The organism is Streptosporangium sp. NPDC023615, from assembly GCF_040640155.1.
Lineage (GTDB): Bacteria > Actinomycetota > Actinomycetes > Streptosporangiales > Streptosporangiaceae > Streptosporangium.
This window is the reverse complement of sequence record NZ_JBFABE010000023.1, coordinates 1-56,594: the sequence shown is the minus strand read 5'-3', so window position 1 is coordinate 56,594 and position 56,594 is coordinate 1. Positions and strand designations below refer to the sequence as shown.

Sequence of the window (56,594 nt, the reverse complement as noted above, 5' to 3'; positions counted from 1 at the left end):
TCTGGTAGCGTCCGCACTCCATCTCGTCGATCGCCAGCGCGGCGCGGGAGCTGAGGGTGGTGAGGGCGTCGGCCCCCATGACCTCTTCCTTGCGGCGCAGGGTCTCCTCGTCCAGATCCCTCGCTCTCCACGGGTCCCCGGTCAGCCGGTAGTCGATGGCCAGCAGGTGGGCCTGCTCCAGGGTCAGCGGATCGTCCGGGCCGAAGAGCCGTGACAGGGCCTCGTAGGCCTTACGGTCGATCTCCAGCGCCTCGCCGAACCGACCCAGGTAGCGCAGGTCGGCGCCCAGATAGCCCTGTGCCTCGAGCGTGCGTTCATGCTCGGGGCCGAGGCGTTCGAGGAGCGCGTCGCGGGCGTGCAGGTGATGCAGGTAGGCCGCCTCGAACTCGGCCCCCAGGCGCAACGCCCGCCCCAGGCGGAGCTCGGCCGCGAGGGTCGAATCGTGTTCCGCCCCGAGGCTCCCTCCCCATGCCTCCACCGCCTTGCGGGCGAGGTGGAGAAATCCCTCGTTGTCCCCCCACATATAGAGGTAGTCGATGAGGTTGAGCAGCAACTGCCGGGCCCACGGGTCGGGAGATTCCTCCAGCTTGGAGGCGAGCACGTGGGGGAACAGCGCCTGGTACTCGGGCCACCGCGTGCGGTTGCCGGGTTGCTGGGGGTCGGCGTTGGCGAGGAGGAGATGACCGCAGTGACGCAGGAGGGAGGCCTCCCGCTCCGGCAACTGGCTGGTCACCACCCGCTGGACCAGCCGGTGAAGGGAGATCGTGTTGTTCCGGTAGTTCATCTTGGCCAGGGCGTACTGGTTGATGGCGCGCATGGCCCGCGCCACGGCGATGGGGTCGCGGAGCGCCTCGAGCAGTTCGGCCGGTCCCTCCAGATCGCGGCTGCTGGTGAGCAGCGTCCGGGGAATGGGTTCGGGCGCGAGGAAGGCGCAGACCCGCAGCAGTTGGAGGGCCGCCGGATGACTTTCCTGCAGGCGTGCGAACGAGACGTTCCAGGCGGCGGCCACCGGCACCTCGGCGCCCTCCACGTGCAGCAGCTCGTTCCGCTCGGCGTCGAAGAGCTGGAGGTACTCCGAGACCGGCATGCCCGTCTCGGCCAGCCATACGGCCGCCTGCTCGATCGCGAGCGGCAGGTCTCCCAGGCGTTCGGCGATCGCGTCGGCGTCCGCCTCCGTCAGATCCGGCCCGCGCCGTCGGAGCAGTTCCCGGCTCTCCTCCCGCGTGAAGACGTCCACCTCCAGCGGGGTCGCGTGGCCGAACCAGTCCCGCGAGCGGGAGGTCACCATGATCTTCCCCGGCCCGTTGGGCGGGAAGAACTTCCTGACCTCGTCCACGTCCTCGGCGTTGTCGAAGACCATCAGCCAGTTGGCGTAGGGCCGGCCGAGCCGCAGTGCCTCTTTCACCGCCGGCACCGCCACGTTGGGCTCGGTGACGTTCAGGTCCAGATGAACCGCCAGGTCCACGAACGCCTGTCTGACCATGGTCAGGCGTTCTGCGGGAATCCACCAGATGAGATCGTAATCCTGTTGGTGGATATAGCAGTACTCAATGGCGATCTGGGATTTCCCGACACCGCCGAGGCCGTGCAGTGCCTCGGGCAGTACCGCGGTGGTTCCTGCGGACAGGCGCTCGTGCAATTGATTGAGCACGGTCTCGCGGCCGGTGAAATTGAGGTTCTTCTGTGGGACGTTCCAGACCGGCGGCGGCTGGTTGGCCTGCCGGGCAGGGGCCGTCTCTACCGAGCTCATATTGATGGTCACTCCAAAAGGGTCGTGCGGCTGTGGTTCCTTGACGAGGTGCGGGTATGCGGCCGGCACGTGACCCTCCTGTTCGGAAGAAATCGCATGGCCGGAATTTCTCGGCCCTTCCGGGTGTATCGCCGCGCGGAGGGAGCGAGCGGGCGCGGAGTAGGGCCCCGCCATCGCCTCGAGCGCGGAGACGACCGGGCGCACGATCGGTTCGAGGTCGGGCGGGAGGTCCGGTACGCGGGCGCCGGAAGGGGAGACGACCACCTCGTACAGGACGCGTAGTTCGCTCATCTCGGGACCGAGATGCTCGAAGGCGGTGAGCAGGACCTGAGCCGTGTCCGAGCGGCGGCCCGCCCGCAGCAGTTCCTCCCGCACACCGTCGAGGAAGTCGTAGGGGATGTCGAACGGGCCGGCGGAGGCGTTCACCCGCCGGATCAGGCCGCTGCCCAGCAGTTCGGCCAGGTCGGCCTCGGTCGCCTCGGGTACGAGCCGGCGCTGGACCAGCCGCATCACCGACGACACGAGCGGAACCGAGGCCAGGTGCACGGCGAGCTCGAAGGCGTTCGAGGAGGCGCGCAGGCGGAAAACGCGCACGCGCTCCTCGGCCGAGAGGTCCGTTCGCTGATCATCCGGTTCCGGCCGCTCGTCCTCGTCGGAGGGGCAGGGCACGACCGCGGCGCGCCAGCGGGCGAGCCTGCCCATCACGAAGCCGGCCCACATCGTCACCTGAGCGCGAGTCGTCCCTATGACCGGCGTGGGCACCGTGCCCGAGGGAGGGGACGCCTGGTAGTCACCGGTCGCCGCCGCCACGCCGGGTGCGCGGAGTTCGACCCTGACCGGCGTGATCCCGGTGCGCTCCCACAGTCGCGCGGGCAGCAGGTGCACCACGCAGACCGCGCTGTGCCCTCCCCAGTGTGCCAGCAGACGGTGAGCCGCTCCGTTGTGCCAGGCGTCGCCCACGCCGTCGGTCAGGACGACGATCAGCCGTCTTCCGTTGCCTCCCGGCGCCGACAGGGCGGTCGCGGGCCGGCCCGTCCTGTCGTGCGGCCCCGTTCGCAGCCGCAACGCGTTCGTGTCGGCACGGTCGGTGTCGAGGAGGTGCCTGTGGATCAGACGGAAGGCCGCGACGTCCTCGAAGGCGGCGGCGAACGTCTCGGCCGTCTCCCGCTGGAGCAACGCGAAGCGGCTGTCGTCGATCACTATGTCCAGGCTGAGCCGGCGTTCGCGCGGCGGTCTCACCACCGGCAACCACAGGTCGTCGTAGGCCGCCTGGTCCGCCGTGGCCTCCTCGTCCAGTTCGGGCTCCCCGAAGGGGGAGTCCACGAGAGCGCGGAAGGCGCGCATGGCCCTGGGCAGCTCACGCCGCCGGGGGCCGGTCACGAGCAGGCTCCCGGACTCGCCCGGCTCGCTTCCGCCGATCGCCGGGTCCGCCGGCGAGGGGCTCGCCACGGCACCGAACGGCATGTCGGCGGCCGCGGTGGGCGAGGGTCCCGCCGTGTCACCGGCGGCTCTCACCGGGTCGGCCGCCGGAGACGGCGGCTGCGACGACGGTGACCGCGACGCCGGGAACCCCTCCTCGTCCATGGCGTGGGCCGTGACCAGCGCGGCGAGCCAGAGCAGTTCGGCGGCCTCCTGCCAGGTCGGCGCGCCGGCGCCGGCCGTCGTGGGGGACGCCGGCGTGCTCACTCCGTGCCCGCCGCGTCGAGGCGGCGCAGCACCACGCCGAGCACCTGCTTCCAGGTGCGGTCCTGGCGGACGTCCTCCGCGCTGTGGATGGCGAGATGGAGGGCGTTGAGCAACTGGTCGGCCGCCACCGGGTTGCGGTCGCGGTATTCCAGGAACGTCTGGATCAGCCGGTCCTTGTACGGCTCCGCCCGCTCGGCGAAGTGCGCCACCGCCAGGTCGGCCAGCCGGTCCCTGCTGGGCTGGGACATCTCCAGCCGGATGCACCGGCGCAGGAAGGCCGGGGGGAACTCGCGCTCACCGTTGCTGGTGATGACGATGAAGGGGAAGGCCCGGCACTGGACCCGGCCGTGCCGGATCCGGGCGGTGCCCCCCGCGTCGGCCGTGTGCACGACGACCTCGGGCTCGCGGGCACGGGCACGGAAGAGCTCGCGGATCTGGTACGAACCCTCCTCGAACGTGTCCAGCAGGTCGTTGGCCAGGTCGAGGTCGCCCTTGTCGAATTCGTCGACCAGCAGGACGCGGGGTTGCTCGTAGGGCAGCAAGGCCGTGCCGAGGGCGCCGAGCTGCACGTAGTCGCCGATGTCGGGCTCGGCCCCCTCCAGCCGCGCGTCCTGGACGCGGGCCACGGCGTCGTACTCGTACAGCCCTGAGCGCAGGGTGCTGCGGCTGTTGATGGGCCAGCGCAACACGGGACCGAGGCGCAGTTCCCGTGTCACCGCGTAGGCGAGGGTCGACTTGCCCACCCCGGGCGGGCCGGTGACGAGGAGCGGGCGCCGCAGGCACAGGGCGGCGTTCACCGCGATGACCTCGCCCGGGGCCGGAACGGATCGTGCCAGGAAACCGATATGGCCCAGTCTGCGCTCGAGGTCGGCCGGATCCTCCGGTGGAGGATCGAGCGGAGGACCACCGTCGAAGGTGCGCCACGGCGGCGGTGGCGGAAGTGCCTGGTGAAAGGGAATGTCATCACGCGGTCGGCCGGTGCCCCGGTAAAGATGCCAGCCACGGGGAATCATCGTGAGCCCATCGTCCCCATGTGGCTTTTCCACGCTCATTAGTGGAGCTTCCTCACTTGGACGCATGATTCGGGCAGTCTTCAATAGGCCTCTTGTTAAGGATCCCCTTGTCTTGCCTTCGATGCAAGCCTGACCAAGCCGATTTCCTAGGCCGGTGACCTCAACCGTGGCGCTCGGGGCATGGGCCTGGTCGGATCATCCCACAGCAATGCCACGTCATACCCAGGTTCCGCAGAACGCAGCGCGTGCATGCCGGTCGGGAGTTGTCCGAGACCTCGCGGATGGAGGAAATCGGCCGCCAGCCGCCGAAAGTCCGCATTCATCCTGATGTCTCTACACCATAGGACAATAGGTAATCCGGCGTCGATCGCCGCCGCGAGCTGGATTCGCCCCCGGGAGTCTCTCGGGGGGATCGACAGTACGCAGGCGACCAACCGCTCGCCGCGCAGGAGCTCCGCGTGCATCATCTCCGGCGCGACGGCCTCGACCGGGACGAAGTACACCGTGCCCTCCCCGCGGACGACCTGGTCCCAACGCTGGTGCCAGTGCCTGTGCCTGCTCCGCGGGCGCAGGTGCTCGTCGCTTCGCAGCACCACCTCGTAGTCCGCGCCGAGCGGCCGGGGCGGCAGGAGACCGCCGGTCCGCCTGGGCCAGCGCTCGACGGCCAGGTCCAGCAGCTCCTCGGAAAGCAGGAACTCCAGCACCAGCGGTCCACCCCGGGTGTTGCTCCGGGTCTCCTCGGTCCGCTCGACGAGCTCCTCCACGTAGGGGGGGATCTCATCGAGCGGCAGCTCCACCTCAGGGCCGCGTACCGGATTCCAGCCCGGCTGGTCGGCCTGCGACCAGTGGACGATCCGGTGCAGGTCGCGCCCGTCGTCGGAGACCGGAAGGGGGGAGATCTCTATGACGAGGTAGACGGGAAAGTCGGTACGGGTCTGGGAGGAAGGTGAGCTCTTCATCAGCTGTTCGAGCCTGCGGGCCGCCTCCTCGTCGCCGTTGCGATGGAACCTCGCGCCCTGCGCGTCGATCCAGCGGTGGAGGTCGAAGGACAGTTGAGGATCCTGGCCGGGTTCGTGGTGGACCAGCCGCAGGTACAGCTCCACCACGAACAGCAGGACGGGCGGCAGGGCCCCGGGACGGGCGTTGGAGTCGCGGAGGAAGTCGTAGATCTGCAACGCCGTGGTGAGGTGCGGCGGAAGATAGCGTCCTCCGTTGTCGGTCACCTCGTAGTAGAGGTGGCGCAACCCGGTCAACTGGCAGGCGCGTAACAGCCTGACGATCGTCTCCTCCGCGTCCGGCTCCATCACCGGATCCGCGGAGCCGAGCAGCTTTCTGAGACGCTCGATCACCGGCGTCGAGGCGCCCAGAAAATAGCGCACCGCGGTCTGCAGCGCGTACGCCCCGCCCTCCGCGGCGAGCGTCCGCTCGACCACCCGCAACATGTGCCCCGCAGGGGTGGGGGCGTTCGGTACATTAAGATCGGACCGCAAATGGGAATTTACCGCGTAAAGAAGGTCGGTGGAGTCGATTCCCGCCTGCCTCAACAGATCGGCCACGGCGCCAGCGACAGGTGCGCGCACTTTTCTCCCCATCGAACGCCGATCTTGCAAATTTGAAGGCGATTCTACTAAATCCAGGCCATTCTTCCAGTCATCCGGAAAACGAGTCGGCGGATGCCCCTGGGTGAAAGACGCGAGGCACGGCGGTCCCGGCGCGGGGCCGGTCCGTGAACGACGAGATCCCTCGTCGAGGACAGGGGACACCCCTCGACGTGCCCGGCGGGAGACACGGCACCGGTGGGACGTGACGGCGATGGCCCACGGGCCCGTCCCGGTGCCCGGGAGGTCGTCCCCCCCTCGGGGATACCGTGAGCCGGAGCGCGTTTCGTGAAGATTCGCTATGATTCGAGGAGTTTGCGTGGTACGGGTATCCGCAGCTCACCCGCTCCGAGCGCCGAATCTCCCGGATCATTCCGGCCGCCCCGGACCGGTGGGCGCGGCCCCGGCCGCGGAGGACGAACCCGATCGGGCCGCCGATACGCCCGCGGCGCGGAATCGGGCGGCATACGACAGGCGTTGTTCGAACTGTGGCTCTTCAACGAGCGCCCGATCGGGCACCCTGATAGGTGACAGCGCCGACTAGCAGGAGGACTGACCCACACCGTGACAGCAACCGACAGATCCGTCCAGCTCGTCAGGCTCGCCGCTGAGGCGGCGGCGGACAAACTGGCCGATGACATCCTGGCCTACGACGTGAGCGAGCAGCTCGTCATCACCGACGCGTTCGTGCTCTGCTCCGCCACCAACGACCGCCAGGTCCGCGCCATCGTCGACGAGATCGAGGACCGGCTGCGGATCGAGGCCGACGCCAAGCCCGTCCGCCGCGAGGGCGAGCGCGAGGGCCGCTGGGTCCTGCTGGACTACATCGACATCGTCGTGCACGTCCAGCACGAGGAGGACCGCACCTTCTACGCGCTGGAGCGCCTGTGGAAGGACTGCCCCTCGATCTCGCTGCCGGACAGCGTCACCCAGGTCGCCGCCCAGCGCGCCCGCGGGGCGGTAGCTGAGTGAGCCCCCGCGTCGTCTGCCTCAGGCACGGCCAGACGCTGTGGAACGTCGAGCACCGGTTCCAGGGGCACAGCGACATCCCGCTCGACGAGACCGGGGTCACGCAGGCCGCCCGCGCGGCCTCGCTGCTCGCCGCGCTCCGTCCCAGCATGATCGTCTCCTCCGATCTCCAGCGGGCCTTCGACACCGCCTCGGCACTGGCCCGGGTGACCGGGCTGGAGGTCAAGGTCGACAAGGACCTGCGGGAGCGCGGAGGCGGCGAGTGGGAGGGGCTCGTCCGCGAGGAGATCGCCGAGAAGTGGCCCCGGGAGTTCGTCGCCTGGGAGGCGCCGGGCGGTGAGCTGGTCGCCGACGTCGCGGTGCGGGTGTCGTCGTCCATCCGCCGCTGGGCGGCCGAGCTCGACTCCGACGGCCTGCTCGTGGTCGTCTCCCACGGAGCGGCGCTCCGGCTCGGCATCGCCATGCTGATGAACCTGCCCGAGGAGCTCTGGCCCGCCCTGGGCGGGCTGGGGAACTGCTCGTGGTCGGTGCTGGAGCAGTCGCGCAAGGGCTGGCGCCTGATGGAGCACAACGCCGGCACCCTCCCGGAGCCGGTCAGGAGCGACGACAGCCCCGAGGCCACCGAGGACGAGCCCGGAGTCGTCCCGGGGTGACGAGCCCGTCGCGGTCTCGTCCTGGCCCGCCCTGACTCCGTCGTGGCCCGGCTCGGCCCGTGTCCGCCGGGCTCGCCGGGGCCGCCGTGGCGGGCGGCGCCGGGGGAATCCGCCCTCCCCGGCATACGCCCCGGGGGCGGTGCGGGCCTCCCGGCCGTCGATTAGGTGAACACGCCGGTGTCCTTATATGCTTCCCGAGCGCCGCGACGAGAGCACTCGCAGCGGTGGCCAGGGGCTATGGCGCAGCTGGTAGCGCGCCTCCATGGCATGGAGGAGGTCTGGGGTTCGAATCCCCATAGCTCCACCTGAGGGTCGTTCTCGCAGCGGCACGAAAGTGGTTCACGAGATCCCGCCCGATCGGTTCGATCGGGCGGGATCTCGTCGTTTTCCGGCAGGCGGGGAGCCCATCGTCCGGGGTGCCGTCAGCAGCCGAGGGTGACGGTCGTCCGGGGTCGGCCCGAGGCGGGGTCCAGAGGCACGGGGAACGACTGCCCGCCGGTCACCCGGATCTCGACGGAGTTCGGCCCCGTCCAGGTGACCGAGTCGAAGGCATCGTCGGGGACGTCGTCGTTGAAGCAGCCGAGGTCCCATTCCCTGCTGAGCAGCCCTCCGTCCCTGCGGAGGCTGAGCCACATCACCGTGTCCGGCCCGAGGCCCGCCAGCGACCGCTGGAGCCGGACCCTGTACGGGTCCGGCCCGTCGACGAAGCCGGCCTCCTCGGTGGAGGAGAACGTCAGGACGAACGATCCCGCGAGCAGCGCGACACCCGCGCCCAGCCCGGCGAGAACGAAGACCACGACGCGTAGCCACATCCACCGCAGCCCGGCGGCGGCCAGTGCCGCCAGGAGGCAGGCCAGCACACCGAGCGCGAACGGATGGTTCAGGTGTTCCCTCAGGAGCACCAGGTCGGAGTCGTGGAAGTACGCCAGGAGCGCCAGGCCGGCCGCGCAGAGCGAAGTGGCCGACAGCGCGAGTGAGCGAGGAGGCATCGCGGATCCCGTCGGTGAGGTGCCACCGCGATCATGACAGCACCGCGGTGCCGTGGCCGCGGGGTGCACGGAATCTCGATGAAACCTCCCGATCCGGCCGTCCCGTGATCCTCGCCTCGCGCCGCCCTCCAGGACCCTGAGGGAGCCCGCGGGACCTTCGGGGATCTTCGGTGGACCTCGCGGGACGCGGCGGGAGGCCGGGGGAGTCCCCGGCTCGCCGTCCCGAACCGGTCACGTGCCCTCCGTCTGAACGCGTGACCGGCACGGCGCGGCGAGCCGGGGACCGCGAACGCGGGTGAGGCGCGCGGTTTCTCCACGATCGCGCATCCGCGATGTGGAAAAGCGCTTTTTAGTCGTCCTTAAGGTGCGCTTACCCATGATCTAATCAATGCCCGGCCGCCTTCGGGGATCGGACACCTCCGGGAGTCGGACCTTCGGGGATCAGCCGCCTTCCGGGGGTCGGTCGCGCCCGCGGCGGGCCCGCACCCGTCCGTACCGGCGGTCGTGCCGGTCGGTGCGGAACCAGAGCTGGACCCTGGCGCCTCCCGTTGAGGAGGCGTCGATGCGCAGCGTTCCGCCCGTGGACTCGGCGAGCCGGCGGGCGATGTCCAGGCCGAGCCCGGTGGATCCCGCGCCGCTGGCCCCGCGCCGCAGGGCGGCCTCGGGGTCGGCGATCCCGGGTCCGGCGTCGGCGATCAGCACGCCGACGGTGCCGGTGCCCTGGTGCAGGGTCACCGTGAAGCCGGCGCCCTCGGGGGTGTGCCGGAAGACGTTGCCGAGCAGGGCGTCCACCACGGCGCCGAGCTCGCCGGCCGCGACCGGGACCCGCGCGGGGGAGGAGGCGCCGATCAGCTCCCAGGGGCGCCGCTGGTCCTCGGCCAGCGCGGACCAGAAGGTCAACCGCTCGCGGAGCACCTCGGCGGCGTCGCAGTGAACCCGTTCCGGTGCGCGGGAGGGCTGCCTGGCGGTGGCGATGATCTGGTCCACCTCGGCCTCCAGCCGGGTGAGCGCGTTCCTGCTCTGCTCGGCCTCCGGCCCCAGGTGCTCCAGGCTGAGCCGCAGGGCGGCCAGGGGGGTGCGCAGCCGGTGTGACAGGTCGGCGGCCATCTCCCGTTCGGCGGCCAGCAACTGGACCACGCGGTCGGCCATGCTGTTGAACGCCTCACCCGCGGCGACCAGCTCCGGAGGCCCCTCGGGCTCGATGCGGACGCTGAGGTCCCCGGCCCCCAGGGCGCCGGCCGCCCGGCCCAGCCGCCGCGCCGAGCGCACCACGCGCACCCCCAGACGGTCGCCGACCAGCAGGGAACCGGCCACCAGCGCCGCCGCCACCCCGCTCAGCACCGCCCACGAGGCGGTGACGCCCCGGGTGAGCTCACCGGGCGGGACGAAGACCTCGATGACCACGGTCCGGCCGCCGTCCAGGGCGACGGGACGGAGCAGCAGGCGACCGGAGCCCAGCTCCGAGGTGACGGCCCGGGTCAGCCGGGAGGCCGCGGCCACCGCGGCGACGGGGGCCCTCACGGTGCCCGCCGAGCCGCCGCCCGGCAGGTGGACGCCGATCCGGTCCCGCGCGCCGGTGCTGAGCAGCGCGTGGGTCAGCCGGGCCGGATCGACGGTGATGGCCAGCACGGGCACCAGCGCGGACGCCTGCCGCTCCGCCTGGGCCATGGCCCGGTCGTGGGCGATCTCCCTGACGACCAGCCCCAGGGGGATGAGGAAGGCCAGGGCCACCATCGAGGTGCCCGCGACGGTGAGCAGCGCCAGGGTCCGCCTCACGACGGTGTGGTCAGCATGACCCCCACGCCGCGCACGGTGTGCAGGTAGCGGGGGGACGAGGCGCTCTCGCCGAGCTTGCGCCGCAGCCAGGACAGGTGGACGTCGATCGTCTGGTCGTCCCCGTAGGACTGCTGCCACACCTCGGTGAGCAGCTCCTTGCGGGAGACCACCCGGTCGGCCCGGGCGGCCAGGTAGGCCAGCAGGTCGAACTCGCGCCTGGTCAGGGTGAGCGGGTGGTCCTCGAGAGTGGCCTCGCGCCGGTTCATGTCCACCGTGAGCGCGCCGACGCGCACCACCGGGGACGGCGTGGCACTGCGCGCCCGGCGCAGCACGGCGTCCAGCCGGGCGTTCAGGTGGTCGCCGGAGAAGGGCTTGACCAGGTAGTCGTCGGCGCCCGCCTGCAGGAGACGGACGATCTCCGCCTCGTCGTCCCTGGCCGTGGCCACGATCACCGGGACGCTGGAGATGCTGCGGACCATCTTGAGCGCCTCGGCCCCGTCCAGGTCGGGCAGCCCGAGGTCGAGGATGACCGCGTCCGGCGGATTCTGCGAGATCTCCCGCAGGGCGTCCAGGGCGCGTCCCGCGCTGCGCACCGCGTGCCGGCGTCTGCGAGTTCCTGAATGATCGCGGATCGCACGTACTCGTCATCTTCGACCACCAGAACCGTCGCCATGCCGTGTAACGGTAGTGAACAATGAGACAAATGACGTAATAATTCACGATATGCGGCAGACGCTGGGGTTCATCGCGGTGTGGTGCGGCGCCACGGTGCTGGCGGTCTCGGTCGCCTGGCTCGGCGTCCGCGACGTGCTGCGCAGCGAGGTCTTCGAGGACGCGAGCGTCGGGTCGCTCAACGCCGCCGTCGGCCGTACCGGCGGGGGAGAGCCCCCGCCCGGGATGCCGACCGGCCCGCCGGCCGGGGCGTCCGACGTGACCGCGTCGCCCTCGACCTCGACCTCGGGCCGGACCCCGGCGCCGGGTCCCGTCCCCTCCGCCTCCCGGAGTGCCCGGCCGCTCCCGGACCGGTCCCCGTCGGCGAGCGGCGCGTCGCCGGAACGGACGCGGCGGGCCGGGCCGGCCCCCGGGACCTCTACGGCACCGGCGGCGCCCACGTCGCGGGCGTCCCGCCCCTCCCGGGCCGCCACGAGGGCGTCGCCGCCGGCCACCCCCGCGCCGGCCGCCACCAGGACCAGGTCGGTCTCGACCGAGAACCTGCGCGTCATGAACGTCAAGGGCGGCTCGGTCTCGTTCGCCATCGAGGACGGTGTCTGCCGTCTGGTCACCGCCGCGCCCAGGGCCGGTTACGAGGCCAAGGTCGCCTCGGCCACCGGGTGGATCCGGGTCGACCTGGTCCGGGGGGAGCACGGCTCGGCGGTCTTCTGCATCGGCGCGGAGGGGCGTACCGATCTGTGGGAGTACTAGCGGTCCGTGGGGGTACCAGCGGGCCGCCTCAGTCCCAGACGATTCCCGGCACCCGGTCGCCGGTCGCCTCGGCGACCAGGCGGGCGCTCTCCTCGGCCTCCGCGCGCCGGGCGGGCGCCAGGCGGTCGAAGAGGGTGATCGTCACCTCGCGGTCCTGGCGGCGGTGGCGCCAGGTGCCGGCCACCTCGCCGTCCACCAGCAGCGCCCCGGGCCCGGACAGGGCCCTCCAGACCCGCCGGCGCCGGTCGGCGTCGGGGACGAGCAGGGTCCGGTCGGCCTGACGCAGGTAGGGATCGTGCGGCGGGACGAGGACCACCCCCTCGGCCTCGGGTGCCCGCCGTACCTCGTCCAGGAGCGCCTCGGGCAGGTCGTGGCGGCGGCCGTCGATCCGCACCCGGACCAGGTCGTCGCCCAGTTCCCTCCACAGCCCGGCGACGGCGGCGGTGTCGCCTCCCATCCAGTCGCGGAACAGGGTTCCGCCGGTCGGGCCGTTCACCCGGAAGTAGGCCTCCAGCAACGTCAGACGCGGGTCGCCGTCCCGGCGGTCCTGGCGGCCCTGTCCCTTCTCCCGCTCCGCGCGAGGGGCCTCGGGGGCGGGGTGGAGCATGGTCACACGCTGGTCGCCGGGGCCGACGGCGATCCGCGCCCGGCATCCGGCCGCGCGGAACAGCGCGTCGGGAACGTGGTCGGCGTCGCAGCGCTCGCACCGCCCCACCAGCGAGGCCGGGACGCGTCCGTTCACCTCGCGGCTCGCCTCCGGCTTCGGCGTGGGGCCGGTCACCACGGCGCGCAGGGCGGCGGCCACCTCCTCGACCGCGGCGACCCAGGCGGCCCCGCCCTCGTCCGACTCCCGGGGGGCGAGGGCGGAGCGGACGAGGTCCAGATCGGTCAGGCGGTGCGCGTGCGGCGCTCCGCGCACCGTCCACATGCTCACCAGCGGCCCGCCGGGGGAGAGGGCCTCGGCGACGCTCGTCGATCCGACGCCACTCGTGCGCTGGATCAGCGACCGTCTGGCGTCGGCCTGCCGGCCGTCCTGGAAGCCCAGCAACAGCAGGTCGTCGAGCGTCTCCTCGCGGGATCGGCGGGCCAGGCCGTGCCGGTGCCACCTGAAGCCCAGCCAACGGGCCCTGTCCAGGGTGATCGTGCTGCCCATCGGATCACTGTAACGGGAGGCGCGGAAGGGGCGGGAACCGGCGCGGATCCGGATGCCGATGAAAGATTCACGATTTTTCCTGACATATTCCTTTCACCCTTGACGATCAATGCGGTCAGGGTGAAACTGGGCGGCAACCCGGTGCGCCCGGCGCCCCCGGGACACCCGTGACACCCGGGCCCGGCGGTCCCGTGGCGCGGGACCCGGCGAACCGTGGCGTGCCGGTCCCGGTGGTCCGCGGCGGGACCCGTGACGGACGGGATCCCGTGACGGACCCGAAGAGCCGGGTGATCCGCTACTCGCCTTGTTAGCGCTAACAACACCGGAACGCCCTCGGTCGCGTACCGCCGCGGCGTATCGGACGCTCCCAAAACCCCACGTCAAGGAGACTCATGAGATCAGAGGGATCCAGGACACGGAAGGCGCTCGGCGGCCTCCTGGCGACGGCTCTGGCGCTGATGACGACCGTCGCGACGGTGAGCCCGGCAGGCGCGGCCACCCGCTACGAGGCCGAGAGCGCCCGCATCTCCCAGGGGGTGGCCGAGTCCAACCACGCCGGCTACTCCGGTACGGGCTTCGTCAACGGCGACAACGTCGCGGGCTCCTACGTGGAGTGGACGGTCCAGGCGGCGAGCGCGGGCACCGCGACCGTGGCCCTGCGCTACGCCAACGGCTCGACCGGCAACCGTCCCGGCGACGTCTCCGTCAACGGCACGGTGGTCTCCGCGGCCCGCGCCTTCGGCCCGACCGGGGCCTGGAACACCTGGGCGACCAGCACGCTCACGGTCACGCTGCGGGCCGGCGCCAACACGATCCGGGTCACCGCGACCACGGCGGGCGGCAACCCCAACCTCGACCACCTCGACCTGGAGACCGGCTCGTCGGACACCGCGCCCCCGACCGCGCCGTCCGGCCTGACCCGGTCCGCCGTCACCGCCACCACGGCGACCCTGAGCTGGACCGCCTCCTCCGACAACACCGGTGTGACCTCCTACGAGGTGCGCAGCGGGAGCACCGTCTACGCCACCGTCACCGGCTCGCCGCCGGCCACCTCCGTCACGGTCACCGGCCTGGCGTGCGCCAGCCCGTACTCGCTGCACGTGGTGGCGAGGGACGCCGCGGGCAACGTCTCGGCCCAGAGCGGGACCGTCACCTTCACCACCGCGGCGTGCGGCGGCGGGGTGCCGTCGGGCATCACCCAGATCTCCACCGGCTGGACGGTCCCGTGGGGCGTGGCCTGGCTGCCGGACGGGCAGAACGCGCTGGTCACCGAACGCGACAGCTTCCGCGTCTACCGCACCGCCCTGTCGGGCGCCAGGACGCTGGTCGGCACCGTGCCCGAGACGATGGGCACCGGCGGCGAGGGCGGCCTGCTGGGGGTCGCGGTGGACCCGAACTGGACGAGCAACCGCTACGTCTACTTCTTCCACACCGCCTCCGAGGGCAACCGGATCGCCCGGATGACCTACGACGGCACCTCGCTGAGCGGCTACACGGCCCTGGTGCGGAACATCCCCAAGAACCGCTACCACAACGGCGGCCGGCTGGCCTTCGGCCCGGACGGGTACCTGTACGCCACCACCGGTGACGCGCAGGTCACCGCCAACGCGCAGAACCGCGACTCGCTCGCCGGCAAGGTCCTGCGGATGACCACCGCGGGGCAGCCCGCCCCGGGCAACCCGTTCGGCACGCTCGTCTACAGCTACGGTCACCGCAACCCGCAGGGCATCGCCTGGGACTCGCGGGGACGGCTGTGGCAGGCGGAGTTCGGCAACAGCCAGTTCGACGAGCTCAACCTGATCAAGCCGGGCCTCAACTACGGCTGGCCCACCTGCGAGGGGAGCTGTTCCGTGGCCGGCATGGAGAACCCCAAGCGCCAGTGGACGGTGAGCACCGCCTCGCCCAGCGCCGTCGCGGTCGTCGGCGACGCGGTCTACATGGCGGCGCAGCGCGGTGAGCGGCTCTGGCGGATCCCCCTGGAGGCCGGGGAGGCCACCGGCACGCCGGTCGCCTACTACGTGGGCACCTACGGCAGGCTGCGCACCGTGGTCGCGGTGCCGGGAGCCAACCGGCTCTGGCTGACCACGACCAACGCCGACGCCGGCGGGGGTGAACCCGCCGGCTCCGACCGCATCCTCAGGGTCGACATCTCCTGACGCCGGTCTCATCGGGGACGCCGGCGCCCTCCAGGGCGCCGGCGTCGCCGAGGTCGCGTAGTCGCGCGGCGGCCTCGGCGACGCGCTCCTCGCCGAAGACCGCGATCCCGTTGCGTTCCAGCAGGGCGGTGGTGACACCGTTCCCCGGCACCCGCCCGCCGCCGAAGGCGCCGTCGTGGACGGCCAGGCTGCCGCAGGAGGGGCTGCCCTCCTTGAGGATCGCCACCCGCGCGCCACAGGAGCGGGCGGCCTCCAGCGCCGCCCGCGCGCCGGCCAGGAAGGGCGCGGTGACGTCGGCGCCGTCGGCGGTGAGCACCCGGGCCGTGCCGTCGAGCACGGCGGCGCCCCCGGCGCCCCCCTCGATCTCCGCAGCCGGGCGCGGGACGGGCAGCCCGCCCTCCACCTCCGGGCAGAACGCCACCAGCCGCCCCTGCCGCCGCCAGGTGGCCAGCAGCGCGTCCTCGCTGGTCTTCGCCGCACCGTCGTACCGAACCTTGCGCCCCATCAGGCAGGCGCTGACCAGGATCCTGTCCACCGGCCCAGGGTACGCGGCACGGGCCGGGCGGGCGGATGGGCGCCGGTGCCGGGCAGTACCCTGCTGCTCATGTTCTCCGACTCCCCGAGCTCCGCGAGCTCCGTGAGCTCCGCGGGCACCGCGAGGCCTCGATGATCGGGCCGCTCGCGACGGGCCTGATCGTGCTGTCACTGGTGATCGGCGTGTGGGCCCTGCTGAACACCGCGCGCGACAGGGCGATGGGACGGGTGCTGCCGGTCGCGCTCGCGGTGCTGGAGCTCGGCCTGCTCGTCCAGGCCGGGGTCGTGGCCGCCGCGCTGGCACGGGGAGAGGGCCCGCCGGGGACGGCCACCGTCGTCGGCTATCTCGCGGGCACCGTGCTGATCCCGCCGGTGGCGCTGTTCCTGGGGTACGCCGAGCGCTCGCGCTGGGGGTCCGCGGTGATCGCGGTGGCCGGTTTCGCGATTCCCGGCATGGTCGGCCGGCTGCTCCAGATCTGGCAGGGACTGGCGTGAGCGAACCGGCGATCGGCACCGGCCCCGGGCGCGTGCTGGTGGCGGTCTACGGGGTGTTCGCCCTGGCGGCCGGGGCCCGCGCCGCCGTGCAGATCGCGACGCGGTTCGGCGAGGCGCCGCTGGCCTACGCGCTGTCGGCGTTCGCCGCGGCCGTCTACCTCGTGCTCACCGTGGCCCTGGTCAGGGGGAACAGGACGCTGGCCCTGGTCGCCTGCGGGATCGAGCTGGCCGGGGTGCTCGTCGTCGGCACGCTCGGGATGATCGATCCCGAGTCCTTCCCGCGGGCCACGGTCTGGTCGGGCTACGGGAGCGGCTACCTCTTCATCCCGCTCGTGCTGCCGCTGCTGGGTCTTTACTGGCTTTTACGACGTCGTTAGTTAGGTCCGTCCCGTTCCGGGCAGCTCTGCTCTTCGAACCGACCAAACCACAAGGGAGGCACGGTCATGAGCACGATTGAACAGTCCGTTGACGTCAACGTTCCCATCCGGACCGCGTACAACCAGTGGACCCAGTTCGAGAGCTTTCCGGAGTTCATGGAAGGCGTCGAGTCGATCAAGCAGCTGAGCGACACGCGTACCGCGTGGGTCGTCGAGATCGCCGGGGTTCACCGGGAGTTCGAGGCGGAGATCACCGAGCAGCACCCTGACGAGCGGGTGGCGTGGAAGTCCGTGGAGCGGCCGCACCAGGCCGGCGTGGTGACCTTCCACCGCCTCGGCCCGGACACCACCCGGGTCACGCTCCAGCTCGACTACGACCCCGAGGGGTTCGTCGAGACGGTGGGTGACTGGCTGCAGATCGTCCGCCTGCGCATCCGTGGCGACATGGAGCGTTTCAAGACCTTCATCGAGTCGCGCGGCGACGAGACCGGTGCCTGGCGCGGCGAGGTGCCCGGTCCGCACGAGCGCGGTGCCGAGGGCGGCCTGACGGGCGGCTCCGGTACGGGCGTCGCCGGTGGTGGCGGCGTCGCGGGCTTCGACGAGCCCGCCCCGCCGCGCACGGTGGGCGGGACCTACCCGCCGGACTCCGCGCTTCCCCCTCCCGGCGGCACGCCGCTGCCGGGCCCCGGTCGTGGCCTCGGCGAGGAGCCGCCGGCCACTCCCGGGCCGCGTATCTGACGACCGCCCCGCCCGCCCGGTGCCCGGCCCGTCCGGGTCCCGGGCCTCGGAGCCGGGGTCGGCGCCACGTGTGAGAGAGCCGGGTCACGCCCTGTAAAGAGGGGCGCGGCCCGGCTTTCACGTTGTCAGCAATGTGCGGCGCGACCCACCGGTCAGGAACAAAGCCAGGTTTCAGTCCTGTTACAGTCGTGGTCAGCCAATCATCCTACGATTGGATGAACCACCGAGGAGGACTGGAACCCGCATGAGCGTGCTCACCCATCAGACCAGGGGCCGTACCACCGGCACGAACGGCTCCCTCGCCTGGCTGCTCGTGCTGGGGATCATCCTCGCTGCGCTCAACCTGCGCACCGCCGTCACGAGCGTCGGGCCGGTTCTCGACCACATCACCTCGGCGCTCGGAATGTCCGCCGCCGGGGTCGGCCTGCTCACCACCCTGCCCGTGCTCATCTTCGCCTCCGTCGGCGCGGTGACCCCGGCCCTGGCCAGGAGGGTCGGCGAGCACCGCCTGCTGCTCCTGTCGCTCCTCGTGCTCGGCGCCGGCCTGCTGATCCGTTCGATGGTCGGCTCGGCCGAGGTGTTCCTCTACAGCAGCGCGCTGGCGCTGTCGGGCGGCGCGGTGGGCAACGTGCTGATCCCCAGCCTCATCAAGCGCCACTTCCCCGGCAGGGCCGGGGCCATGACCACCGTCTACACCACCGCCCTCGCGGTGGGCACGATGCTCGCGGCCGCCGCGACCGTGCCCATCGAGCGGGCCGCCGACGGCAACTGGCACGTCGCGCTGGGGGTGTGGGGAGCGCTCGCCGCCGTCGCCGCCGTCCCGTGGCTCGTGCTCTCGCGCCGTGAGCCGGCGGGGGCCGGCACGGACGGCGGCACCGGAGCCCGTGCCCTGCTCCGCAGCAGGCTGGCCTGGGCGGTCGCCGCCTACTTCGGCACGCAGAGCATGGTCGCCTACATCATGTTCGGCTTCCTGCCGAAGATCCTCGTCGACGGTGGCTACACCACCGCGCAGGCGGGCTTGGTGCTGGGCGTCTTCACCGCCATCGGCATCCCGGTCTCGCTCCTCGTGCCCGCGATCGCCTCCCGGTTCACCGACCAGCGGCCCGTGGTGGTCGCCTTCGTGCTCTTCTACACGGCGGGCTTCCTGGGGCTCTGGCTCGCGCCGTCGTCCCTGGCCTGGGTCTTCGCGAGCCTGGTCGGCATCGGCATGGGATCGTTCCCGCTGGCGCTGACCATGCTCGCCATGCGCACCCGCACCCCCGAGGCCACGGCCGCGCTCTCGGCCTTCGGGCAGAGCACCGGCTACCTCATCGCGGGCGCGGGGCCCCTGGTCGTCGGCATCCTGCACGAGTCGAGCGGCGGCTGGACGATGCCGTTCCTGCTGCTGTTCGCCGTGGTCGCCGCGCAGCTCGTGGCGGGCTGGTACGCCGGCCGCCCGGGTCACCTGGAGGACGAGGGAGCCCTCGCCCGCTGAGGGCCTCGCCGAGGCGACGACCGGCGCTCCCGCCTCGGGGCCCCGGCCGGCCGGAGAGCGGGCGGGGACCGGCGCCGCCGTGCGCGCCCGCGCTCAGCGCAGGCGGCCCGCCAGGCCCGCCGCGGTGAAGGCGTCCACCAGGGCGTCGCGGCCCTCGGTGAAGTGGGCCCAGCTGTCGAAGTGGACGGGAACCACCCTGCGCGCGCCGAGGAGCGCCGCCGCCTCGGCCGCCTGGACGCTGTCCAGCACGAGCAGCGCGCCGTCGAGGAGCGCGGGAATGCGGGGAGCCCCGGCGAAGAGGACGGCCGTGTCCACCGGCCCGAACCGCTCGGCGATCTCCTTGACCAGGTCCAGCGAGGCATTGTCGCCGCTGACGTAGACCGTGGGCAGGTCGTCCGCGGTCAGGACGAAGCCGACGACCTCCCCGAGGAGCGCCTCGGCCCCCTCCGGGCCGTGCAGGGCGGGCGCGCCGGTCACGGTCACGGTGCCCCCGCCGGGACGCGGCAGCTCGACCGGCTCCCACGGCGCCAGGCCCCGGGCGTTGCCGCCCAGGCGGCCGGCGCCGCCGGGGGTGGTGAGGGTGAGCGGGACGTCGGACAGCAGGGCCCGGCCGGAGTGGTCGAGGTTGTCGGGATGCTCGTCGTGGGAGAGCAGGATCACGTCGACCGGGCCGAGGTCCGCCGGAGCGGCGGCGGCGGGCGCGGTCTTGGTCAGGCTGCCGCCGGGCACCGGGTAGTCGCCGGGGGCGTCGAAGGTCGGGTCGGTGAGGAACCGCAGCCCGCCGTACTCGACGAGGGCGGTCGGGCCGCCGAGGACGCGGACGGGGATCTGCTCGTCGAGGGTGTCGCCATCGGTCATGAGAAAAGCACCTCACGGATGAGAAGGGGTTTATCCGTGAGGAACGGTATGAGTTCTCACGGATGACGGCAAGTCATACCATGAGGGACATGGAGGAGACCGTGACCGTCGACCCCGTCCTACCACCGGCGCCCGGCGTGGAGCGGTATCTTGCCCTCGACTTGGCCAACACCGCCTTCACCTTGCCCGGCGACCGGTTCGCCGACCTTCTCGGCACCCCCGCCGCCGCCGGCCGGTGGCTCGCCGAACGCGACCTCGCCCCGCCCGACGCCGGGCTGCAGGAGATGTGCGCGGCACAGCTCAGGTCGCTGCGCGAGCAGGTCAGGGCGCTGCTCGCCGCCCGGGTCGGCGCGCTGCCCGCGCCCGCCGGGGCGCTCACCGCCGTCAACGACGCGCTCACCCGGGTCCCCGCGGCCTCCCTGCTGTGCTGGGACCCCGCGCGCGGCCTGTACCGCGCCGCCTCCCACCCCCTCACCCGGATCGTCGACCACGCCCTGGCGGTCCTCGCCGCCGACGCCGCGGACCTGCTCACCGGCCCGGACTCCGGACGCCTCACCGCCTGCACCTCCGCCCCCTGTGACCGCTACCTGCTGCGGCACGGCCGCCGCCACTGGTGCTCGACCCGCTGCGGCGACCGCGCCCGGGCGGCCCGTGCCTACGCGCGCCGCGTCCGGCCCGGGGCGGACCGGGCGGATTGAACGGACCGGCCGGTCCGGACGGGCCGAGGGGGCGGACGGACCGTGTGCGGGAGGCCGGTGAGCCGGGAGCGGGGGATGAGGGGACTAGGTGGAACGGGAGAGGTGCCGCGGCCCCCGCCCCCGCCCCCGGCCCCCTCCACGGCCCCCTCCACGGCCCGGCTCCCGGCCCGGCTCCCGGCCCGGCTCCCGGCCCGGCTCCCGGCCCACCGCCCGCAGCGCCGCTGCCGCGGCGATCAGCGCGCTGTTCGAGGAGACCTCGCTGAGCAGGCCCGGTGCCGCCACCGAGTCGCCCGCCAGCCAGACGCCTTCCCCCCGCTCGATCGCCGGCCGGTCCCACCAGGTGGTCCCCGGCAGGTCCAGGGCGCCGGTGCGACCGTTGCACACGGCCTCCCGGCGCCAGGTCGTCCGCTCCCGCCAGCCGGGCAGCCCGAGGTCGGCCACCCGCTCCGCCCGCGCGACCGCCTCGTCCTTGGTCTCGCCCGCCCGCATGGGCATCTGGAGCTGGCAGAGGGAGTGGCCGGCGGGGGCCAGCGACGGGTCGGGCAGGCTGTAGCGTTCCAGGAACCCGCCCTCGTCCAGGTCGGAGACGAGGAAGAGGTCGCCCGCGCGTTCGCGCAGGCCGAGGTCGAGCAGGACGGCCCTGCCGCTCTCCCAGCGCAGCGACACGTCCCGCAGCAGGGGCCTGGCGGCCTCCAGGGAGGTCGCCACGATCACCGGGGTGTCCTCGGGCAGCGTGTCCACCCGCGAACCGGTCTCGATCCGCACGCCCAGGTCGCGCGCGTGGACCGCCATCCGGTCGATCACCCGCCCCCAGCCGCCGACGACGTAGCGCGGCGCCGGGAAGCGCGGCGCCGCCACCCGCAGCATCCGCTCCCAGACGAACGCCGCGGACAGCCGCCCGGGGTTCGCGTCGTAGGTGACCACGCCGACCAGCCCGGCGGCGGCGCGCATCCCCTCCTCCCCGAAACGGCGCCCGGCCCAGGTGGCGAAGTCCTCGTCGGCCGGAGCCCGCAGGCGCCGCCTGGCCAGGGCCTTCACCAGCGACATCGGCGGTCCGCCGAGCCGGCCGCCGTGCCGGAACCTGGTCCTGGCCAGCGCGCCGAGGGGGAGCCTGGTGTACGGCTGGACCAGGCCCCTGGCCGCCAGCCAGCGCCACGGCTCGCCGTCGGAGTAGAAGACGTGGGTGCCGTCGTTGGCGACGTACCGGCCGCCGGTGCTGCGGGCCCGGCCGCCCAGTTGCCGATGGGCCTCGTGGAGGGTGACCCGCGCGCCGCCCTCGGCGCACGCGATGGCCGCGGTGAGCCCCGCCAGCCCCCCGCCCACGATGCTGATGTCTCGCGTCTGTCGTGTCATGCCCCTGGGACGCGTCCGGGCGGGGCGTTCGTGACATCGGCCTCACCGGCGGGGGAGAGGGGACTCACAGGCGGGCGAGCTTGTCCGGGTTCGCCACCATGAAGACGGTCCTGATCAGGCCGTCCGCGACGTCCAGCGAGAACACCGTGACCGCGCGCCCGCCCACCCGCACCAGCAGGGCCGGTGCGCCGTTCACGTCCACGATCTCCATCTTGAGGCCCTCGTCGGCGTCGGCGCCCACGCTCTCCATGAACTTCCGCGCCCCCTCGTCGCCGGCGATCGCGGCCAGGAAGCGCACCACCCTGCCCGCGCCCCTGATGACGCGGCGCGGCGCCTTGGCCTTGCCGCCGCCGTCGCTGACCAGCGACGCGTTCTCGGCGAACATCGCGGCCAGCGCCCCCAGGTCGCCGCCCAGGGCCGCCCGGGCGAACCGCTCGGTGAACTCGAGCCGCAGCTGCCGGTCCACCTCGAACCTGGGCCTGCCCTCCCGGACGTGATCCCTGCCGCGCCGGGCGAGCTGCCGGGTCGCGGCCTCGCTGCGGCCGATCACCTCGCCGATCTCCGCGTACGGCATGCCGAACGCCTCGCGCAGCACGAACACCGCCCGCTCCAGCGGGGAGAGGGTCTCCAGCACCACGAGCAGCGCCAGCTCCACCGAGTTCGCCAGCTCCACGTGCTCCGCCACGTCCGGGGTCACCACCAGCTCCGGCAGCCAGGACCCCACGTACGACTCCCGCCTGGCCTTGAGCCGGCGCAGCCGGTCGATCGCCAGGCGCGTCACCACCCTGACGAGGTAGGCCCGGTCGTTCTCCACCGCGGAGACGTCCACCTCCGACCAGCGCAGCCACGCCTCCTGGACCACGTCCTCGGCGTCGGTCAGGCTGCCCAGGATCCGATAGGAGACGCCGGTCAGCAGGTCTCGGTACTCCTCGAAACGCTCAACAGTCATGGCGACATAGACGTATCACGGCGCCGAAGTGTGACATGACCCGGTAAACGGCTGTTTACCGGCACGCTCTACCATTTCAGAGCGGATGTCAGCAGTGAAGGAGCGGGAAGTGACCGGAACGATCCTCGCCGAACCGGGTACGGCGCGGCAGGGGAGGCATCTCTGGCTGACCCTGGTGGCGCTCTCTGCGGCCGGGATGGTCGTCTCGGTCCAGCAGACCGTGGTCATCCCCCTCCTGCCCCGGCTGATGACCACCTTCGGCGCCTCGGTCGCCGAGGTGACCTGGGTCTTCACCGCCTCGCTGCTGGCCGCGGCGGTGGCCACGCCGCTGCTCTCACGCCTGGGTGACATGTACGGCAAGAAGCGGATGATCCTGTTCACCGTCGGCCTGCTCGTCGTGGGGTCGGTCGTCTGCGCGCTGTCGGACTCCCTGCCCGTGCTGATCGCCGGACGGGCACTGCAGGGCGCGTCCGCGGCGCTGATCCCCCTGGCCATCGGCATGATCAAGGACAGCTTCCCGGCCGGCAGGGTCATGACGGCCATCGGGGTGGTCAGCGCCACCATGGGCGTCGGCGGCAGCCTCGGCATGATCGTCACGGGCCTGATCGCCGACCGTACCCCCAGCCACCACCCGGTCTTCTGGATCACCGCCGGGCTCGCCGCCGCCGCGATCGTCCTCATCACGTTCAGCGCCCGCGACACCGGGGGCGGCACCGGGGGCCGCCCCGACCTCGTCGGCGCGGCGCTGCTCTCGATCTGGCTGGTCTGCCTGCTGCTGGCGATCTCCAAGGGCAACGACTGGGGCTGGGACTCCGCGATCGTCCTCGGGCTGTTCGCCGGCGCGGTCGTCGTCTGCGCCGCGTGGGTCTACAGCCAGGTGCGGCTCCGCGCCCCGATGGTCCGCCTCCACCTGCTCGTCGGCCCGCGCTCCCTGCCCGCGAACCTGGCCTCGCTGCTCCTGGGCTTCGCCATGTTCGGCTCCTTCACACTGATCTCCAGCTTCGTCCAGACGCCCCCGTCCGCCGGGTACGGCTTCGGCGGCTCCGTCCTCGACGTCGGCCTCTACGCGCTGCCCAGCACCGTGACCATGCTGCTCTCCTCCTTCATGGCCGGCCGCCTGTCCGCCCGGCTCGGCCCCGCCTACTCCCTGGCCCTCGGCGCGGGCCTGTGCGCGACCGGATTCGGCTGGTTCACCTTCTTCAACGACTCGGTGCCCCACCTGATCGGCTCCAACGCCGTGCAGGGGCTCGGCTTCGGCATCGCCTACGCCGCGCTGGGAGCGCTCGCCGTCCAGCACGTGCCGATGAACGAGAGCGGCATCGCCAGCGGGATCAACTCCCTGGTCCGCTCCATCGGCGGCAGTGTCTCGGGAGCCGCGACCTCCGCGCTCCTGACCTCGATCACCGTCGCCGGCACCTCCGTCCCGGACCGGAGCGCGTACGTGATCTCCTTCGGCATCATCACCCTGAGCGCCGTCGGGTCCGCGGCGGTCGCCCTCGTCTCCGGAATGCTGGCGCGAGGGGTGCCGTGAATCGGTTAGGATTTCATCTGCGTCGCAAGGGGCTATGGCGCAGCTGGTAGCGCGCCTCCATGGCATGGAGGAGGTCTGGGGTTCGAATCCCCATAGCTCCACCCGGGCCGTCCCCGAGACGGTTCGAAAGCGGTTCACGAGATCCCGTCCGATCACCTCGATCGGGCGGGATCTCGTCGTTTTCCGCCCGCCGGGGTCACGGCGTTCCCCCGGCGGACGAGGCCGCGCCGCCGGCCGGGCGGGGCCGCGGCGTTCCGGCGGGGTCGCGGCGTCAGCGCGCACGCTCGACCCGGCCCTCGTGCCAGACCGGCCCGTCGCTCTCGTACACGGTCCCGTCGGCGCCGAAGATCAGGAAACGGTCGAGGTCGTCGGCGAACCAGCGGTCGTGGGTGACGGCCAGCACGGTGCCGGAGAAGGAGGCCAGGCCCTGCTGCAGGGCCTCGGCGCTGGCCAGGTCCAGGTTGTCGGTGGGCTCGTCCAGGAGCAGCAGGGTGGCGCCGGACAGCTCCAGCAGCAGGATCTGCAGCCGGGCCTGCTGGCCGCCCGACAGGGTCTCGAACCGCTGCCCGGCCGCGGGAGCGAGCTCGTAGCGGGCCAGGGTGGCCATGGCCTCGTTCAGGGTGAGCGCGTGACCGCCCATGACCAGCTCGGCCGGGGTGCGGCCGTGCAGTTCCGGCCGGGCGTGGGTCTGCACGAACCGCCCGGGTGTCACCCGCGCTCCCAGCCGGACCGAGCCGCTGTGCCGCACCGCGGGTACCGCGCCCTCGGCGGCCTGCTCCAGCAGGTGCAGGAAGGTGGACTTGCCCGAGCCGTTGGAGCCGAGCACCCCGACGCGCTCGCCGTACCAGATCTCGGTGCCGAACGGCCGCATCAGGCCGGTGAGCTCCAGGTCCTCGCAGACGACGGCGCGTTTCCCGGTACGGCCACCGCGCAGCCGGATCCGCACGTTCTGCCTCCTGGGCGGGCGCTGCGGCGGGCCTGCCTCCTCGAAGCGGCCGAGCCGGGTGCGCGCGGCCCGGTAGGCCGAGGCCAGCGCGTCGTTGCCGGCCGCGGTCTGCCGCAGGGTGCGCACCAGATGCCTGAGCCGGTCGTGTTCCTCGTCCCACCGGCGGCGCCGCTCCTCCAGCCGGTCGATGCGCTCCTCGCGTGCCGCGGCGTAGGTGGCGAAGCCCCCGCCGTGGACCCAGACGCCTCGGTCCTCCACGGTCACGATCCGGTCGGCGGCCTCGGCCAGGAGGCGGCGGTCGTGGGAGACCAGCAGCACGGTCTTGTTCGTGCCCCGCAGCCGTTCCTCCAGCCACTGCTTGCCGGGCACGTCCAGGTAGTTGTCCGGCTCGTCCAGCAGCAGCACCTCGTCCGGGCCGCGCAGCAGGGCCTCCAGGACCAGGCGTTTCTGCTCGCCCCCCGACAGGGATGCCACCGGGCGGTCCCGGATCGCGTCGTAGGGCAGGCCCATGGACTCGGTGGCGCAGACGTCCCACACCACCTCCATGTCGTACCCTCCGGCGTCGGCGTGGTCGGCGACGGCCTGGGCGTAGGCCAGTTGCGCGGCCTCGTCGTCGGCGGCGGCCAGTGCCGCCTCCGTCCGCGCCAGGGTCGCGGCGGCGGCCCGGACACGATCCGGCGCCACCGACAGCAGCAGGTCGTGCACGCTCCGGTCGTCACGGACACCCCCGATGAACTGCCGCATCACCCCCAGCCCGCCCGAGGAGACCACGCGGCCGTCGTCCGGCCGCAGGTCTCCGGCGATCAGCCGCAACAGGGTCGTCTTGCCCGCGCCGTTGGGCCCCACCAGGGCGGCCTTCACCCCTTCGCCGACGCGGAACGACACCTCGTGCAGGAGGAGCCGCCCGTCCGGCAGCACATGGGTCAGCCGGTCCACCTCGACGTGTCCCGCCACGGCTCCTCCTTCGGGTGAACTTCCGGACCCGCACGATCGAGTGCCGGATCGTTGTTCCGGTAACCGGACCAATGATCCGGTGCTCGATCGTCATACTAGACTCGCTCCCGTGGACACGAGCAAGGCGGGACCGGAAACGCGCCGACCGGCAGCAGCGGTAGCGGCGGGGGAGGTGTGGCTGCGGCCGCCCGCGCGACGGGGACGCGACGCCCCGCCGCTCAGCCGGGAGCGGATCGTCGAGGAGGCCGTGGCGCTCCTGGACGCCGAAGGCGCCGACCGGCTGACCATGCGGCGCCTGGCCGAGCGGCTCGGGACCGGCTCCACCACGCTGTACTGGCACGTGAAGACCAAGGACGACGTCCTCGACCTCGCCCTCGACGCGATCTTCGCCGAGGTCGAGATCCCGTCGGGCGACGACCGGGGGTGGCGGGCCGGCGTCACCGCGCTGATCGGCGGATGGCGCGCGGTCCTGCTGAGGCACCCCTGGTCGGCGGCGCTGCTGGGCCGTCCGATGCTGGGCCCCAACGTGCTGGCCCGCAGCGAGTTCCTCTACGCGACGCTCCTGGAGGCCGGGGTCGTCGAACCCCGTCTCACCGCCGCGGCGTACGGGCTGTCCAACTACGTCATCGGCTCCGGGCTGATGCAGGCCACCTGGCCGGCGGGTGGCGGGGAGGACGTGCGCGGGGCCGCCCGGGAACACCTGCGTGCCAACCGGGAGCGGTACCCGGCCCTCGCCGCCCACGGCCCGCTCGTCGCGGAGGGCGACTGGGACGCCGGCTTCACCCTCGGCCTGAACTGGCTTCTCGACGGCATCCAGGCCGGTGTCCCCGACGCCGGCGCCGATGCCGACGGTGCCGACGGTGCCGGTACCGGTGGCCCGGCGCGAGCGTGAGGCGGTCACGTCACGGGAGGGCGCTCGTCCCGATGCCGGAAAGAGCTTAAGGATGTCAACAGTCAACATCGTGAAGGGGAGGGTACGATTCGGGACGTGAGCGCCGAATCCGACCCCCTCGCGGCGGAACTGGGCGAGCTGGTCTCGCGGGTCGCCGGGCGGTTGCGCGCGCAGTTCAACGCGACGGCGGCGGAGCTGGACCTTCCCCCCGCACAGGCCCTGGCGCTGGCCAATCTGCGCCGTCCCGTCCCGATGCGCGAACTGGCCGACGAGCTCTCCTGCGAGGCCTCGAACGTGACCGGCATCGTCGACGGCCTGGAGCGCCGCGGCTTGGTGGTCCGCCGGCCCGACCCGTCCGACCGGCGGGTCAAGCGTCTGGTGCTGACCGAGGAGGGAACGCGGAGACGGGACGTGCTGTGCTCTCGCGGTCACGCGCAGGCGACGTCCCTGTTCGCGCTCCCCGGCGACGATCGCCTGCTGCTGAGGGACATGCTGAGGCGGCTCCTGGGCGACACCGGCGCCGACCGGGGCGGGGACGCGGGCCGGTGATGTTTGCCGTCCGGAGGTAAGGGCAGCCGAGGACGTATCCGACGTGGTGCTACAGGAGGTCAGATGGTCCCCCGGAAGCAGAAGGTCGGCACGGTCGCGGTGGTCGCCCATCAGCGCAAGACGTTCGGCGGAGGCCTGGACGAGCTGCGCAGGCTGCTCGCCGACGAGGGTGTCGGCAAGCTGCTCTGGTACGAGGTGCCCAAGAGCAAGAAGGCTCCCAAGAAGGCGCGCAAGGCCCTCAAGGAGGGTGCCGACCTGGTCCTCGTCTGGGGCGGCGACGGCATGGTGCAGCGCTGCGTGGACGCGCTCGCGGAGTCCGGTGTGACGATCGGCATCCTGCCCGCGGGCACGGCCAACCTTTTCGCGCAGAACCTCGGCATCCCCGAGGACCTGCCCAAGGCCGTGCACATCGCCTTCCACGGCGAGAGCCGGAAGCTGGACCTCGGGAGCGTCAACGGCGAGCACTTCGCCGTCATGGCCGGGGTCGGGTTCGACGCGGCGATGATCAAGGACGCGGACCGGGGGCTCAAGGACCGCCTGGGACGCGCCGCCTACGTCTGGACCGGCCTGCGCCACATCCGCGGCGAGCTGGTGCACATGGACGTCAAGATCGACGGGGTGCCGTGGTTCGAGGGTGAGGCGAGCTGCCTGCTGCTGGGCAACGTCGGCACCATCACCGGCGGGATCGAGGCGTTCGACGACGCGCGCCCCGACGACGGCTGGCTGGAGGTCGGCGTGACCACGGCGAAGGGGCCGATCCAGTGGGCGCGGGTGCTCGGCCGGATGACCACCGGCAGATCCGACGACTCGCCGTTCGTCCGGATGACCCGGGCGCGCAAGATAACCGCCAAGCTCGGCGCTCCCATGACCTACGAGCTGGACGGCGGCGCCAAGGGGACCGTCACCGAGCTCAAGGCCAAGGTCGTGCCCGGTGGCATCACGATCCGCGTCCCCGCCTCCACGGAGGAGACGGGGGGCACGAAGAGCGCCGAGGGCGCCGAGGGCGCCGAGGGCGCCGAGGGCACCGTGGGCGAAGGCGTCACGCGGGGGGCGGACACCGCGCGGGGAGCCGACGAGCCGGCCGGGACCGCGTGACCGTGAGCCCGCCGTCCCGGGGGCCGGGGTCCTGGGCGGCCGTGACCGGGGGGCCGGCCGCCGGCCCCTGAGACACCGTGGCCGTGGTGGCCGTGGGCCCGTGAGCCCCGAGTCCGTGGCGATCGCGTCCGGTGGCGGCCCCGGCGGGTGACCGCACCGGCGAGGCGCGACCGGACGATCTCGACTTTTCATTAACATTCATAACAAATACACATTCGGTATAGTTTGTCGATATTTTCGCTTGATGGAAGCGAGCGGATCGATGACCGCCAACCGTTGGACCGAGGCCGACGTGCCCGATCAGGGGGGACGCGTCGCCCTGGTGACCGGCGCCAACACCGGTATCGGCCTGGAGACCGCCCGGGTGCTCGCCGGACGCGGGACCACCGTGGTGATCGCCTGCCGCGACACCGCCAAGGCGGCCGTCGCGGTGGAGCGGATCCGCGCCGGAGCGGCGTCCGGGGCCGGGGTCGAGGTGCTCCGCCTCGATCTCGCGTCGCTGGAGTCGGTACGCCGGGCCGCGTCGGAGTTCCTCGACCGCCACGAGCGCCTTGACCTCCTGGTGAACAACGCCGGGGTGATGGCCCCGCCGCCGAGCCGCACCGAGGAGGGGTTCGAGCTGCAGTTCGGCGTCAACCACCTGGGTCACTTCGCCCTGACCGGCCTGCTCCTCGGCGCTCTCCTGAAGACCGCCGGCTCCCGGGTGGTCACCGTCGCCAGCATCGCGCACCAGCAGGGCCGGATGGACCTGGGCGACCTGCGCGCCGAGCGTTCCTACAACGCCTACACCGCCTACGGCCGCTCCAAGCTGGCGAACCTGATGTTCACCTACGAGCTGCAGCGCAGGCTCGTCGCGGCGGGGGCGGGGACGATCGCGCTGGCCGCGCATCCGGGGATATCCAGGACCGAGCTCAGCCGGAACCTGTCGCCGGTGCTGCGGGCCCTGAACGAGGTCGTGGGCGCCCTCGTCCTGCAGGACGCGCGGACGGGCGCCCTGCCCAGCCTCCGCGCGGCCACCGATCCGGCCGCCCGGGGCGGCGACTACTACGGCCCGTCCGGGGTGGGAGGGTTCCGCGGCCATCCCCGGCGGGTCCGCTCCTCCGCCCGCTCGCACGACGGGGCCGTCCAGCGGCGGCTCTGGACGGAGTCCGAGCGGCTGTCCGGGGTCGTGTACGAGCTGTGATCGAGCTGGAGGTGTCGATCGACATAGCGCGCCCCGCCGCCGAGATATGGCGGATCATCTCCGACTTCGGCCAGGACCCCCGCTGGCGCGCGGGCGTAACCACCATGGCACCGGACCCCCCGGGGCCGGTCGTCCCGGGCACCGCCACCGACGAGTCGATCAGCTTCCGTGGCCGTTCCTACCGCACCGGCAGGCTGGTGACCCGGGTGGTGCCGGGCAGGGAGTTCTCCTGGCGGATGACGTCGGGGTTCGACGCCGAGGGCGGCAGGTCGGTCGTGCCGCTGGGCGAGGACCGGTGCCGGGTGACCGTACGACTCAGGTGCAGGCCGCCCGGCCTGCACCGCCTGCGCGGCCCTCTGCTGAGCCGCGCGCTCAGGCAGAAGTACCGGCAGGATCTCCGCCGCCTCAGCGACCTGGTGACCACCCGCGCCTGACCCGTACGCGCGTGAGTCCTCGGGCGCGTGCTCGCGGGACGTGCCGTCGTTGACGCCTACCGGCGGGTAGGAATAGGTTCCCAGATACCGTCCGGTCGGTTAAGTCGGGTGAGGGGAGCGCGTCCGCGCGCGGGACGAGGCCGCCTGCCTCGCCCGGTGCCGGCGGGCGCCCCGGGCCTCCGACCGGCCACGACGACCCGTTTCGTTGACCGTTCGGAGGCATGAGATGACCGACGTCCAGCTCGCCCGTCAGGCCTGGCGGCGCCTGGAGCCCCTGCACGGGATGATCTATTTCGTTCCCGAGGCGGCGGAGCGCTACGCCGCGCTCGGCGTGGAGGGGCGCGCCGGTTACTTCGCCTCCCGATCGGCCCCCTTCGGCGCCGCCTCGGCCGAGCTGGTCATCGCGAGCTTCTACAACTTCAACCCCGCGCTCGTCCGCAGCCATCTGCCGGCCGTCTGGGGGGTGACGACGCCGGAGAAGATGCTCGACGCCCGCCTGGAGGCCGCCGACGCGGCACTGCGGCGGGCCGGGGTCCACGAGATCGACACCCTGGCCGACACCGCCGAGCTGGCCTCCCGCGCCGCGCGGGAGGCCTGCGAACACCCCCAGGGCCGTCCGCTGTTCGCCGCGCACGCGGCGCTGCCCTGGCCGTCCGAGCCGCTGCCGAAGCTCTGGCACGCGCAGACACTGTTGCGCGAGTTCCGCGGCGACGCCCACGTGGCGACCCTCCTGGCCGAGGGGGTCGGGCCGCTGGACGCGCTGGTCCTGCACGCCGCGACGGGGCAGGTCCCCACGGTCTTCCTCAGGTTCAGCCGCGACTGGCCCGAGGAGGAGTGGGCCGCCGCCGCCGAGAGTCTGCGCGAGCGCGGCCTGATGCGGGGGGAGGAGCTCACCGACGAGGGCAGGACGCTCAGGCAGCGCATCGAGGACCGTACCGACGAGCTCGCGCTGCCCGCGTACGCGGCGCTCTCCGACGAGGAACTGGCCCGCCTGGCCGAGCAGGCCCGCGTCTTCGGGCGAACCGTGGTGGACGCGGGCCTGCTGACCTTCTCCGGCTGAGCCGGGGGGGATCCGGTCTCACCCCCGCGAGGCCGGATCCCCCACCTGACCGACGAAGAGCGGGGTCAGCGTCGGCCGGTGCACGATCGCGAACGCGAACGGGCGGTCGGCGCGGACCTCCACCTCCGGCGGTGCCATGGCCATCACCGGGAAGGCGAGCCCGGTGACGGCGGCGGCCTCGGTCCCCCACTCGTCCACGGTGACGGTGGCGCGATGCACCGCCTGCCCGAGCGAGGCGCCGCCGGTGATGCCGGAGTAGTCGGAGCCGCGCAGCCCCAGCGTCCCGAGCGGTTCCGTCAGGTCCAGGGCGGTGGAGAAGTCCCAGCGGGGCAGGGCCAGCCGTACCGGCCGCTCCCGCAGTCCGGAGGAGACCTCGGCCAGCACCGCGGGGGAGAGCAGGTCGGCCGGGGAGGCGCCGGTCCGTGGCACGAGGACCCACATGGCGAGCTCGTCACCGGCGTAGCGCAGCTCCACGGCCTGCCAGGCGGGCCCCTCCACGTACGGGACGGCGCCGTCGCGGCGCATCAGGGTGACGCGCGCGGTCGTCCCGTCCGCGCGGGTGAAGGCGGCGTTCTCCTCGGGCGGGTCGGTGAACGGCGTCGCCCAGTCGGCCTTGAGGTAGAGGGCGTCCGCGATGACCAGCCCGGTGTCCGGGTCCAGCCGGTCGAACACCTCGGTGATCCGTCCGGCCGTCCGCTCCTCGGCCCAGGCGTTGATGACCCCCGCGGCGTCCCCGGTGAAGTCCACCTGGTGCGCGCCCGTCCCGTACTGCTCGGCGAGCGTGCGCAGGAAGCCCGGTTCGACGCTCAGCCCCTCCTGGACGAACAGTCCGTCCGCGATGCCCACGATCGGGGCGCGGGGCGGGCCGCTCTGGGCGTCCCGTCGCTCGTCCGGGCCGGCGACGGGCGGCGGGTCGTCGGTCGTGACGATCCGCCGGGTCAGCGCGTTGAGCGGGACGTGCGGCCCTTCGGAGGGGAAACCGAAGACCCTGTCGAGTTCGGCGGCGGTCTCTCCGGTGGCTCCGGCCCTCGCCATCCCGAACGCGTGGGTGATGCTCAGCGGGGACAGGACGACGTTGGCCGCGCCGGGCGCGGCGATCGCGAGCAGCGAGTGACCGAAGGCCGTCAGGCCGCGTACGGTCTCCGCGACCGGAGGGTTCTGCGGGACCTGCCGCTTCACCCCCTTCGCGGTGATCAGATCGGGCCTGGACATGGCGCATGCCGAGAGGGCGGCGACGGCCAGCAGTGCGGGGAACAGTCGGCGCATGCCTGTTGAACGTACGCCGCCGCCGAACGGTTCACGCGCCGGTCCGCGAGTCCCGCCCGTCCGGCCTCGTCCGGATCCTTCGGGCCTCGTGGGGAGCCGCCGTGTTCCTTCGGACCCCGTCAGGTCAGTGCGGCGAAGGCACCCGCGCCGATGAGGGCGACGGCCCAGGCGAGATCGAGGTTGAACCAGGCCCTGCGCAGCACCGACACCCCCAGCCGCTCGTAGACGAGCAGGGCCAGGGCGGTGGTCACGACCAGCATGGCCACCGTGTGGACCCCCGTCGCGAGCAGGCTCTGCGAGGCCAGGGCGGCGGCGCCCTGCTCGCCGTGCCCCGGATGCCCCGCGTGACCGCCGTGCCCTCCGTGGCTCCCGTGCCCGGAGTGCGCCTCGTGCCCGGTCCCCGCGCCGAGGGTGACCGGGAGCACCATGAGGCCCGCGCCGTGGGCGGTGGCCATCAGGAACGACCAACCGGTGAGCTGCCATCCGTTCACCTTCATGCCCACCCGGCGGGGGTGGTGCCGCCTCAGCAGCCGCCATACCCCGAACCCGCAGACCAGGGCCGCCACACCGTACGAGACCCCCTTGGGCGGGGCGGCGAGCCGTGCGGCCGACACCAGTACCAGCGTGATCAGCACCGAGGCGGCGTGACCGAGCACGATCGGCGGGAGCGCGCGGAACACGCCGGCGCGCGAGCGCTCCTGCAGGCCGAGCGCGACCGCGAAGAGCCAGCCCATGGCCGGGTTCAGGCCGTGGAAGGCGCCCAGTCCGGCCACGATGAGCAGGGGGGTCAGATCCATCGGATGCGCCTCACAGGGACGGCCGGCCGGGACCTGACGGGTTCGCAGGAGGCCGGAAGCGGACGGAACTCGGGAGGACGGAGGGGCGCGGGAGCGGGAGGCGGGGGGAGACGACGGAGCGTGGTCGGGGAGGAGCGGCAGGAGGGTGAGGGCGAGGGTCAGGGGAAGCAGAAGGAGTCGGAGGAGGAGTCGCCTCCCTGGAGGCGGATCTGGTGCGCGCGGCGGCCGTCGGCCGCGAAATCGGTGAAGAAGCCCGCGTCGAGGGAGAGGGAGCCGTCCTCGGCGACGTCCGCCTTCGCCATCCAGCCGGAGACGCCGTCGGGGTAGAAGACGTCGTCCCAGGAGCGGTAGAGCGAGTTGGTGAAGTAGACCCGCCGTCCGTCCCTGCTGGTCTCGACCATCTGCGGGCCGCCGTTCAGCGGCCGGTCCGGGGCGGCCGGGTGGGCGTCACGGCGGACGATCCCGCCGATCCGCACCGAACCGGTCTCCCGGGGAGCGAACGGGTCGGAGACGTCGTACGCCTTGAGCTCCCCGGTGCCCCAGGCCGAGACGAGCAGGATCCGGTCGTCCAGGGTCAGCGAGATGTCGCTGACCAGCGGGGGTACCGCTCCGAACTGCTTGAGCGGCTCCGGCAGCAGGCCGGGGTCGGCCGGTTCGGCCGGGATCGTGATCGTCTTGCGGGCCTTCCAGACGCCGTCCTCCAGGTACCAGGTGAAGATGTTGGAGGACAGGTCCTCGACGTCGATCACCGTGTTGACGAAGCCGTAGGTCCTGGTCGGATCGTGGGCGGGCCGCAACTCCAGCGCCATCTGGTGGCGGTCGCCCAGGTCGATCTCCTGCAGGTGCCTGCGCCTGGTCAGGTCCCACACGTGCAGCCGGTGACCGTACCCGCGACCGGTGAGCAGCTCCAGCGACGGACCGGGCTCGATCTGGTTGGGGGTGGCCCACTCACTGGTGATCATGGTGTCGTGTCCCAGGTGCCACCAGAAGTCGTAGTGCAGCCGTTGCGGCCCGCGGTCGGCCTCCCAGCGGCCCCGCGGTTCGAAGGTGTCGTGGTCGAGCGTGAACACCCCGCCGGGCGCGTCGCCGTCGACGTTCCCGAGCGCGCTGACGTAGATGGCGTCGGTGCCGCAGTGCACGGTGTGAGGGCGGCTGTAACCGGTCTTCTCGAAGATCGTCTCAGGTTCGATCGTCTTGACGAGCTTGGGACGCCGGGGGTCGTCCTTGACGTCGAAGATGTAGATCCTGCTCGACCGCAGGCCCGGGAGGACCAGGTAACGCCTCTCCACGTGCGGGTGCGGGGCGTACGGGCACAGGGCCGCGCTGCACACGTTCCAGCCGAAATGGTGGAGCTCGTCGCCGGGAACGGACATGTCATGCACGTCGGCGATCGATCCGTCGGACAGGTCGATCGTGGCGAGCCCGTCGGGCCGTCCGTCGCCGGTCGCGTCCAGCAGGGCGACGTAGGCGAGCTCCTCCCGGGGCGCCAGCATGGCCTCGCGAGCGGAGGGGTAGAAGGTGGGATCGGGCTGGATGAGGGGCACGGTGAACTCCTGACTCATGGCCGGAACCGATACCCAACCAATGTTGTAGGAAAAGGGGTCGCTGTCCAGGGGACATATCGGTACGACTGCCGCGGGATTATCGGGAAGAGGCTGCGGTGATCCGCTCGGCCGTTCGGCTCCGCCGGTTCGCGCGGCGGGGTGGACGGGGTGAACCGGCAGGGGAGGGGCCGCGGGATTCCCGGGCGGACGGATCGTGTCTTCGTCCTGGGGCGAGGGCGGGCGCGGCGAGTCCGAAGTGGAACGAATGTGGGAAGCCTGCGGAATGTGCCGAACACGCCGAGGAGGGGGCGGCGCTCGGGACGAATGAAGAGGTGCGGGGCGACGATGCCCCGCACCTCTTCGCTTTCAACCGACGTCCACGTTCCCCGAGTGATCGTTCCGGCGTCCTCTTCGTGTTACCGGAGAACTCCGGGGTGACCCTCCGAGGCGTGACGCGCCGATCGGCCTGCTTCCATGAAGCCCGGAGAAGGTCTCAGCAGATCTTCACCGGGGTGCAGATCCCCATCGAGGCGCCGATCCCCATGGAGGCTCCCATCACCGGGATGCCGATGACGGAGGTGCCGTACACCGGAGTCGCGACGACCTGGATGGGAGTCATCCGAACGGTGTGGATCGGCCTGCTGACGGTGTCGACCCTGGTTCCGGCCGGCCCTTCCGGTCCGGCAGGTCCTTCGGGGCCGGCGGGTCCTTCAGGTCCGGCGGGTCCAGCCGGGCCTTCGGGTCCTGCGGGTCCTGCCAGACCGTCTGCGCCTGCGGGTCCTTCGGGTCCAGCGGGTCCCTCGGGTCCCTCGGGTCCTTCAGGTCCCGCGGGTCCGGGAAGGCCGTCAGCGCCCGCCGGCCCGGGAGGGCCTTCGGGTCCTGCCGGTCCCTCGGGTCCCTCGGGTCCGGGGAGGCCGTCTGCGCCTGCGGGTCCGGGAAGGCCGTCTGCGCCCGCCGGTCCGGGAGGTCCTGCCGGTCCCTCGGGTCCGGGAAGACCATCTGCGCCAGCCGGTCCGGGAAGGCCATCAGCGCCTGCGGGTCCGGGAGGTCCTGCCGGTCCCTCGGGTCCGGGGAGGCCGTCTGCGCCCGCCGGTCCGGGAAGGCCATCTGCGCCGGGAGGTCCTGCGGGTCCGGGAAGGCCATCCGCTCCGGCCGGTCCTGCGGGTCCGGGAAGGCCGTCTGCGCCCGCCGGTCCGGGAGGTCCAGCCGGTCCCTCGGGTCCGGGAAGACCATCTGCGCCAGCCGGTCCGGGAAGGCCATCAGCGCCTGCGGGTCCGGGAGGTCCAGTCGGTCCCTCGGGTCCGGGAAGACCATCTGCGCCCGCCGGTCCGGGAGGTCCAGCCGGTCCCTCGGGACCAGGAAGACCATCTGCGCCGGGAGGTCCTGCGGGTCCGGGAAGGCCATCCGCTCCGGCCGGTCCTGCGGGGCCGGGAAGGCCGTCAGCGCCCGCCGGTCCGGGAGGTCCAGCCGGTCCCTCGGGTCCGGGGAGGCCGTCTGCGCCTGCGGGTCCGGGAGGTCCCTCGGGGCCGGGAAGACCATCTGCGCCGGGAGGTCCTGCCGGTCCGGGAAGGCCGTCAGCGCCCGCCGGTCCGGGAGGTCCAGCCGGTCCCTCGGGTCCGGGGAGGCCGTCTGCGCCCGCCGGTCCGGGAGGTCCAGCCGGTCCGGGAAGACCGTCAGCTCCGGCCGGTCCTGCCGGTCCGGGGAGGCCGTCAGCGCCCGCCGGGCCGGGAGGCCCTGCCGGGCCTCGGGGACCGGCGGGCCCGCGCAGCCCGTCGGGAAGCTTGCACAGGAAACTCGGAAGGCCGAGCCACCTGCACAGCAGGATGTAATTACCGTCGGTCGCGGTCGGTCGCACCGCCTTGTTGATGATTGCTTCGGTGGCCACAATGTCGTTGACGCGGACCACCGGAGACACCCGTACCACCGGGGACACGCGCACTACCGAAGACACCGGGGCAAGATTTGTGCAGACGGCGGTGAACTGCAGGAGACACGGGTCTGCCTGAGCGCTCTTGAGAGAGCTGATTCCACCGTGGCGGGCCTGGGCCGAGGCAGGGAGTTGCGAATCGGCCGAAACTGGAACAGGGGAGTTCAGAAGAAGGACGGCTCCGGCGAGCGCGCCGCTCGCGAGGCTCCGTTGCATGAAAGTAGACACGTGCCTTCTCTCTCCCGTTGTATTCACAGAAAACGTCCCGTAGTCATTCTTGGGACATTCCGTGGATACGGTAAGAGAAGCTGCTCGAATCCGGTGACGACACTTGATGAAGGGGGCCGATTTCTTTACCCTGCATAAATGCAAATCCCTACACGAAAGACAATATACCGATTGTCGCATTCAATCCGTCGGGTGCCTGATTTCCGTAAAATCAAAATTCTTCTGTTTGTGTCCTTGGTGATGGGATGCGTAATTTCGTGACCTCATGTGTCGGATGCGCCTGAGGTGCGGAACGCTCTCCGGTAGGCCGAGGGGGAGGTGTGCATCGCCCGGGTGAAGTGGTGACGGAAGGTGGCCGGGCTGTCGAAGCCCACGGCCGAGGCGATCTCCTCCACGGGCGCAGAGGTGGACTCCAGCATCGCCAGGCTGGCGGCGACCCGCTGAGAGATCACCCAGCGCAGCGGGCTGGTCCCGGTCTGGCGCTTGAAATGCCTGATGAACGTACGTTGTGACATGTGCGCGACCCCCGCCAGGGCGGCGATCGTGATCGGTTCGGCGAGGTGGTCGAGCGCCCAGGTCATCGCGGCCGTCACGGCGGCGCCCTCGTGCACGGGGGTGACGGCCGCCTGGATGAACTGGGCCTGTCCGCCCTCCCGGTGGGGAGGGATGACGAGCCTCCGGGCGACCTCGTTGGCCACCCCCGGTCCGTGGTCCTTGCGCACCAGGTGGATCAGCAGGTCCAGGCCGGCCGCGCTGCCCGCGCTGGTCAGCACGTCCTCGCCGTCGACGTAGAGCACGTCCGGGTCCACCTTCACCCTCGGGAACCTCCGCTGGAGCAGGTCGGCATACCTCCAGTGGGTCGTCGCCTCCCTGTCGTCCAGCAGTCCGGCGGCGGCCAGAGCGAACGCTCCCGAGCAGATCGACACGATCCGTGCCCCGCGCTCATGGGCCCGGCGCAGGGCGGCGACCACCCCGGGGGACACCTCTCCCCGGACGTCCGCCACTCCGGGGACGATGACGGTTCCGGCCGCGGCCAGTACGTCGAGGCCCCGCTCGACACGCATCGTGAAGCCGCCCACGACCCGTAGGTCCACGGGGCTCTCCGCGCAGACCGACAGTTCGTACCAGGGCCCGCGCAACTCGGGGCGGGGGATGCCGAACACCTCGACCACGCAGCCCAGCTCGAACGGACTCATGCCGTCGAAGGCGAGCACGGAGACGCCGGAGTCCGTGCGGGGCGGCACCGAGGGCGAAGGCGGCACCGAGGGCGAAGGCGGCACCGGGGGCGAGGGCGGGGGCGAGGGCGTGGGCGTGGGCGTGGGCGGCATGGCGAAATGTTAGCGGTAAGCGACATTCACGCCACTGTCGCGACGGACGTCACGCACGACACCATTGCCTCATCCGGCAGGTGACGCTCCCGGCCGGGACGCCGGGACCGTCGGCCGAGCACCCACGTCGCGCGTCACCGAGCCGTCACGCCGCAGGAGACGCGTCCGGGAGTGCTCCCGGAAGCCACGCGCAGAAGCGTCTCCCGGAAGCGTCCGCCGAGGGCGTCGCCGACGCACCGCATGCACCAGGAAGGGTCGTACATGGCCACCGCTCCTCAGTCCGTCCCCGCCGTCCCCTCCACCGCCGTCCCCTCCTCCCGCACCGGCGTCTCCGCCGTCACCGCGGTGCCGGCCGCGGGCAACGCCGCCGCGCTGGCGCACTTCGCCGCCCGGCTGACGTTCGAGACCGACGCGGCCGATGTGGCCGCGGACCTGGCCGCGGGTGTCCCCGGCCTGGTCGTGATCGACTCGCGCAGTACGGAGAGCTGGGAACAGGGGCATATCCCGGGCGCCGTCCATCTGCCCACCGCGCTGATCGCCGCGCGCGGCGACTCCGTGGTCCCCCCGGGTGCGACCGTGGTGACCTACTGCTGGGGTCCCGGCTGCAACGGTGCCACCCGTGCCGCACTGGAGTTCGCCAGGCTGGGGCACCCGGTCAAGGAGATGCTGGGCGGTTTCGAGTACTGGGCCCGCGAGGGACACCCCGTCCAGACGGCGCGAGGAGTGTCCCGCCGCCCCGCAGACGCCCTCACCGCACCGGTCTCCGGCGTCTCCTGCGCCTGCTGACCGGAGACGAGACCGAATCCCGCCCCGCCCGGAGACCCTGATCACGCGTCGAACACGGTTTGCGCTCGCTTGGGTCAAGCCACCGGCCGATACCGGCGGGGCGTCGTCGTAGGGGATGACACGCATCCCCAGGAGGCGACATGACGTTCCGCCCGCTCGCCACAGCCCTCACCGTGCTCGCCCTGTTGTCGGCCGCCGCCTGCGGCGGATCCTCGACCACGCCGACCGAGACCCTGCCGATGCCCGAGTCGGGCAGGGCGATGCCCTCGGCGGCCGCGCAGCCCCCCGCCCAGGAGGACTCCGCGGCGGCCCGAGATCGGGCCACGGCCCGGGCCGAGGACCCCGAGACCACCCGGAGTCACGACACCGCGGCCGAGCAGATCTCCACCTTCTCCCTGGACGTGGACACCGCCTCCTACGGCTACAGCAGGCGGCTCCTCGGCGAGGGCAGCCTGCCGGAACCCGGCCGGGTCCGGCCGGAGGAGTTCGTCAACTTCTTCGCGCAGGACTACGCCGAGCCCGAGGACGACGGCTTCACCGTGCACGTGGACGGCGCGCGCACGCCCGGGAACGGCACCGCGCTGCTCCGTGTCGGCCTGCAGACCCGGGGGGTCGCCGCGGAGTCCCGCCGGCCCGCGAACCTGACCTTCGTGGTGGACGTGTCGGGTTCCATGGGCGAGCCCGGCAGGCTCGACCTGGTCAAGGAGTCCCTGCACCGGCTCGTCGACCAGCTCGGACCCGGTGACCGGGTCTCGGTCGTCGCCTTCAGCGGAGAGGCGGAGGTCGTGCTGGCGATGACCCCGGCGACCGACCGGGAGCGGCTGCACGCCGCCGTCGAGCGCCTGGCCGTGCAGCAGTCGACCAATCTGGAGGCGGGACTCACCCAGGGGTACGCCGAGGCCGCCGACGGCTTCCGGCCCGCCGCCGCCAACCGGGTCATCCTGCTCTCCGACGGCCTGGCCAACGCCGGTGACACGACCTGGCAGGGCATTCTCGACCGGGTCGCCGAGGCCGCGGGCAAGAAGATCACTCTGCTCTGCGTCGGCGTCGGCCGCGAGTACGGCGACGAGCTGATGGAGCAACTCGCCGACAACGGTGACGGCGCCGCGGTCTACGTCGGCTCCGCCGACGACGCGCACAAGGTCTTCGTCGAGCAGCTCGCCACCACCGTCGACCTGCGGGCCCGTGACGCCAAGGCACAGGTCGTGTTCAACCCCTCGGCCGTGGAGTCGTACCGGCTGATCGGTTACGAGAACCGGCGGATCGCGGCCGAGGACTTCCGCGACGACGCCAAGGACGGCGGCGAGGTGGGTCCGGGACACTCGGTGACCGCCCTGTACGAGGTGCGGCTGCGCGGCGGGGCGTCGGGCCAGCTCGCCACCGCCACCGTGCGCTGGCAGGACCCCGACACCCGCGCCCCCGCCGAGGCCGCCCGCTCCCTCGCCGCGCGCGAGCTGGGGGCCTCGATCTGGGAGGGGACCTCACCGAGGTTCCAGGTCGACGTGGTCGCCGCCGGCTTCGCCGAGTACCTCCGTACCCGCGAGGGGCTCGCCGGGCTGACGGCCGACGACCTCGCCGCCCACGCCACCCGCCTGGCCGCCTCGACCGAGGACCCGGCGGTGACCGAACTCGCCCGCCTGATCGCGCAGGCCGCCTCGCTCACCTGACGCCCGTGCCCGGCGCCGCAGTCCCGGGCGGGTGCCCGGCGCCGGTGCCGGGCCTGCACGCTCGGCCTCGTGCCCGGCGTCCGTGTCTCGGCGTTTGTGCTTCGGCGTCCGTGTCCCGGTGTTCGTGTTTCGGGATCCGTGTCCCGGCGCCGGCCACCCGGGCGCGGACGTCCCCGCGTTACGCGAGCCGCCGCACGGCCGTGGTTACAGGGTGCGCGGCGGTTTCCTATACACTGGCGTCGTCGCCGGGCCGCGCCCGGAGGCACCCGGACGGATGACGTCCCAGGGGCTATGGCGCAGCTGGTAGCGCGCCTCCATGGCATGGAGGAGGTCTGGGGTTCGAATCCCCATAGCTCCACCCGGGGTCGTTCTCGAACGACCCGGAGCACGTTGACGAGATCCCGCCCGATCACCTCGATCGTGGCGGGATCTCGTCGTTCTGCGGGCCGGCGTCCCCGCCGGCCGGAACGTCCCGGACCGCAGGCGGGTCCGGCATCGTGGGCGCGTCACGGGCCGCAGGCGCGTCGTGGATCGTGAGCGCGTCACGGACGGCGGGCGCCTCAGGGGTGACGGGTGTGCCGGCGACCGGCCGTGGAGCCGGCGATCACTGCGATTCCTCCCGGTAACGTGCCGTCCATCGGCGGGTGAGCTCGTCGGCCTGACGCCGATGCCGTGCCGTGATCACTCGCTCCCCGGGCGGGTCGAGCCCCAGGAACGCCAGAAGATCCCGGGTGGCCCCTTCCGTGTCGCGGGCGAGGTCCTCGTACCGCATCGGGTACGGCCGGATCCCCTGGGAGGCGAACCACGCCTCCCAGGCCGCGTTGTGTTCCTCGATCGTCCGGACGAACCGGTCGATTCCCTCGCGGTCGAAGACCGGGGGGCGTCCGTCGCCGGTGGCGGCGCCGCTGATCTCCCCGTTCCCGCCGACGTACCAGACGCCGGTCTGCTCCGCGCGCAGCCAGGAGACGGCCTGCGCCACCACGTCGTCACGCCGCAGGAGGACGAAACGCGTCCGGCCGAACACCCGGCGCAGCAGGCCCGCGTCGTCGCCCGCCAGATCCGGGTGAACCGCTCCCAGCCTGGCGACGACGTGTTCGACGGTCCCCCACATGAACTTCGCGCCGAACACGCCGTTCGCACCGCGCCCGGCGGTCAGTGCCGCCCGGACGTAGTCCGCGTAGTCGAAGCCGCCCCGCGCGGTCCGCGGAATCCGCCAACGGTCCGCCCACAACGGCTCGTCGGGCTCACGGAAGTAGGCCTGCGGCCGGCCGGCGACACCGGTCGACTCCAGCAGGCCGAGCAGGAGCGAGCTACCGGTTCGCGGGGTGGCGCAGACGAAGTACGCGTCGATCCGGGCGGGGGTCTCCTGCGGGCTGGTCACGGCGACACGGTAGGGCCCTCGTGCTGCCGGTACGCAACCGCTTTTCCGGGTCCGCCCCGGCCGTGTCCCTCTCAGCCGGTCTCCCGGTCCGGGTGCGGGGAGCGGGCGCCGCCCTCGTCGAGGATCTCGTAGTCCAGGTGGAAGGAGTGGGCGCCGTCGTCGTTGACGATCTGGCCACCGCCCCGGATGCCGGTCAGTTCTCCGGTGCCCGAGTCGGGCAGGATCGTCCAGCTCAGCCCCGCGTTCTCGCCGTCCGCGGTGGCCGTGTGGTGCAGCACGAAGGTGCCCTTACGCCCGTGCGCGGTGCCGGTGAAGCGCTCGAAGCCCACGTAGGCCGCGGACGTCTCGACCTGGGCGACCGCGGTGATGATGTCGGTGGTGCTGGTGCCGGTCAGATCACCGTCGAAGGTCTTGGTGATGTGGACGCGGGTGAGCGTGGCCCCCTCGGCCTCGTCGTAGGGGGTCGGTTCCCAGCTGTCGATGGTGAAGGTTCCCGTGGCACGCGGCATATGAGGCTCCCTGCTGTGTTCTCGGTCGTCGTAACCAGCATGGCGCCCGTACCTGTCAGCTCATGTCAGGTATGCCGTCGCCGGGCGGGCCGGAGCGGGATCGAGCACGACGGAGCGAACCGGGAGAACCGAGCGAACCGGGCGGGGCCGGGGCAGGGCGGAACCGGTTGAGGTGGCAGGTCAGGACAGGCTCCACCGGTCCATGTTCCAGGTGACGGTCGACTGCGCCGGGTTCGGGACGACGTTCCTGAGCGTCTCGTCCCAGGCGGTGAGCCCCGGATGCTGGAAGAGCGGGATGGTGGCCAGGTCGTTCCAGAGTTGCTTCTCGATCTCCCCGATGATCGGGTTCTGGGCGGCCAGGTCCACCGTGGAGTTCAGCTTCGCGATGAGGCGGTCGACCCGCGCGCTGGAGTAGCAGCCGTTGTTGTTGCCCTTGCTGCGGGCGTCGCACTTCTCCGGTGAGGTGAAGTTGGAGGCCCAGCCGCTGACCAGTGAGGAGCCCGACCAGGCGAACAGTGCCACGTCGTAGCCGTTGGCCGGCATGACGGTGCCGAGGAAGTCGTCGGACCCCTTGTCGACGACCTTGAAGCCCGCCCTGTTGCAGGAGTCGATGATGAGCTGCACCGCCGCGGTGCGGCGCGGGTTCGGGGTCTGGTAGCCGATGTTCACCTCCAGCCCCGTCCTGCCGGTCCGGCGCAGGAGCTCCCTGGCGCCCGCGATGTCCTGCCGCGCGTACGCGTCGGCGCTGCCGCTGGCCGCGACGACCTCGGCGCTGTTGGCCTGGAAGGGGGCGACGGTGCGGACCTGGAGCGGCCCGGCGGCGGGCGCGACCGGCCTGACCAGCCGGTCGACGATGCGCTGCCTGGGCACGCACCTGGCGAACGCCTCGCGCAGCCTGGCGTCCCTGAACGGGCTGGAGTCGAAGTTGAAGTCCAGGTGCTCGTAGGTGTACCGGTCGAAGACGCTGACCCGCACGCCGCTCAGTGACTGCAACTGCTTCAGCACGTCCGGCCCCGGCTGCGGCTCGACGATCTGGACCTCGCGGTTCTGCAGCGCCTGGGCCTGCTCGTCGAGGGTGATGAAGCGCTCGACGATCGTCGGGGTGGCGGCGGGCGCGCCCCACCACCGGTCGTTGGCGACCAGGGTGAGCCGCTGCCCGGCGTCCAGCTTCGAGAGCTTGTACGGGCCGGAGGACGGGATCAGTTCGGCGGCCGGAAGCCTGCCGTCGGAGACCCAGCCGTCGTTGAAGAACCTGATGCCCTTCTCGAGCCTGCGGGCGTCGGCGCTCCTGACCGCCGCGATGAACTCCTCCTCCGACAGGCCGTCCCGGGCGGCCACCACGTGGGCCGGCAACAGCTCGGTCGCCCCGGGGCCGCCCGCCACCCAGTCCGCGAACGGCTTGTCGTAGACCAGGTCGAACGTCCTGCCGCCGGCGCGGCAGTCGGGGACCCGGGTGTCCTGGACGCCGTTGGTGTCGGCCGAGGCGAACCCCCCGACCTTGCCGGAGCGGAACGCCCACCACAGCATGACGTCGTCGCAGTCGATCGGCGTGCCGTCGGACCAGACGGCCTGGTCGCTGATGGTGTACTCCACCGTGAGCGGGTCGTCGGAGGTCTTCCGGTAGGTCCCGAAGTCCCGGTCGGGAGTGATCGCGCCCTTGTCGCCGTAGAACCAGAAGCCGGTCAGCACCCGCTGCAGCGGGGCGAAGTTGCGGGTGGCGTTCTCCGCGGTGGTGTTGTTGTTGTAGGAGTGGAACTCCTGCTCGTACGCGTAGGTGATGGTCCTGGTCGACGCGGCCGGTGCCGAGCCGGGGTCCGAGGGGCGGTCCGCCGGGTCGGGGCCCGCGCAGGCGCCCACCAGGAGCGCGCCGCCCGCCAGCAGCGCCGGCAGCCTCCCGGCCCTTCGCGCGTGTAACACGGCACCACCCCTTCGATCTGCGGATCTCCGGCCGGCCCCCGTGCCGGTCGGGCAGTACCGGATGCGGCCGCCCCCCTTGGCCGGGGCGTCGTCCCGGGCCCGGGTGCGCGGCCGACCGCGGCCGACCGCGCCCGCCCGTGACCCCGTCGGGCGCGATCCCCTCCGAGCGAGAATAGGAAAAACATAACCTTTGAGCGAATTACGCCAATATGCGAGATGCGGGAGCCGTATCCCTCTCATTCTCGGCGGTACGGGCCGACCCGCGGAGACGGACCGCCTCCCTGGCCCGATCCTTACGGATATTGGCACTCGGGCCACTCGTGGGAGGACGCGGGCGCCGCCGATGATGAGGCCCATGACAACGACTCCTCAGCCGGGTCGCGGGGTGCACCGCGCCTGGATCGTGGCGGCGGTCGCCTTCGTCGCCATTCTGGGCGCGGCCGGGTTCCGCGCCACCCCCGGTGTGCTGATCACGCCGTTGCAGGAGGAGTTCGGCTGGTCGCGGGGCACGATCTCGCTCGCGGTCTCGGTGAACCTCATGCTCTACGGGCTGACCGCGCCCTTCGCCGCGGCGCTGATGGACCGTTTCGGCATGCGCAGGGTGGTGACGTACGCCCTGCTGCTCGTCGCCACGGGCAGCGGGCTCACGATCTGGATGAACGCGCCCTGGCAGCTCCTGCTGTGCTGGGGCGTCCTGGTCGGCCTGGGGACCGGCTCGATGGCGCTGGTCTTCGCCGCCACCCTCACCGAACGCTGGTTCGTCCGCCACCGGGGCCTGGTCACCGGCGTGCTCACCGCCGGCGGGGCCACCGGCCAGCTCGTGTTCCTGCCGGTCCTCGCCCACCTCGCGGCCGGACGGGGATGGCGGACGGCCGCGCTCACCGTCGCCATCGCCGCCCTCGTCGTGGTCCCGCTGGTCTGGTTCCTGCTGCGCGACCGGCCCGAGGACGTGGGCACCACCGCCCTGGGCGCCGACCCGGCGCCGTCCGCCACCCCGTCCGCCACCCCGTCGGCCGCCGCGGCCCGGCCCGCGCGGGCGGGCGGGGCCGTGTCCGGCACCCGTCCGGGCAACGCCGCCTCGCGCGCCCTCGGCGTGCTCCGGAGTGCCGCGCGGACGCGCCCCTTCTGGCTGCTCGCCGGGGGGTTCGCGATCTGCGGGATGAGCACCAACGGCCTGGTGGGCACCCACTTCATCCCCGCCGCCCACGACCACGGCATGGCCGAGCCGGTCGCCGCCGGCCTGCTCGCGCTGGTCGGGATCTTCGACGTGGTCGGCACCGTCGCCTCCGGCTGGCTGAGCGACAGGGTCGACTCACGCCTGCTGCTCGGCGCCTACTACGGGCTGCGCGGCCTGTCGCTGCTCGCCCTGCCGAGCCTGTTCGGAGCCACCGCCGAGCCCAGCATGCTCGTCTTCATCGTCTTCTACGGCCTCGACTGGGTGGCGACGGTCCCGCCGACCGTGGCGCTCTGCCGCCAGATCTACGGTCCCGACGGGGCCGTGGTGTTCGGCTGGGTCTTCGCCTCCCACCAGGTCGGGGCGGCGATCGCCGCGACCGCGGCCGGGATCACCCGTGACCACTTCGGCGCCTACGACCTCGCCTGGTACGCCGCGGGCGCGCTCTGCCTGGCCGCCGCTGTCATGTCGATGGCCGTCACCCGCCGGCGGTCCGGTGACCGCCCGTACGACCCCGGCGACCCCGGCGACCCCGGCGGCCCGGAGGACCCCGGCGCCCGCCCCGACGGCCCGGCCCGCACGGTCAGCGGGGCAGCCTGACGATGTCGGCGAGGACACCGCCCTGGGGGGTGAGCCGCGCCTGTGACGGGCTGTCGTAGACCACCATGAGGCGGTCGCCGTCGAGCACGGTGATCCCCTCCGGGTGGTCGCTCCCATGGCCGTACGGCAGGTCGCCGACGACCTCGGGCTCGTGCACGACGGAGGGCTCGTCCGGCGGTTCCCAGCGCATCAGGCGCACCGGCCCGTCCAGGCTCATGGTCGGCCCGGCCAGGATCAGCAGCCCGCCCCGGTGGGGGCACATGTCGCGGACGCCGAGCCCGCCGAGGTTCAGGAAGTGTGTCCGGTACGGCCCGCCGTCGACGTCGGCGAGCCGCAGGGCGCCCGGCCGCCGCGGGTCGCTCTCCGGCCGGATCTCCAGGACGGCGGCCCAGCCGCGCAGCACCGGGCCGCGCAGGCCGGCGAACAGCCGCTCGCCCAGCACGGCGATGCCCTCGACGTCCAGGCCGTTGTCCTTGCTGGGAATCGGCACGAACGGGCCCAGGTGCGGATCGGCGGCCAGCAGGTCGGCCAGGTTCCGGCCGGGACCGGCCAGGATCTCCGCCCTGCGGCTGCCGTCCTCGCGGACCGGGGTGGCGCCGACGAGCGGCAGCCGTACCAGGATGAAGCGGTTCTCCTCGCGCACCACCGCGGCGAGGCGGCGGCGCGCCTTGTGCGGCGGCTGCCCCTTCTTGACCCGCCTGCGCTTGAGGCTGTGCGACCCGATCGCCCAGAGCCAGCCGTCCGCCCGGCCCAGCCCCTCGATGTCGGCCTCCTCCTCGCGCTCGGCGGGCAGGTCCACGAAGTCGGCCAGGAAGAAGGTGCGCTGGTCGTCGTACCGCCCGCCGCGGAACGCCAGGTGCTCGACGGTGGCGGTCTCGTCGCCGGCCAGCCAGAGCCCCAGGGCGTCGGTCCGTACGGCGGACAGGTTGGTGTGCGTCCTCGCCTCGCGTGAGGAGGCGTCGAACCTGAGCTCCACCTGGCGTTCCACGAACATTCCGGCATCATCGCAGGGTGACCGGGGTGCCGGCGGAGAAGGTACTCGTTCCCGAAGTGTGATGGGGATCCCAGGCGAGAAAACCGGATTTGTCGTACGCTCCCGTTCGTGCTCGATGGGTTGGGTGGGACTCAGGGGACCCGGGAGACGGGTTCCACGCCGACGTACGCGACCGCCGACGCGGAGACCTCGGACCTGCCGAAGATCACGGCGGAGAGCCCCCGCGGGACGCCGCAGGCCCAGCCGGTCCCGGCCATCAAGCGGTCCCGCATCGGCGACCTGCCGATGCGCGTGATCTACCGCGCCCTGGCCGTGGGCGCCGCGCTGCTCCTCGTCGCGGTCGCGGCCGTGGTCGGCTTCGTCACCTCGGGCACCCCAGATCAACCGGGCGAGGAGCGAGCGGGGCAGATCGCCGCGCCATCTGCCGCGCCGCCCTCGCCCGGTCCGGCCTCCACCGGACCCGTCTCCCCGGAGCCGTCGGCGCCGGCCTCGGCCTCGGCGTCGTCCTCCGCCCCGGGAAGCCCTTCTCCCTCGGGATCGGCGTCCCCGTCGGCCTCCGGGAGCCCGTCGCCGTCCGGCTCCACCCCGGCACCCGACCGCAGCGCCGTCGTCACGGCCCTGGCCGACCCCCGGGTGCCGGAACTGCCGCGCGACAAGCGGCTCGGCAAGCTCACCGGCGCGGCGGACAGGAGCAAGCGCCGCCTCACCGACCGCCGGTCGGGCGTGTCGCTGGTCCGCCTGGGCAAGCCCTGGAAGGTCTTCGGCGCCTCGCCGTTCTCCACCAGACAGGTGCTGCCCAAGGTGAAGGGGGCGGCTCACCGGGCGATGCTGGTGAGCTGCCCGGTGCCGATCCTGGTGCAGCGGGAGACCAAGGACACCGCGCTGCTGGCCGCCCGGTGGACGCTCAACCACCACCCCAAGGGCGGAAAGATCTCCTGGACGGCCTCGCAGCCGATCAAGGACGGCTGGCTGCTCGCCTACCGGGTGAAGTACAGGAACAAGGGCAAGGCGCGCTCCTCCATGGCCGCCGTCGCGGTGACCGAGGGCTCCGGCGACAAGCCGGCGATGCTCTTCGTGACGATCCCCGACGCGCAGAAGAAGCACTGGCGCGACATCAACACCGCGGTCTCCTCCCTCCGATTGAAGTGAGCCCGGCCGGGGCAGGATTCGCCTTGTCCGTGTGACCGGGTGAGATTCGGGGGGATTTCACGATCGGTCGCCCCGCCGTCGTACGCGTGACGGCCCCTGCCCGCCCGCCGGAGCCCGCTCGTCGAAGCCCGCCCGCCGGACGCGCCGCCGGGCCTCCGTCCGGCTACGTCCCCCCGGTCGTCGAGGGGGAAGTCCGTGAACCGACCGGCGTCTCAGCAGCCGTCCCGGCAGCGCAAGGGACCGGGACGGTGGCCGTCCGGCGAGACGGGCCGCCCGGGGAGCGGCGACAGGGACGGCGAGGGCAGCGGCTCCAAGCCCTGGAGGTCCGAGGGCCTGCCCGACCGTTCGTCCGCCCCGCAGCGCCCGCGGATCAGCTGGCCGCGCTTCCTGCTGACGCTGGCCGTCGTCTACGCGGGTTTCTTCATCGTCTCCTCGTTCTTCGACGACGTCACCGAGCCGATCTCCTACACCCAGTTCACCCGGCAGGTACGGGCGGCCAACGTCAAGGACCTCTACGCCACGGGTGCGTCGATCCAGGGCACCCTCAGGAAACCCGCCCGCGACCCCGACAGCGACAACGTCGAGTACGACCGGTTCTCCACCGAGCTTCCGGTCTTCGCCGACGACGAGGGGCTCTACCGCCAGCTCACCGCGACGGGGGTGAACATCAAGGCCGAGCCCGTCGGCGGCGACCGGGGTTTCCTGACGAACCTGCTGCTGTCGCTGTTCCCGGTGCTGCTGCTGGCCGGGCTGTGGATCTGGTTCGTGCGGCGCGCGGCGGCCGGGGCCATGGGCGGCGGTATGGGGGGTGGACTGGGCGGTCTCGGCAAGACGAAGGCGGCAAAACCGGTTGAACAGGACAGGGTCCGGGTCGACTTCGACGACGTGGCCGGCATCGACGAGGTCGAGAACGAGGTCGCCGAGGTGGTCGACTACCTCAAGGACCCCGACAAGTACCGCAGGCTCGGGGCGAAGCTGCCCAAGGGCGTACTGCTCGCCGGCCCGCCCGGCACCGGCAAGACCCTCCTCGCCCGCGCCGTGGCGGGCGAGGCGGACGTGCCGTTCTTCTCGGCGAGCGCCTCGGAGTTCATCGAGATGATCGTGGGGGTGGGCGCCTCGCGGGTGCGCGAGCTGTTCGAGGAGGCCCGCAAGGTCGCGCCGTCGATCATCTTCATCGACGAGATCGACGCGATCGGCCGGGTACGCGGCGGCAGCACCATCGGCGGCCACGACGAGCGCGAGCAGACGCTCAACCAGATCCTCACCGAGATGGACGGCTTCACCGGCTCCGAGGGCGTCATCGTGATCGCCGCCTCGAACCGGGCCGAGGTGCTCGATCCGGCGCTGCTGCGGCCCGGCCGTTTCGACCGTACCGTCGTGGTCTCCGTGCCGGACGCCGACGGGCGGCTGGCGATCCTGCGCGTGCACAGCCGGGGCGTGCCGCTCGCCGGCGACGTCCACCTGGACCGGCTCGCCAGGACCACGCCCGGCATGACCGGCGCGGACCTGGCCAACCTCGTCAACGAGGCCGCGCTGCTCGCCGCCAAGCGGGGCAACGAGAAGGTGCACTCCGCCGACTTCGCCGACGCGCTGGAGAAGATCCTGCTGGGTGCGGCCCGCGCCGTCGTGATCCCGCAGGACGAGCGCAGGCGCACCGCCTACCACGAGGCGGGCCACGCGCTGCTCGGCATGCTCCAGCCGGGTGCCGACCCGGTCAGGAAGGTCTCGATCATCCCGCGCGGCCGGGCGCTGGGCGTCACCCTCTCCACCCCCGACACCGACCGGTACGCCTACGACGAGAAGCACCTGCGGGACCGGATCGTCGGCGCCCTCGGCGGCATGGCGGCGGAGCAGATCGTCTACGGCGTGGTCACCACCGGTTCGGAGAGCGACCTGGAGCAGGTCACGGTGATCGCGCGCGGCATGGTCGGCCGCTGGGGCATGTCCGCCAGGATCGGCCCGCTCAGCGTGCTGTCCGATTCCGCCGACGGCCGTCCCGCCGCGGCCCCCGACACCCTCGCCGCCGTGGACCAGGAGGTCCGGCGCATCGTGGACGAGTGCTACGAGGTCGCCCTGGCCGTCCTGCGGGAGAACCGCGACCGCCTGGACGGCATCGCCGCCGCCCTGCTGGAGAGCGAGACCCTGGGCGAGGCCGAGGCCTACGACGCCGCGGGACTCCCGCGCCGTCCGGCTCCCGAGCCCATGACCCCGCCCCCGCCCGTGGCGGGGAGACCGGCGAGGCCGCGCTAGGCTCGACCGGCGTGACCCAGATCGTGCTCGCCTCCGCCTCGCCCGCCCGTCTCGCCCTGCTGCGCAGCGCCGGACTGGATCCCGAAGTGATCGTCAGCGGGGTGGACGAGGCCGCCGTCACCGCCGGCAGCCCGGCCGAGCTCTGCCTCACGCTGGCCCACGCCAAGGCCGCGGTGGTGGCCGGGAAGCTCTCCGGCGGGCTGGTCGTCGGCTGTGACTCCGTGCTCGAACTCGACGGCCGGGCCTACGGCAAGCCGTCCTCTCCCGAGGAGGCCGTCGCCCGCTGGCACGGCATGCGCGGGCGCGAGGGCCGCCTGCTCACCGGCCACTGCGTGATCGACGTCGAGAGCGGGCGCGAGGCGGCGGAGGTGGGCGCGACGACCGTGCGCTTCGGCACCCCCGGCGACGACGAGATCGCCGCCTACGTCGCCACCGGAGAGCCCCTTCACGTGGCCGGCGCCTTCACCCTGGACGGGCGGGGCGGCTGGTTCGTCGAGGGCATCGACGGTGACCACGGCAACGTCCTGGGTCTCTCCCTGCCGCTGCTCCGCCGCCTCCTGGCCGCCCTCGGGGTCTCCGTTCCCGTCCTGTGGCGGTGAGCCGGGCCCGCGCCGTCACCCGGGACGTCCGATCCCGCTAATCTTCCGCCATGGGTCATTTCCGCTCCTTTCTGGACGGCATCGGGTTCTTCTTCCAGGGAGTGCGCTGGGTGGCGCGCTATCCGCGCTGGTGGCTGTTCGGGCTGATCCCGGCCCTGATCGCCTTCGCCCTCTACGCGGCCGCCCTCTATCTCCTCGGCACGAACGCGCTGGAGATCGCCGCCTGGGGAACGCCGTTCGCCGACGGGTGGAGCGAGTCGGCCCGGACCGCGTTGCGCGCGGTGGTCGGGCTGGCGCTCTTCGGGGCCGGGCTGGTCCTGTCCGTGGTGACCTTCACCGCGGTCACCCTCATCGTGGGCGACCCGTTCTACGAGAAGCTCTCGGAGAAGGTCGAGGGGACCTACGGGGAGGTGCCGACCGGCCACGAGCTCCCGCTGTGGAAGTCCGTCCTCAGGTCCGTCAGGGACAGCCTGATCACCCTCGGATGGTTGCTGCTCTTCACCGTCCCGCTGTTCTTCCTCGGGTTCGTGCCGGTGATCGGGCAGACCGTGGTGCCGGTCCTGGGCGCCCTGGTCTCGGGGTTCTTCCTCACGGTCGAGCTGACCACGCTGGGCCTGGAGCGCAGGGGGATGGCGCGCAAGCGCCGGTTCGGCCTGCTCCGGGGGAACAAGGCTCCCGCCCTGGGTTTCGGGGTCCTGCTCTTCCTGCTCTTCCTCATCCCGTTCGTCGCGGTCATCGCGATGCCCGCCGCCGTGGCCGGCGCGGCCATCATGGTCCGCAACCGCCTGGCGCCGACGGCGCCCCGGGTCGGGGGAGACGCGGGGAACCGTGGTGTGGACCCGCGCGTGGACCGGAGCGTGGACCGGAGCGTGAATCCGGGTGCGGATCGGGGCGTGGACCGGAGCGTGAATCCGGGTGCGGATCCGGGCGCGGGCCGGCGCGTGGATCCGCGTACGGACAGGGGCGCCTGAGGGTTCTTCGTTCCCGGCTGTGGAAAACCGACGCTGTCCACAGAACGTGGTTCGGCTCGGATGAGGGGAACGCGGGTCCGGAAGGCTTGCCGCCATGACAACGGACAGCACGTCACCGGCCTCGCCCGAGCCGAAGCCCTCACGCTCCGTGGCCCCCTCACGGCCCGCCCGCTCCCCACGCTCCTCACGGCGGGCGGCCCGCGCACGGCCCGCCAACCCCCCGTCCCCCGCGGATCCCGCGGCCTCCGAGATCTCCGTGGTCCACGGGCATCCTGCGGAGCCCGGAGAGCCGGCGGAGCTCGGGGAGTCCGCGGAGGACACGGATCTCGCGCGACCCGGAGGTCCTTCGCGCTCCTCGCGCTCCTCGCCTTCCGGCGCGTTCCCGGGGCCGTCCTCCCCGCCGCGGCTCCTGCTCGGCTCCACCGAGGACGTCCTGGGAGCCGTTCCCTACCTGCTGGGGTTCCACCCCGCCGAGAGCCTCGTCGTCATCGGCCTCACCGGCGGCCCGACGACGAGCAGGCTGCACCTCACCGTCCGATGGGATCTGCCGCTCGCGGCCGACGGGCTCGGCCGGGTCCTCCCGCTCTTCAGGAAGGAAGGGGTCACCGAGGTCGTCGTGGTCGGCTACGGCCCCGGCCCGCTGGTCACCCCGGCCGCCGACGCGGTGGTGGCGCACTTCCGCGCAGGCGGGCTGACCGTCGTCGACGCGCTCCGGGTGGAGCAGGGCCGCTACTGGTCGTACGCCTGCTCACGAGGCGACTGCTGCCCGGCCGACGGGACACCCTACGAGCGTCGAGCCGGCGCGGTCGCCGCCGAGGCGACCCTCCAGGGGTTGGTCGCCCTGCCGGATCGGCAGACCCTGGAGCGCTCGCTCGACCCGGTGACCGGTCCGGGGCGGGTGGCCATGCGTGAGGCGACCGGCCGCGTCACCCGCGAGACGCTCGACAGGCTCACCGGCCGCCGTGACGCCGACGGATTCGCGGCGGAGTTCGTGGCGGACGGCATGGCCAGGGTCCGTGAGGCGATCGCTGTCTACGCCTCGGGCGGCAGGCTCGGCGACGACCAGGCGGCCAGGCTGGGGCTGGACCTGGCGGTGATCAGGATCAGGGACGAGGCCTGGGCACTGATGACCGACGACGATCACGACGCCCACCTCAGGCTGTGGCACGATCTCACGCGGCGGCTGGAGCCGAGGTTCGTGCCGCCGGTCGCCTCGCTGCTCGGCCTGGTCGCCTGGCGCCGAGGTGACTCCGCGCTCGCGGGCGTCGCCCTGGGCCGGGCCCATGAGGTCGATCCCGGCTACTCGATGGCGAACCTGCTCCTGCACGCCATCCGCAGCCTGGTCCCGCCCCATGCCCTCAACGACAGGATGCCCGGCCCCGAGGAGCTCGACCAGGAGATGGGCAGCCCGAAGACGGCCTGGCTGCTCCCGATGGTGGTGCTGCTCGACGAGACCGGCGGTCCGGGCCCGAGGGCCGTGACCGCCGGGGTGCCGGCTCAGCCCTCCGCGCGTCGCTGACGTTCGTTGTAGGCCCTCATCCGAGGCGGATAACCGGTCAGCTGCACGTCGTAGACGGGCAGGGACAGGCCACGGGCCACCTTGCCGATCACCGCGGGGGAGCCGACCCGCCGCCGCGTCCACTCACCGTCGTCGGCGATGGCCACCGCCGTGGTGTCCGTCGCGAACGTCTCGGGTTCGACGTAGAACTCCACACCCCGACGTGACTTCGCGAAGGCGATGAGCGCCTCGATGTCGGCGTCGGTCGCCTCGCGATCGAACTTGGCGATCTTCGGCCCGCGCAGGCGCCTCAATCCATAGCGATCTCGCCATCTCATGTTTTCCTGTATACCTCTCCTGCTTGTTCCCCGGCGCGGATGCCAGGGGTGCGTCTCAGGGGTCTATGAGGGTTCATCCTGATGCGCCAGGCCGACAATCTGAGCCAGTATGGAAAGCGTAGAGGCGACGAAAGGGTATCGGTCTCATGGCAGGCACAGTGACACCAGCGGGCCCGGGGCGCGGGAGAGTACCGGTGGCGGGTCTGCGGCCCGACCATCCGACGCTTCGGGTGGGCAACCAGGATCGCGAGCAGGTGGTCGAGCACGTCAAGGCCGCCTACGCGGAGGGAAGGCTCGACAGGCTCGAGTTCGAGGACCGGCTGGAACGGGCGATGACGGCCCGCGTGCACGGCGACCTGATCCCGATCATGGACGAACTGCACGGCGGATACCCGGCGCGGCCGGTTTCCTCCCGGTTCCCCGGTGATCGGTCGGCGTCCGCGTATCCGGGAAGGCTCGGCGGGCGAGGCGACACCGGCGGTGACCGCCTGGGCGCGGCCGCGGCCCACCTGCTCCCGCTGGCAGGCCTGCCCGTCGTGGGGCCGCTGGTGATGATGCTCACCGCGGGAAGGAACTCGCCCTACATCCGCGCCCACTCGGTGGAGGCGCTCAACTTCCAGCTGACGCTGCTCGCGGCGACCATTCTGCTGACCATCACGATCGTGGGGGCGGTGCTGGTCCCCCTGGTCTGGATCGGTGGCGTGGTCCTGTCCGTGGTCGGCGGGGTCGCGGGGGCGAGCGGCGGCGACTTCCGTTACCCCCTCACCGTGCGCATGGTGCAGTAGGGCCGGGGCGTCGGGCGCATCGGGGCCCGGCACACCGGAGGCGGGATCTCAGGACGTCCGGGACAGGGTTCCGGCGCACCGGGGACGAGCTCTCGGAACGCCCGGGTTCTCGGGATGCCCGAGGTCGGGCAGGTCCGGGCCTGGGATGTCGAAGTCGAGATGTCCGGCACCGCATCCCGGCACCGGAACGTCCGGTGCCGGGCATTCCGACGCCGGGATGCGGCGCCGGGATGTCCGAGCTCCCGGGAGGTCGCCCCTCAGAGCATGAGGGAGCGGACCATGTCCACGGTGTCGGCTTGATCCGCTGTCTTGTCGGGGCGGTAGCGGATCACCCTGGCGAAGCGCAACGCCACCCCGCCGGGGTAACGGCTGGACTGCTGCACGCCGTCGAAGGCGATCTCGACGACGAGTTCCGGGCGGACGGTGACCGTCCACCCGTCGGTGGGACCCTCCGCGATGGCCAGGAGGCGCTCGGTCTGCCAGGCGAGCAGTTCGTCGGTCAGGCCCTTGAAGGTCTTGCCGAGCATGACGAACCCGCCGCTCTCCGGGTCACGGGCCCCCAGGTGCAGGTTGGACAGACGGCCCTCGCGGCGGCCGCTTCCCCACTCCACGGCCAGGACGACGAGGTCGAGCGTGTGGCGCGGCTTCACCTTGATCCAACCGGCTCCGCGCCGCCCGGCGGCGTAGGGCGTCAGCAGGGACTTGACCACCACGCCCTCGTGCCCGCTCCTGACCGCGTCCTTGAAGAACGCCTCACCTTCGGCGACGTCGGCGGTGGCCAGGCGGGGGGTCACCAGTCCGGCGGGCACGGCCTCGGTCAGGGCGGCGTGGCGCGCCTCGCCCGGGAGGTCGAGCAGGTCGGCGCCGTCGGCGCGCAGCGCGTCGAAGAAGAAGACGCTCAACGGGGTCTTCGCGCGGGCGCGCGGTACGTCGGTGCGGCTGGACACGCGGCCGGAGGTGACCTGGAAGGGTTCGGGGCGGCCGTCGGGACGCAGGGCGAGGACCTCGCCGTCCAGCACCAGATCGGACGAGGGCAACGCGCCGACCGCCTCGACGAGCTCGGGCACCTGCGCGGTGATGTCGTCCAGCGTCCGGGTGAAGACCGAGACCCGGTCACCCGAGCGGTGGGCCTGGATCCTGATGCCGTCGAGCTTCCACTCGACCGCGACGGGCCCGCCGAGCTTGCCGAACGCGGCCTCGATGGAGACGGCGCTCTGGGCGAGCATCGGGGACACCGGCCGGCCGACCTCCAGGTGGAAGGCGCGCAGCGCCTCGATCCCGCCGCTCAGCGCGGCGGCGCCGACCGCGGGCAGCCAGCCGCGGAGCATCAGCGCCCGCCTGACCTCGGCCGCGGGCACCCCGGCCGCCTTCGCGACGGCCTCGATCATCACGCCCTCGAGCGCGCCCTGGCGGAGCTCCCCGTGGAGCAGCCGCGTCAGGAAGAGCTGCTCCTGACGGGTCAGGGAGCCGAACAACTCGGCCAGCAGCGCCTTGCGCGCGTTCTGCGAGCCGGGCCCGGCCAGTGCCTTGAGGCGGTCGAGGAGATCGTGCACCTCGCGCAGGGTGGCGGTGGCCGCGAGCCTCGGCTCGGGCGGGTCCTG

Annotated in this window: 49 protein-coding genes, 3 tRNA genes and 1 pseudogene (1 of these 53 running past the window's edge); 28 read left to right on the top strand and 25 right to left on the bottom strand. The window is 72.4% G+C overall.

The genetic code is table 11. The features are described from left to right. From fxsT to AB0G16_RS18415, 3 genes are all read right to left on the bottom strand, one after another. A protein-coding gene (gene fxsT / locus AB0G16_RS18425) for an FxSxx-COOH system tetratricopeptide repeat protein (protein WP_362806015.1) crosses the window boundary here: on the bottom strand, window positions 1–3,436 show its 5' portion. It extends 758 nt beyond the left edge of the window; only the first 3,436 of its 4,194 coding nucleotides appear in the window; it begins with the start codon at window positions 3,434–3,436; the stop codon falls past the left edge of the window. After that, on the bottom strand, window positions 3,433–4,233 hold the full coding sequence (locus tag AB0G16_RS18420) for an AAA family ATPase (RefSeq protein ID WP_362806013.1): 801 nt from the start codon (window positions 4,231–4,233) through the stop codon (window positions 3,433–3,435). The genes fxsT and AB0G16_RS18420 overlap by 4 nt, the downstream gene beginning before the upstream one ends. Before the next feature lie 362 nt (window positions 4,234–4,595). Next, window positions 4,596–5,891 (bottom strand): hypothetical protein, encoded by a 1,296-nt coding sequence (locus AB0G16_RS18415; RefSeq protein WP_362806011.1) that lies wholly within the window; start codon window positions 5,889–5,891, stop codon window positions 4,596–4,598. Between the two features lie 720 nt (window positions 5,892–6,611). Here AB0G16_RS18415 and rsfS point away from each other — a divergent pair. The 3 genes from rsfS to AB0G16_RS18400 all read left to right on the top strand — a co-directional run bounded on the left by rsfS (window position 6,612) and on the right by AB0G16_RS18400 (window position 7,973). Further along, window positions 6,612–7,019: a ribosome silencing factor gene (gene rsfS, locus AB0G16_RS18410; protein WP_362806009.1), complete on the top strand. Its 408-nt coding sequence runs from the start codon at window positions 6,612–6,614 to the stop codon at window positions 7,017–7,019. Further along, window positions 7,016–7,669: a histidine phosphatase family protein gene (locus AB0G16_RS18405; protein ID WP_362806007.1), complete on the top strand. Its 654-nt coding sequence runs from the start codon at window positions 7,016–7,018 to the stop codon at window positions 7,667–7,669. The genes rsfS and AB0G16_RS18405 overlap by 4 nt, the downstream gene beginning before the upstream one ends. Window positions 7,670–7,900: 231 nt before the next feature. Further along, window positions 7,901–7,973 (top strand) — tRNA-Ala (locus AB0G16_RS18400). Window positions 7,974–8,091: 118 nt separating this feature from the next. On the opposite strand, the gene AB0G16_RS18395 is transcribed toward AB0G16_RS18400, so the two are convergent. The 4 genes and pseudogenes from AB0G16_RS18395 to AB0G16_RS18380 form a co-directional block, all read right to left on the bottom strand. Further along, on the bottom strand, window positions 8,092–8,658 hold the full coding sequence (locus tag AB0G16_RS18395) for a hypothetical protein (RefSeq protein ID WP_362806005.1): 567 nt from the start codon (window positions 8,656–8,658) through the stop codon (window positions 8,092–8,094). A gap of 441 nt (window positions 8,659–9,099) precedes the next feature. After that, a complete protein-coding gene (locus AB0G16_RS18390) occupies window positions 9,100–10,434 on the bottom strand; it encodes a HAMP domain-containing sensor histidine kinase (protein WP_362806003.1) in 1,335 nt (444 codons plus the stop codon). Then, window positions 10,431–11,107 (bottom strand): annotated as a pseudogene (locus tag AB0G16_RS18385) (response regulator transcription factor). The gene AB0G16_RS18390 and the pseudogene AB0G16_RS18385 overlap by 4 nt, the downstream one beginning before the upstream one ends. A gap of 43 nt (window positions 11,108–11,150) precedes the next feature. Further along, window positions 11,151–11,657: a hypothetical protein gene (locus tag AB0G16_RS18380; protein WP_362806001.1), complete on the bottom strand. Its 507-nt coding sequence runs from the start codon at window positions 11,655–11,657 to the stop codon at window positions 11,151–11,153. On the opposite strand from AB0G16_RS18380, the gene AB0G16_RS18375 reads away from it, so the two are divergent. Beyond that, a complete protein-coding gene (locus AB0G16_RS18375) occupies window positions 11,656–11,856 on the top strand; it encodes a hypothetical protein (protein ID WP_362805999.1) in 201 nt (66 codons plus the stop codon). The genes AB0G16_RS18380 and AB0G16_RS18375 overlap by 2 nt on opposite strands. Before the next feature lie 28 nt (window positions 11,857–11,884). On the opposite strand, the gene AB0G16_RS18370 is transcribed toward AB0G16_RS18375, so the two are convergent. Then, a complete protein-coding gene (locus AB0G16_RS18370; protein WP_362805997.1) occupies window positions 11,885–13,009 on the bottom strand; it encodes a crosslink repair DNA glycosylase YcaQ family protein in 1,125 nt (374 codons plus the stop codon). Between the two features lie 392 nt (window positions 13,010–13,401). Between AB0G16_RS18370 and AB0G16_RS18365 the strand changes: the two genes are divergently transcribed. Then, window positions 13,402–15,165 carry a PQQ-dependent sugar dehydrogenase gene (locus AB0G16_RS18365; protein ID WP_362805995.1) on the top strand — a complete coding sequence of 588 codons (1,764 nt, stop codon included), beginning with the start codon at window positions 13,402–13,404 and terminating at the stop codon, window positions 15,163–15,165. On the opposite strand, the gene AB0G16_RS18360 is transcribed toward AB0G16_RS18365, so the two are convergent. Then, complete coding sequence (locus tag AB0G16_RS18360; RefSeq protein ID WP_362805993.1) at window positions 15,146–15,700, bottom strand: DUF523 domain-containing protein; 555 nt, start codon at window positions 15,698–15,700, stop codon at window positions 15,146–15,148. The genes AB0G16_RS18365 and AB0G16_RS18360 overlap by 20 nt on opposite strands. Window positions 15,701–15,831: 131 nt before the next feature. On the opposite strand from AB0G16_RS18360, the gene AB0G16_RS18355 reads away from it, so the two are divergent. From AB0G16_RS18355 to AB0G16_RS18340, 4 genes are all read left to right on the top strand, one after another. Further along, window positions 15,832–16,194, top strand: coding sequence for a hypothetical protein (locus tag AB0G16_RS18355; RefSeq protein WP_362805991.1), 363 nt, complete (start codon window positions 15,832–15,834; stop codon window positions 16,192–16,194). Continuing rightward, window positions 16,191–16,571, top strand: coding sequence for a hypothetical protein (locus AB0G16_RS18350; RefSeq protein ID WP_362805989.1), 381 nt, complete (start codon window positions 16,191–16,193; stop codon window positions 16,569–16,571). The genes AB0G16_RS18355 and AB0G16_RS18350 overlap by 4 nt, the downstream gene beginning before the upstream one ends. A gap of 66 nt (window positions 16,572–16,637) precedes the next feature. Beyond that, complete coding sequence (locus tag AB0G16_RS18345) at window positions 16,638–17,309, top strand: SRPBCC family protein (RefSeq protein WP_362805987.1); 672 nt, start codon at window positions 16,638–16,640, stop codon at window positions 17,307–17,309. Between the two features lie 244 nt (window positions 17,310–17,553). Next, window positions 17,554–18,783, top strand: a complete 1,230-nt coding sequence (locus AB0G16_RS18340) for an MFS transporter (protein WP_362805985.1) — start codon at window positions 17,554–17,556, stop codon at window positions 18,781–18,783. 93 nt (window positions 18,784–18,876) lie between these two features. Here the strand turns inward: AB0G16_RS18340 and AB0G16_RS18335 are convergent, their stop codons facing one another. Next, the gene (locus AB0G16_RS18335) at window positions 18,877–19,641 is read right to left on the bottom strand and encodes an MBL fold metallo-hydrolase (protein ID WP_362805983.1); all 765 of its coding nucleotides are present in this window, start codon (window positions 19,639–19,641) and stop codon (window positions 18,877–18,879) included. Window positions 19,642–19,730: 89 nt separating this feature from the next. Here AB0G16_RS18335 and AB0G16_RS18330 point away from each other — a divergent pair, with 89 nt between their 5' ends. Further along, the gene (locus AB0G16_RS18330; RefSeq protein WP_362805981.1) at window positions 19,731–20,339 is read left to right on the top strand and encodes an ABATE domain-containing protein; all 609 of its coding nucleotides are present in this window, start codon (window positions 19,731–19,733) and stop codon (window positions 20,337–20,339) included. Between the two features lie 84 nt (window positions 20,340–20,423). Here AB0G16_RS18330 and AB0G16_RS18325 read toward each other — a convergent pair whose 3' ends face one another. Together AB0G16_RS18325 and sigJ are read right to left on the bottom strand one after the other, a co-directional pair. Next, the gene (locus AB0G16_RS18325; protein WP_362805979.1) at window positions 20,424–21,692 is read right to left on the bottom strand and encodes an NAD(P)-binding protein; all 1,269 of its coding nucleotides are present in this window, start codon (window positions 21,690–21,692) and stop codon (window positions 20,424–20,426) included. Window positions 21,693–21,756: 64 nt separating this feature from the next. Continuing rightward, window positions 21,757–22,641, bottom strand: a complete 885-nt coding sequence (sigJ, locus tag AB0G16_RS18320; protein ID WP_362805977.1) for an RNA polymerase sigma factor SigJ — start codon at window positions 22,639–22,641, stop codon at window positions 21,757–21,759. Between the two features lie 109 nt (window positions 22,642–22,750). On the opposite strand from sigJ, the gene AB0G16_RS18315 reads away from it, so the two are divergent. Together AB0G16_RS18315 and AB0G16_RS18310 are read left to right on the top strand one after the other, a co-directional pair. After that, window positions 22,751–24,172, top strand: coding sequence for an MFS transporter (locus tag AB0G16_RS18315; protein ID WP_362805975.1), 1,422 nt, complete (start codon window positions 22,751–22,753; stop codon window positions 24,170–24,172). A gap of 28 nt (window positions 24,173–24,200) precedes the next feature. After that, window positions 24,201–24,273 (top strand) — tRNA-Ala (locus tag AB0G16_RS18310). 170 nt (window positions 24,274–24,443) lie between these two features. On the opposite strand, the gene AB0G16_RS18305 is transcribed toward AB0G16_RS18310, so the two are convergent. Beyond that, a complete protein-coding gene (locus AB0G16_RS18305; RefSeq protein WP_362805973.1) occupies window positions 24,444–26,072 on the bottom strand; it encodes an ATP-binding cassette domain-containing protein in 1,629 nt (542 codons plus the stop codon). Window positions 26,073–26,181: 109 nt separating this feature from the next. On the opposite strand from AB0G16_RS18305, the gene AB0G16_RS18300 reads away from it, so the two are divergent. The 6 genes from AB0G16_RS18300 to AB0G16_RS18275 all read left to right on the top strand — a co-directional run bounded on the left by AB0G16_RS18300 (window position 26,182) and on the right by AB0G16_RS18275 (window position 31,285). Beyond that, window positions 26,182–26,964, top strand: a complete 783-nt coding sequence (locus AB0G16_RS18300; protein ID WP_362805971.1) for a TetR/AcrR family transcriptional regulator C-terminal domain-containing protein — start codon at window positions 26,182–26,184, stop codon at window positions 26,962–26,964. A 96-nt stretch (window positions 26,965–27,060) separates the two neighbouring features. Then, window positions 27,061–27,513 carry a MarR family transcriptional regulator gene (locus AB0G16_RS18295; protein ID WP_362805969.1) on the top strand — a complete coding sequence of 151 codons (453 nt, stop codon included), beginning with the start codon at window positions 27,061–27,063 and terminating at the stop codon, window positions 27,511–27,513. 63 nt (window positions 27,514–27,576) lie between these two features. Continuing rightward, a complete protein-coding gene (locus AB0G16_RS18290; RefSeq protein ID WP_362805967.1) occupies window positions 27,577–28,608 on the top strand; it encodes a YegS/Rv2252/BmrU family lipid kinase in 1,032 nt (343 codons plus the stop codon). Between the two features lie 244 nt (window positions 28,609–28,852). Beyond that, window positions 28,853–29,791, top strand: coding sequence for an oxidoreductase (locus AB0G16_RS18285; RefSeq protein ID WP_362805965.1), 939 nt, complete (start codon window positions 28,853–28,855; stop codon window positions 29,789–29,791). Then, window positions 29,788–30,225: an SRPBCC family protein gene (locus AB0G16_RS18280; RefSeq protein WP_362805963.1), complete on the top strand. Its 438-nt coding sequence runs from the start codon at window positions 29,788–29,790 to the stop codon at window positions 30,223–30,225. The genes AB0G16_RS18285 and AB0G16_RS18280 overlap by 4 nt, the downstream gene beginning before the upstream one ends. A gap of 226 nt (window positions 30,226–30,451) precedes the next feature. After that, a complete protein-coding gene (locus tag AB0G16_RS18275; protein ID WP_362805961.1) occupies window positions 30,452–31,285 on the top strand; it encodes a hypothetical protein in 834 nt (277 codons plus the stop codon). 18 nt (window positions 31,286–31,303) lie between these two features. Here the strand turns inward: AB0G16_RS18275 and AB0G16_RS18270 are convergent, their stop codons facing one another. From AB0G16_RS18270 to AB0G16_RS18245, 6 genes are all read right to left on the bottom strand, one after another. Continuing rightward, entirely contained in the window at window positions 31,304–32,551 is a 1,248-nt protein-coding gene (locus AB0G16_RS18270) for a serpin family protein (RefSeq protein ID WP_362805959.1), read from the bottom strand. Window positions 32,552–32,670: 119 nt separating this feature from the next. Beyond that, window positions 32,671–33,348: a hypothetical protein gene (locus AB0G16_RS18265; RefSeq protein ID WP_362805957.1), complete on the bottom strand. Its 678-nt coding sequence runs from the start codon at window positions 33,346–33,348 to the stop codon at window positions 32,671–32,673. 158 nt (window positions 33,349–33,506) lie between these two features. Further along, window positions 33,507–34,910 (bottom strand): selenium-binding protein SBP56-related protein, encoded by a 1,404-nt coding sequence (locus AB0G16_RS18260; protein WP_362805955.1) that lies wholly within the window; start codon window positions 34,908–34,910, stop codon window positions 33,507–33,509. 475 nt (window positions 34,911–35,385) lie between these two features. After that, window positions 35,386–35,511 (bottom strand): hypothetical protein, encoded by a 126-nt coding sequence (locus tag AB0G16_RS18255; protein ID WP_362805953.1) that lies wholly within the window; start codon window positions 35,509–35,511, stop codon window positions 35,386–35,388. Continuing rightward, on the bottom strand, window positions 35,508–36,431 hold the full coding sequence (locus AB0G16_RS18250; RefSeq protein ID WP_362805951.1) for a hypothetical protein: 924 nt from the start codon (window positions 36,429–36,431) through the stop codon (window positions 35,508–35,510). Before AB0G16_RS18250 ends, AB0G16_RS18255 begins: the two co-directional genes overlap by 4 nt. An 879-nt stretch (window positions 36,432–37,310) precedes the next feature. After that, entirely contained in the window at window positions 37,311–38,375 is a 1,065-nt protein-coding gene (locus tag AB0G16_RS18245) for a helix-turn-helix domain-containing protein (RefSeq protein WP_362805949.1), read from the bottom strand. A gap of 261 nt (window positions 38,376–38,636) precedes the next feature. On the opposite strand from AB0G16_RS18245, the gene AB0G16_RS18240 reads away from it, so the two are divergent. The 3 genes from AB0G16_RS18240 (at window position 38,637) to AB0G16_RS18230 (ending at window position 41,186) form a co-directional block, all read left to right on the top strand. Then, window positions 38,637–39,161, top strand: coding sequence for a rhodanese-like domain-containing protein (locus tag AB0G16_RS18240; protein WP_362805947.1), 525 nt, complete (start codon window positions 38,637–38,639; stop codon window positions 39,159–39,161). Between the two features lie 140 nt (window positions 39,162–39,301). Beyond that, window positions 39,302–40,828 carry a von Willebrand factor type A domain-containing protein gene (locus AB0G16_RS18235; protein WP_362805945.1) on the top strand — a complete coding sequence of 509 codons (1,527 nt, stop codon included), beginning with the start codon at window positions 39,302–39,304 and terminating at the stop codon, window positions 40,826–40,828. A 285-nt stretch (window positions 40,829–41,113) separates the two neighbouring features. Beyond that, window positions 41,114–41,186 (top strand) — tRNA-Ala (locus tag AB0G16_RS18230). A 246-nt stretch (window positions 41,187–41,432) separates the two neighbouring features. On the opposite strand, the gene AB0G16_RS18225 is transcribed toward AB0G16_RS18230, so the two are convergent. The 3 genes from AB0G16_RS18225 to AB0G16_RS18215 form a co-directional block, all read right to left on the bottom strand. Beyond that, window positions 41,433–42,209 carry a Stf0 family sulfotransferase gene (locus tag AB0G16_RS18225; protein WP_362805943.1) on the bottom strand — a complete coding sequence of 259 codons (777 nt, stop codon included), beginning with the start codon at window positions 42,207–42,209 and terminating at the stop codon, window positions 41,433–41,435. 71 nt (window positions 42,210–42,280) lie between these two features. Continuing rightward, complete coding sequence (locus tag AB0G16_RS18220) at window positions 42,281–42,718, bottom strand: DUF3224 domain-containing protein (RefSeq protein ID WP_362805941.1); 438 nt, start codon at window positions 42,716–42,718, stop codon at window positions 42,281–42,283. 180 nt (window positions 42,719–42,898) lie between these two features. Beyond that, window positions 42,899–44,635: an ABC transporter family substrate-binding protein gene (locus tag AB0G16_RS18215; protein ID WP_362805939.1), complete on the bottom strand. Its 1,737-nt coding sequence runs from the start codon at window positions 44,633–44,635 to the stop codon at window positions 42,899–42,901. A 355-nt stretch (window positions 44,636–44,990) separates the two neighbouring features. On the opposite strand from AB0G16_RS18215, the gene AB0G16_RS18210 reads away from it, so the two are divergent. Then, window positions 44,991–46,409 (top strand): MFS transporter, encoded by a 1,419-nt coding sequence (locus AB0G16_RS18210; RefSeq protein WP_362805937.1) that lies wholly within the window; start codon window positions 44,991–44,993, stop codon window positions 46,407–46,409. Here the strand turns inward: AB0G16_RS18210 and AB0G16_RS18205 are convergent. Then, a complete protein-coding gene (locus AB0G16_RS18205; RefSeq protein WP_362805935.1) occupies window positions 46,393–47,403 on the bottom strand; it encodes a DUF3616 domain-containing protein in 1,011 nt (336 codons plus the stop codon). The two genes, AB0G16_RS18210 and AB0G16_RS18205, sit on opposite strands and share 17 nt — an antisense overlap. Before the next feature lie 108 nt (window positions 47,404–47,511). On the opposite strand from AB0G16_RS18205, the gene AB0G16_RS18200 reads away from it, so the two are divergent. The 5 genes from AB0G16_RS18200 (at window position 47,512) to AB0G16_RS18180 (ending at window position 53,891) form a co-directional block, all read left to right on the top strand. Further along, window positions 47,512–48,552: a hypothetical protein gene (locus AB0G16_RS18200; RefSeq protein ID WP_362805933.1), complete on the top strand. Its 1,041-nt coding sequence runs from the start codon at window positions 47,512–47,514 to the stop codon at window positions 48,550–48,552. A gap of 195 nt (window positions 48,553–48,747) precedes the next feature. Then, on the top strand, window positions 48,748–50,802 hold the full coding sequence (gene ftsH, locus AB0G16_RS18195; RefSeq protein WP_362805931.1) for an ATP-dependent zinc metalloprotease FtsH: 2,055 nt from the start codon (window positions 48,748–48,750) through the stop codon (window positions 50,800–50,802). 11 nt (window positions 50,803–50,813) lie between these two features. Next, window positions 50,814–51,401, top strand: a complete 588-nt coding sequence (locus AB0G16_RS18190) for a nucleoside triphosphate pyrophosphatase (RefSeq protein WP_362805929.1) — start codon at window positions 50,814–50,816, stop codon at window positions 51,399–51,401. A gap of 50 nt (window positions 51,402–51,451) precedes the next feature. After that, window positions 51,452–52,372 (top strand): EI24 domain-containing protein, encoded by a 921-nt coding sequence (locus tag AB0G16_RS18185; protein ID WP_362805927.1) that lies wholly within the window; start codon window positions 51,452–51,454, stop codon window positions 52,370–52,372. A gap of 256 nt (window positions 52,373–52,628) precedes the next feature. Then, a complete protein-coding gene (locus AB0G16_RS18180) occupies window positions 52,629–53,891 on the top strand; it encodes a DUF4192 domain-containing protein (RefSeq protein ID WP_362805926.1) in 1,263 nt (420 codons plus the stop codon). Here the strand turns inward: AB0G16_RS18180 and AB0G16_RS18175 are convergent. Continuing rightward, window positions 53,870–54,208 (bottom strand): hypothetical protein, encoded by a 339-nt coding sequence (locus tag AB0G16_RS18175; RefSeq protein ID WP_362805924.1) that lies wholly within the window; start codon window positions 54,206–54,208, stop codon window positions 53,870–53,872. The two genes, AB0G16_RS18180 and AB0G16_RS18175, sit on opposite strands and share 22 nt — an antisense overlap. Window positions 54,209–54,402: 194 nt before the next feature. On the opposite strand from AB0G16_RS18175, the gene AB0G16_RS18170 reads away from it, so the two are divergent. Beyond that, window positions 54,403–54,993 (top strand): DUF1707 and DUF4870 domain-containing protein, encoded by a 591-nt coding sequence (locus tag AB0G16_RS18170; protein ID WP_362805922.1) that lies wholly within the window; start codon window positions 54,403–54,405, stop codon window positions 54,991–54,993. Window positions 54,994–55,250: 257 nt separating this feature from the next. Here the strand turns inward: AB0G16_RS18170 and AB0G16_RS18165 are convergent. Next, window positions 55,251–56,594 (bottom strand): ATP-dependent DNA ligase (locus AB0G16_RS18165; protein WP_362805920.1); only part of this gene is annotated, 1,344 nt, incomplete at its 5' end.

Bases quoted from the DNA above. Each gene is read 5' to 3' on its own strand.
- AB0G16_RS18415 (WP_362806011.1), bottom strand. From the start codon at position 5,891: ATGTTGCGGGTGGTCGAGCGGACGCTCGCCGCGGAGGGCGGGGCGTAC.
- AB0G16_RS18395 (WP_362806005.1), bottom strand. From the start codon at position 8,658: ATGCCTCCTCGCTCACTCGCGCTGTCGGCCACTTCGCTCTGCGCGGCC.
- AB0G16_RS18375 (WP_362805999.1), top strand. From the start codon at position 11,656: ATGAACGTCAAGGGCGGCTCGGTCTCGTTCGCCATCGAGGACGGTGTC.
- AB0G16_RS18380 (WP_362806001.1), bottom strand. From the start codon at position 11,657: ATGACGCGCAGGTTCTCGGTCGAGACCGACCTGGTCCTGGTGGCGGCC.
- AB0G16_RS18370 (WP_362805997.1), bottom strand. From the start codon at position 13,009: ATGGGCAGCACGATCACCCTGGACAGGGCCCGTTGGCTGGGCTTCAGG.
- AB0G16_RS18365 (WP_362805995.1), top strand. From the start codon at position 13,402: ATGAGATCAGAGGGATCCAGGACACGGAAGGCGCTCGGCGGCCTCCTG.
- AB0G16_RS18355 (WP_362805991.1), top strand. From the start codon at position 15,832: ATGATCGGGCCGCTCGCGACGGGCCTGATCGTGCTGTCACTGGTGATC.
- AB0G16_RS18345 (WP_362805987.1), top strand. From the start codon at position 16,638: ATGAGCACGATTGAACAGTCCGTTGACGTCAACGTTCCCATCCGGACC.
- AB0G16_RS18340 (WP_362805985.1), top strand. From the start codon at position 17,554: ATGAGCGTGCTCACCCATCAGACCAGGGGCCGTACCACCGGCACGAAC.
- AB0G16_RS18335 (WP_362805983.1), bottom strand. From the start codon at position 19,641: ATGACCGATGGCGACACCCTCGACGAGCAGATCCCCGTCCGCGTCCTC.
- AB0G16_RS18330 (WP_362805981.1), top strand. From the start codon at position 19,731: ATGGAGGAGACCGTGACCGTCGACCCCGTCCTACCACCGGCGCCCGGC.
- AB0G16_RS18325 (WP_362805979.1), bottom strand. From the start codon at position 21,692: ATGACACGACAGACGCGAGACATCAGCATCGTGGGCGGGGGGCTGGCG.
- sigJ (WP_362805977.1), bottom strand. From the start codon at position 22,641: ATGACTGTTGAGCGTTTCGAGGAGTACCGAGACCTGCTGACCGGCGTC.
- AB0G16_RS18290 (WP_362805967.1), top strand. From the start codon at position 27,577: ATGGTCCCCCGGAAGCAGAAGGTCGGCACGGTCGCGGTGGTCGCCCAT.
- AB0G16_RS18285 (WP_362805965.1), top strand. From the start codon at position 28,853: ATGGAAGCGAGCGGATCGATGACCGCCAACCGTTGGACCGAGGCCGAC.
- AB0G16_RS18275 (WP_362805961.1), top strand. From the start codon at position 30,452: ATGACCGACGTCCAGCTCGCCCGTCAGGCCTGGCGGCGCCTGGAGCCC.
- AB0G16_RS18270 (WP_362805959.1), bottom strand. From the start codon at position 32,551: ATGCGCCGACTGTTCCCCGCACTGCTGGCCGTCGCCGCCCTCTCGGCA.
- AB0G16_RS18265 (WP_362805957.1), bottom strand. From the start codon at position 33,348: ATGGATCTGACCCCCCTGCTCATCGTGGCCGGACTGGGCGCCTTCCAC.
- AB0G16_RS18260 (WP_362805955.1), bottom strand. From the start codon at position 34,910: ATGAGTCAGGAGTTCACCGTGCCCCTCATCCAGCCCGATCCCACCTTC.
- AB0G16_RS18255 (WP_362805953.1), bottom strand. From the start codon at position 35,511: ATGACTCCCATCCAGGTCGTCGCGACTCCGGTGTACGGCACCTCCGTC.
- AB0G16_RS18250 (WP_362805951.1), bottom strand. From the start codon at position 36,431: ATGGTCTTCCCGGCCCCGAGGGACCTCCCGGACCCGCAGGCGCAGACG.
- AB0G16_RS18245 (WP_362805949.1), bottom strand. From the start codon at position 38,375: ATGCCGCCCACGCCCACGCCCACGCCCTCGCCCCCGCCCTCGCCCCCG.
- AB0G16_RS18240 (WP_362805947.1), top strand. From the start codon at position 38,637: ATGGCCACCGCTCCTCAGTCCGTCCCCGCCGTCCCCTCCACCGCCGTC.
- AB0G16_RS18235 (WP_362805945.1), top strand. From the start codon at position 39,302: ATGACGTTCCGCCCGCTCGCCACAGCCCTCACCGTGCTCGCCCTGTTG.
- AB0G16_RS18220 (WP_362805941.1), bottom strand. From the start codon at position 42,718: ATGCCGCGTGCCACGGGAACCTTCACCATCGACAGCTGGGAACCGACC.
- AB0G16_RS18210 (WP_362805937.1), top strand. From the start codon at position 44,991: ATGACAACGACTCCTCAGCCGGGTCGCGGGGTGCACCGCGCCTGGATC.
- AB0G16_RS18205 (WP_362805935.1), bottom strand. From the start codon at position 47,403: ATGTTCGTGGAACGCCAGGTGGAGCTCAGGTTCGACGCCTCCTCACGC.
- AB0G16_RS18185 (WP_362805927.1), top strand. From the start codon at position 51,452: ATGGGTCATTTCCGCTCCTTTCTGGACGGCATCGGGTTCTTCTTCCAG.
- AB0G16_RS18175 (WP_362805924.1), bottom strand. From the start codon at position 54,208: ATGAGATGGCGAGATCGCTATGGATTGAGGCGCCTGCGCGGGCCGAAG.